Raw genomic sequence first — 54,090 nt, 5'->3', positions numbered from 1 at the left:
GCGAATCGGTCGCGATCACCACCAACATCCACCTCATCAGCGACCACGTCACGGCGGCGCTCTCGGCGGGCTGGCGGCTGGCGGAACTGCACGAGGGCCTGATCGACGACGAATGGCTCGCGCTGAAACCCAAGTGGGAGCGCTTCCGCAACCACCCGATCTCCGCCGCCTACGTCTGGCGCAAGGACGGCTGACCCGGTCCTTGGTCCCGCGCTGAACAGCCGCAACCGGGCAGCCTCGTCCGGCTGACTCCAGTACCCGATCGGATTAGGCCGGGAATGGCGGCCGGATGGCCGCTGTTGCCCATGGGCATGACGGTTTCCCTGGGCAAGATCGGTATCTGGCGGACGGTTGCGGGCCTCCACCCCGACCTGGCGGTCGAGGTGGAGAAGCTCGGCTACGGCACGATCTGGATCGGCGGCTCACCGCCGGCGGATCTGACCCTCGCCGAGCGCCTGCTCGACGCGACCAGCGAAATCACGGTCGCCACCGGAATCGTGAACATCTGGAACTCCGATCCGAAAACCACCGCCGCCTCCTACCACCGGATCGCCGCGAAGCACCCGGAACGGTTCATGCTCGGCATCGGTGCCGGTCACCGCGAGATGACCGACGTCTACCGGAAGCCGTACCAGGCGCTGGTCGAATACCTCGACGAACTCGACTCAGCCGGGGTGCCGAAGTCGGGTCGGATGCTCGCCGCGCTCGGCCCGAAGGTGCTGGAACTCGCCGGAAGCCGAGCAGCCGGGGCGCACCCGTACCTGACCGTCCCAGCGCACACCAGGCAGGCTCGGGAAATCCTCGGCGAAGCGCCGCTGCTCGCCCCCGAGCAGAAGTTCGTGCTCGACACCGACCCCGACCGCGCCCGCACCACCGGCCGCGAGACGGTCAAGTACTACCTGAAGCTGAGCAACTACACCAGGAACCTGCGCCGCTACGGCTTCACCGAAGAGGACGTCACGCCGCCCGGCAGTGACCGCCTGGTCGACGTGCTGGCGCTGCACGGCACCGCGGAGCAGATCGCCGCGGGCGTCACCGCGCACCTCGACGCGGGCGCGAACCACGTGTGCGTCCAAAGCCTCGGCGACGACAACCCGCTACCGTCCTACCGCGCGCTCGCCGGAGCGCTCCGCTGATCGAAGCCGCTGCACCGGCGAACGCCGCTGAGCGCCTCGGGATTGTCGGTGGGTCGCCCTAGGATCGCCGCATGGTCGACTTCGCGACGCTGAGCGCATTCCTCGCCGCGGCAACCGCAATCGTGCTGCTGCCCGGCCCTGGTCAGGCATTGGTGCTGGCCAGGGGCGCCAGCGGCGGCCGCCGCGCCGGTGTCATCACCACGCTGGGGCTCAACACCGGCACGCTGGTGCACGCGGTGGCTGCCGCGGCGGGGCTGTCGGCATTGCTGGTGACCTCCGCGTCCGCGTTCACGGCGGTGAAGATCGTGGGCGCGATTTACCTGGTGTGGCTGGGAATCACGACCTGGCGATCCGGTGACCCGGCGGAATCCGCCGCGGTGCAGCGGGTTCCCGCCGGTCGGATGTACCTGAGCGCTTTGGCCACGGGCGTGCTCAACCCGAAGGTCGCTGTGTTCTTCCTGGCTTTCCTCCCGCAATTCGTCCACCCGGAAAACGGCTGGGTGTTCGGGCAGTTCCTGGTGCTGGGCGGGTTGCTGGCCGCGCTGTCGGTGCTGTGGGACTGCGTTCTGAGCGTCACGGCCGGAGCCCTGTCGAGGAGACTGGCCACCAACGCGAAGTTCGTCAGGTGGCGCCAGCGCGTCACGGCGACCGTTCTCGTCGGCCTGGGAATTCGCTTGGCCCTGACCGAGCGGGGTACTCCCTGACCCACGGCTTCACGACGACCAGCGGTCGTGCTCCGAGCCGGGCAAGGGAAAGGCGCAACGCGGCAAGAGGACGCGAATTTCTTTTTCGTCAACCTCAGCCGCCCGATCGCCCGGAAAAAGCCCGTAAGCGGAGAGCGAGGGGAATCGGCGAGCGAGACCCCTTTGTGTGAGCGCTCGGTAACTCGTTCGTACGAGAATCTTTGCGGCATATACCGATCAACGCGGTTCGTACTACAACATTGAATTCCTGTTCACACAAACCAGCGCGGGTGTGAACAGGAAGAGTGGGTGGCGACACCGTGCCTCCACAGGATCGGCCAGCATGGCCCGGGTGACGTGGCGCGCTCATTCCCGCGGTGTGGCTGCGACTCGCACGTCGGGAATCGCGTCGAGGAGTTGGCCCCATTCCGGGTATTTCGCGACCTTCGCGAGGTAGATCGCCGCGATCTTCTCGTTCAACTCTGGATCCTCGTCGTCCGACAGGCGGACCGCTGCGAGCCTCGCGAGGCGCGGCAGGATGACGAAATCGCCATCGAGGTGGACCGGGTCGTGCATGTACCGCTCCAACGCCGCCAAATCCTCGACTCCCACGCAGTACGCGTGGGAGTAGCCCTCGGCCGGGTCGCCGAGATCCTGGCCGACGGTCGAGAACGACGCCGAGTCAACAGTCGCCGTGCGCCGCATCGCGGCCAGGACTTCGGCCTGCTCCGCATCGGTCGTGTCGTCTTTGAAGCTGAAGCGCAAGAGGTTGACGATCATGGAACTCCTTCCCTGATTGAACTCACTGGTTCATCGTAACGCCCTAATTAGTTCGTTGTCGGGGGTTCAGAACAACGAACCAACGAGTCCAACTCGGACTGCGGAGGCGGTATCGTCGGCAAGGTGACGGGAGTGACGGCCTCACGGGGGCGGATCGACAAGCGGCAGGCGATCCTCGGCGCCGCGTTCACCGTGTTCGCCCGCCGCGGCTACGAACAGGCCTGCGTGCAGGAGATCGCCGAGGAGGCGAGCGCCGCCAAGCCGACCGTGTACAACCACTTCGGCGACAAGGAAGACCTGTTCCGCCAGGCGATGACGGCTGCGGCCGAGGCGGTGATGGCGGAGAACCTCACCATCCTCAACCGCCTGCGCAACCCCGGCGATGACCTGCGCGCGGCGCTGGAGGACGTGGCGCACCGGATGCTCCGGGTGTGCTGCGCCGAGCGCTCCCGCGCGTTGCGCTGGCTGACCTATGCCCAGGTCGCCCGCTTCCCCGACCTGATCGAGATCGTCCAAGAGCGCACCTCGACCAGGGTCGGCGAAGCCCTGGCGGACCGGCTGGCGCGCCTCTCGTTGGCCGGGCACTTGCGCCCCTGCGATCCCGTACCGGCCGCCGAACAGTTCCTCGCGCTGCTCACCGGCCCCATGGAGGGGCGCTCGCGGTTGGGCACCCGCAAGGTGTCCGCCGCCGAGATCCGCTCTCTCGCGCGGACCGCGGTCGACACCTTCCTACGGGCGTACCGAACGGCGGACACCCGATGAGCGCGAGGTGAAGGGCACCTTTTACCAACTTACTTGGCGAAAGGTGCCCTTCACTCCTGACCCGATCCGGATCACCGCCGGGTGCTGGTTGCTGCGTCGTTCTGGTTGCTGCGTCGGGCACGGTGCGCTCGGGGGTGTGGAGCAGCCTGCGGGGTGGCTTGGAGTGCCTGGATCGCGAGCGCGGCGAAGCGCCGGGAGGCCGCGACCCGGGCGTCCGGCGAGGTGGCGTGGATGCCGCTGTTGGCCATGATCATCAGGATCAGGTCGTCCAAGACGAAGTCGGGTCGAAGGTGACCGGCGTCCTTGGCGCGGCGGGCCAGTTCGGCGATCGCTTTCAGCGTGTATTCGCGACCCGCGGCGAAATCCATCGCGTTGGGGTAGGTCGACACGAAGGCCGCGGTGAAGCCTCGGTCGCGTGCGTGCAGCTCAAAGGTCTTCTCGATCACGAGGCAGAAGCCGTGCCACGGATCCGGGTCGGCGAGCCCCTCGTCGACGATGGCCTCGCACGCGCACATCTGGTCCGTGAAGGCCTCGGTGACCAGCATCTCCTTGGTCGGGAAGCGGCGGTACAAGGTGGCAGGACCGACCCCGGCGCGGCGGGCGATCTCTCGCATCGGCACGTTCAGACCTTCGGCGGCGAACACCGCGCGGGCCGCGTCGAGGATGCGTTCACGGTTGTCCCGGGCGTCGGAACGCAGGGTGTGAGGCAAACGATCGGTCACCGCTCTCACTTTAGCTAAACGGACGGCAGCGTCCGTTAGTGTCCGCCAACCAGGCCCGATCGATCCCAGAACACGGAGACGACGTTGAAGGCAGTTGCGATCCAGACGTTCGGAAGTCCCGAGGGGCTCGCGGTCATCGACCTCCCGGACCCGACTCCCGCTGACGGGCAGGTGCTGATCGCCACCGAGGCGATCGGCGTCGGTGGCGGCGACGCCATGATCCGAAGCGGTGCCCTCGCCGCCTACGGCTTCAAGGAAGGTCACATCCTCGGTGGCGAGATAGCGGGCACCGTGGCCGCGGTCGGCGATGGCGTCGACACATCGTGGATCGGTCAGCGCGTGTGGGCGTTCACCGGCGGCGGCTACGCCGAGCAAGCGATCGCCCCAGCCGCGACGCTCCTCCCGCTCCCGGCGACCATGTCGGCCGTCGACGCGGTGACGCTCGGGAGCTCCGGAGCGGTGGCCCACTTCGGCCTTCGCCATGCCCACTTCGCTCCCGGCGAGTCAGTGTTGGTGCGCGGCGCGGCGGGCGGTATCGGGATCATGACGGTCCAGCTCGCGGTTCGTGGTGGTGCCGGTGCGGTGGCGGTCACGACCTCGTCGGCCGAGCGTGCCGATCGCCTGCGCAAGCTCGGCGCGACCCACGTGCTGGACCGCGCTGGCGAGGGAGGAGCGGACGCTCCCGCGGGCTATGACGTCATCATCGACATCGTCTCCGGCGCGGACCTGCCTTCGTTCTTCGCCAAGCTCAACCCGAACGGTCGCATGGTGGCCGTCGGTGCGGTCGCAGGCGACCCGCCGGTGGACTTCGCCATGGAGATGTTCGCGGCGTTCCAGAAGTCGATGTCGTTCGCGACCTTCAGCGCGAACACCGTGACCGCACCCGACCGACGCGCCGTGACCGCCGAACTGTTCGCCGCCGCGAGTCGCGGCGAGCTGAACACAGTTGTGCACGAGGTGCTGCCCCTGGAGCAAGCCGTACTGGCTCACCAGAAAATGGGAGCTGGCGAGGTGTTCGGCAGAATCGTGCTCGCGCCCTCGGGGAACTAGATCATGCTGCGGCCAGGCGGGCGGCTCGGGCCACCTGCTTGAGGTGTCGCATCGAGCGTGGGTGAACTCAATGATCTCGACCGTGCTGGTCGTCCATGCGATGCGAACTTCTCGACACCGGAAGAGCCTCGGAACTCGGCGCGTAGCGCTCGTTCGACGTGCGCAACGGCCCCTTCGCCGACCGGCCGACGGTTTGCAACTGACCAGCATGGCCCCACCGTCCCAGCGCCTGCTGTCCCTTCGGCGCGAACGCCACGTCGTCGACCTGCAGGGCAAGCGCATCCTGGTTTTGCCACTCACGACCCCCGGCTGCTGTCCCATCCCCCGGCCGCGGACTCGGTGAACGTTCGTGGACAGTGCACTAGCCAGCTGGGTAGAAGAGGAACAGCGTGCAGCCGGTGGTGGTCGCGGGCACATGCCACGACCCGGCCGGGGCATGCAGGAATGTCCCGGCCGGGTAGTCGCGCGCGCCGTCGTTGAACGTGCCCGCGACCACGTAGACCTCCTCCGGGCCGGGCTCGTGGACGTCGCGGTGCGGCCACGACGTGCCCGGGTCCATCTCCAGCACGTTGGCGTGCGCGCTATTCATTCCTGTCCATAGTGGACGTAGCCGGATCCCGGGGAAGAGCTCGCGGACGGGGGATTCCTTGACGGAGACGGAGGTGTAGCCCTCCTGGGCGAGGATCTCGGGGTGCATGCCTCCCACCATGCCGCCCGCGGGCCACGGTGGGACAGTGTCGACAAAGACACCATGGGGTATTTTCCTGCCATGCATCGCGTGGTGGCCCTGGTGCGGCCGGTTCAGTCGACGTTCGAGCTCGGCTGCGCCGCCGAGGTCTTCGGCACGCTGCGGGCCGGGGTGCCGCAGCACTACGAGTTCGAGGTGTGCACGGAGACGCCCGGCCCGGTGCCCACGTCGGCCGGGTACGCGATGTCCGTGCCACGGGGCCTTTCGGCGCTCGCGTCCGCGGACACCGTGCTCATCCCGGGCTGGACGCCGGTGGAGGCGCCGCTGTCGGCCCGCGTGCGCCGCGCGCTGCTGCGGGCCCACGCCCGTGGGGCGCGGCTCGTCACGATCTGCTCCGGGGTGTTCGCGCTGGCCCGCACGGGGCTGTTGGACGGCCGCTCGGCCACCACGCACTGGGCGCGCGCCGCGCAGCTGCGGCGGGAGTTCCCCCAGGTGCGCGTGGAGCCGGACGCGCTCTACGTGGACCACGGCGATGTCGCCACGAGTGCCGGGGCGGGCGCGGGTATCGACCTGTGCCTGCACCTCGTCCGGCGGGACCACGGGGCCGCGCACGCCGCCCTCGTCGCGCGGCACATGGTGCTGCCGCCGCACCGCGACGGCGGCCAGGCGCAGTACGCGCCACCCCCACCGTCCCCGGACGGGCTGGACGGCCTCCTCGAATGGGCCGGGGCACGCCTCGGAACCCCGCTGTCGGTGGACGACCTGGCCGCGCACCTCGGCGTTTCGCCCCGCACGCTGGCCCGGCGCTTCGCCGACCAGCTCGGCACGAGCCCGGGCGCCTGGCTGCTGTCCCGCCGGGTGGCCGAAGCACGCACCCTGCTGGAGGAGACAGACCTGCCGGTGGAGTCGATCGCGGCCCGCGTCGGTCTCACCTCGGCGGTCAACCTGCGCCGCCGCTTCCGCGCCCGGACGGGCACAACCCCGGGCGCCTACCGGCGGGCGTTCCGAGTCTCGTGACGCACGGAGATCCGTGGGGCGACGGGCTGCCGCTTCGTTGGCAGCTGCCCTGGCAGTGGCGACTTGGTCAGGTGCTCCGGGCTCGCGAGTTCCATAACGAACATGACACCTATCGGTGGTGCTTGTCCAAGAACCCGAGAGTTCGGGCGATGTCACGTTGTGGGGCAGGTGGGACTTGAACCCACGACCTGACGGATTATGAGTCCGCTGCTCTGACCTGCTGAGCTACTGCCCCCGATGGCGTTCTCAACACCGGCGATCGTAGCGAGGTCATGGGGTGTTGGGACCGTCGGGTGCAACGGCCGACCGGCCTACGGACGGGTTCGTCGGAGCGGCCGAATGCCCTGCACAACGACGTTACGCCGACCGGCGCAGCCAGCTCGTCGCCGCAAAAAACCGGGGCCGGCGCACCCGTGCAGTGCGCCGGCCCCGGTTGGGTTTGGACTCAGCCGATGAAACCGAAGACGTCGAAGGCTCCGGTGAGTTGGCCGATGATCGCGATGGTGGCCAGCAGTGCGCCGATACCGGCCACCGTCAGCGCCGACAGCATGATCAAGTAGACGAGCGCCTTGATCGGCTTCGGCAGCTTGGCCACTGATGTGAGGTCCGGTAGCGAAACGTGTGGTTCCTTGCCGATCCCTGTTGCGGACATCCTGACTTCCCCCGTCCTCTGTGAGTCCCCGACGAACTCCACTGCTCAAGAGACGAAGCACAACGAGTTTCCGTTGCGCGCAACGCATCACGACTTCGTTTCGGTCCGCAATCGAGCGGATCAACCAGCGCGGTCGAGTTCCGGCCCGCGGTCACGCGGCTTGTGCCAAATCATCCGTGTCGACACCGACGGCCGCGAGCTGGGCAAAGATCAGATCGCGCGGTGGACCTGAATCGTTATCCGATCCACTGTCGAACCGCCCGGACAGGTGACTGGTTGGTGCAAAAGGGGACGCCTCAAGCCGGTCGATCCGGACATGGCCAACCGGCGGCCCGAGCCATCGTTGGCCCCGGCTCCAGCCGTGCGGCTGCCCCATGTCGGCGTCAACGAGACCCGGACCGGCGTCTACGAGTCCGGCGACGTGCTGCGCCAGCAGCTGGCAGCGGGACCGGTCCACACTCCACCAATGTCCATTGTGGACCTAAATGTATGCCGTTGAACTGCGGAAATCGCCCATTGATGCGGCAGTCGCGCCCGCCATCGCGGGTGCGGGACGAACATTCCCGGAACCGGTCCCGGGAGCCCTGCTGACGAAGTACGATCATCCACGGTCACAACCGCACGCCTACCTCGGCGATGAACAACCTCCGGGTCAGCCGCCATCACGAGCTGCCATCGGAGCCGATGGCGGGCCAGCAACGAACGGACTTCGGGCGCGGATCGATCCGTGGAAGACGAGACTGAGGACGAAACCCCGGCCCGGCCGGATCGGCCGGACATCGCGAGCCTGCTGCCGCGGTACCGGCTGCGCGAACAGCTCTCGCAGACCTTCATGAGCGAGGTGTTCCACGCCGAGGACACCGAGCACGGGCGGGATGTCGCGCTCAAGGTGATCAGACCGGCGCTCATGCGGCAGACCGGTTTCGCCGTGCGGTTCAGGCGCGAATCCGAAATCGCGGTCATGTTGAAGCACCCGAACATCGTCGAGACCTACGCGGTGGGCCGGGTCGGTGACGGTGACGACGCGCTGGGCTACCTGGCGATGCGGTTCGTGCGGGGGGCGAACCTGGGCAAGGTGCTCGCCGTTCGCGGCACGCTCGGTCTGGGCGAGACCGTCTCCATCGCGCGCCAGGTCGCGAACGCGCTGGACACCGCGCACGCCCAGGGCCTGATCCACCGGGACGTCAAGCCGGCCAACATCCTGGTGGAGGACGGCACGAACCAGGTCTACCTGTGCGATTTCGGCATCGCGAAGCACATCGCGATGACCTCGATCACCGTCACCGACGCGGCGATCGGCAGCGTGCGCTACCTATCGCCGGAACAGCACGCCAACGGCCGCGACGTCGACCACCGATCTGACGTCTACTCGCTCGGCTGCGTGCTGTACGACTGCCTGTCCGGCCGGACGCTGACCACGCGCAACCGCCGGATCTTCCCGATCTTGTTCCTGCGTTCGCCGGTCGATCGAGTGCTGCGCAAGGCCATGGCCGACGATCCGAACCGTCGGCACACCACATGCGGGGAACTGGCCGAAGATCTCGCGGCGGCCGCCGCGAAAACGCCCCATCTGCGCCGCCTGTCCGCCGCCGTGGCGATAACCGCGCTGTGCCTGGTCGCCGTGCTGATCGCGGCGCTGGTCGTCAGCGTGGCCGATCCCGCGCCGGACCAGGCGGAGCTGGCTCGGGCGCCCGTCGCGATGCGCGAGGACTGCCGGGTGGTTGACCCGTCGATGGCGGGCGCCGACGCCGCCCTGTCCTGCCGGGACAGCGCGGGCGGCGGCGCGGTGACCGAACTGTTCGCCGGTGGCGCGGCCGCCGACGGCGCCTATTCCCGAGCCATCGGTGACTCCGGCGTGTCCCAGGCGCAGGGTGACTGCGCGACGGCGACCGGCGCCGAGCACCGCTACCCCGCCACCGGCCCGGCACGTGGCCGGGTGCTCTGCTACCTCAGCGGTGACCGGGCCGTGATCGTGTGGACCGACACCCAGGCTCGCACGGTCAGCCAGGCCGAAGCCCCCGCCGCCGAAGACGCCGCCCTGCGCCGGTCCTGGTCGCAGTGGACCGGTGCCGATGAAGCCTTCCCCAGCGCCGACGAGCGTGCGCTGCTCGACGTGGCGGCCGGGGTCGACTGCGTGCGGACGCCGGTCGGCGAGCTGGATGCGTATCCCGGCGCTGTCGCGGGGGTGACCTGCGTCCCGAGGGGGTCTGGAGCGCGGGCGGTCTCCTACTACCGGTTCGCGTCGCTGTCCGATCTGCGAGCGAGTTTCACCGGCCGGGTCAGCAGCACCGAAGCCCCGAGCGGGGTCCCGTGCACCACCGGCGCCGCCCCGGGTTTCCGCGGCACGCAGCGGCACGACTGGCTTGGCGTCGATCTCGGGCAGGTGCTGTGCCAGCCAGGTCCGGACGGCACGCTGGCGATGGACTGGAGCATGGAGCCCCTGTTGCTGGCCGGGCGGGTGGTCGGCAGCGAACCGGCCGCGCTCACGGCCTGGTGGTCGCAGTGGCACATCGCGCCGCTGGGCCGAATCGTCGGCGAGCTCAACGCCCAGTCGGCACCGCCGTTCCCGACCGAACCCGAGCGGGCGCTGCTGGACCACATTCCACCGGTGTCCCGGGTCAACTGCGTCCGCCCGTCGCCGGAACAGGTGTGGCGGGATGTGGGCGCCACCTCGGCGGTCGGCGTGGCCTGCGGCCGGACCAGCGGCGCGGCGCTGGTGGTCTACTACCAGTTCCCCGACGCCGCGACCATGCGATCGGTCTACAACGACACCGGCGACTTCGGCGAGGACTGCGTCACCGTGCCAGCGGACTTCAACGGCGGCCGGGCGTACGCGCGTGGCGACGGCAGCACCGGCAGACTCCGGTGCAGCGATGACAACGGCGAACGAACCCTGGCGTGGACCGATGATCGGTTCGCCATCGCGGTGTTCGCCCACCAGGGCACCGATCCGTTCCCGATGATCGACTGGTGGACCCACGACGCAGGCCCAGTCTGAGCGCCTGCCTCACCGCTACGACCGTTCGGGTGATGAGTGAAGGGCACCTTTCACCAACTAACTTGGTAAAAGGTGCCCTTCACCCCGTCCTCATCCCCCGGTTAGCCGTTGACGGTGCCGCCGACTGCGGCGCTGCCTTCGATGTTGCCCGAGCCGCCGCCCGCGCTGCCGCCCTGCGCGATGATCTGGCCGTCGAAGATCGCGACGAGGTCCACGCCGCCGTTGCCGGTGTACCCGACTTCGAGGGTCCACGAGTGCGGAAGTCCGTCCGCTGGCACGGAGACGGGCTCGCGCCAGGGCAGGGTTACCGCGCCGTGCTGCACCACGCGACCGTCGAGCGTGTACTTGATCGAGGTGACCTGCGCGCCGCCGGTTGCGTTCAGCACGAGGGTGTGCGGTTCCCGATCGGGCACGGTCGTCGTCGTGGTCGGCGTGCTCACCGGGGGCGGGCTCGGCGGCGGGTTCGGTGGTGGAGGTTCCGGGCTCGATCCGCAACCCGCGAGCGCGATCAGCAGCAATGCGCTGGCCGCTAATTGGCCTCCTCGGCCGATGTTGGGCATCGCCATGCGCGGGACAGTACCGGCGCGAGCGCGGGACCGGTCCCGAAATGGTGTGAAATCCTGCCGCAGCGTCCATTCCGGACGAACTGGAGGAGGTCGCCGTGGCAATCGCTCGCATCGACGGCGGCGACATCCCGCGCCGCGGGAAGCCGTGGACGAGTCCCGGCGCACTCGTCGTCCGAGCCCTCACCGGCGCGGTGGCCGCGAGTCCGGACGAGGGCGCCAAGGTGCGCTTCGGGCGTTTTCCAGTGCCCAAGGTCGACGTTTGCTTGGGAGAGGACGACATCCGGGTGAGCAGAACGCACGGCGTGCTGGAGCACCAGCAGGGGTGGTGGTGGCTGCACAACACCGGATCGCTGCCCATCCAGATCTCCGGCGGGCACCGGATCTGCGCTGCCGACGAACCGGTTCCGCTGAGTCCCGGGTACACCACGCTGGTGATCACCGGCACGGCCGACCGCAAGCACGTGCTGGATTTGCGGATCAACGATTACGACGACGCGCAGCGCGCCCTGCTAGCCGATTTCCGCACGGTCGCGCCGCGGATCTGGCCGCTGAACGACGAACAGCGACTCGTCCTGGTCGTCCTCGGCCAGCGCTACCTCTCGGGGGAGCCGCATCCGCGACCGTTGACCCGCAAAGGCGCCGCCGAGCGGCTGACCGAACTGCGCCCCGGCGAGAGGTGGGACGTCAAGCGGGTTGACCGAGTGGTCGAGCGGGTCCGCAACGAGCTTCGCCGGCACGGCGTCGAGGGCCTGTTCGCGGACGAGGTGGATGCGCCGGTCGGCAACTTGCTCAGCCACAACCTGCTGATGGAGCTGACCGCCACGACCGAAACGCTCAAACGCGCCGACCTGGCCTTGCTGGAAGACAGCGCAGCCTGACTCGGGCGTCCGAAAGGGATCGAGCACGGAAACACGACTCGCGCGCCAGAACATGCACCGCCCAAAAACCGAATTGGACTTCACCTTTGGGCGTGCGGGCAATGGAAGTCATCCACCCGACGATCAAGCGCCGACAAAGCAACCGCCGCCAACCACGAACCCATGATCTGGTTCCTTTTCGAGGGACCTCGATCCATTTCCGGGAATTTAGTCCTCACATCTTCGGACTTCGGACCCGGTGCGGCGGAAAAATCATGGATCAGGCGCCGAAAAACCGCCTCCGAGAGGAATATTCGGGAATAGACCGCTCCCCTGGCGCGTTGATGGCGGATATCGCGCGAGCCCAAATTCCCCGCCTCGAACGAGGCTCGGAGCTCGTTCGCGATAGCTGATCCCACTCGCAAGACGGGGGAATAGTCCAATGCGCACAAGTGTACGAGCGGCCGCCGTGTTCGTACTGGCCGCGCCGATGGCACTGGGAATCGAGGACGTGGTTTCGACTGCCGCGAACGCGGCACCGCCTTCGGCGATGGTGCTGACGGACAGAGGCGAGCCGGGTGACAATGATGAGGGGACCGATTCAGGCTCCGACACCGACAGCTCCGACAGCAGCAGCAGCGCCGACGGCAAACCCGGCACCGACTAGGGGTGAGCGGCCTCGCTGGAACGGGGCCGCGCGAACTCGCCGGTGAACCGCCGGTGCGGCAGGAGTGGGGTGCCGGACCGGAGCCATCCGTGAGCAGCATTTCGATGCCGCCTCGGCCGATTCTCGGCGGCACCTCCGGACTTTTGCCTCTGCGCAAGTCCCGTCACGGGTCACCTTTCCAGCCCGGCACGCGTCGTAGAGGTGACAGATCCGCGCGGCAGAAAGAGTCACCGTGTTCACCGCTTATGTCATCGTCGCCGTCCTGACCGCCGTGGCCAACATCGGCGCGGCTGCCGTGGACTTCCTGCGCTCCGAGTGGGTCCTCGGCAACATGACCAGCTACGGCGTGCCGCATTCCTGGCTGTTCCCATTGGGGGCGCTCAAGGCAGCGGGTGCGCTGGGCCTGCTCGTCGGGCTCGGTGTGCCGCAGATCGGGATCGCTGCCGCAGTCGGACTCGTGCTGTACTTCGTCGGCGCCGTCATCGCCGTCATGCGCGCCCGCTGGTACTCGCACATCCGCTATCCGGCGCCGTTCCTCCTGCTGGCCGTCGGCTCGCTCGCGCTGGGGCTGGCCGCGACCTGAGCGGGCAAATGGCGCCGCGGATCGCGAGCGGCAAAGGGTCTTCTCGACTGTTGAAACCACGCACGGCTCTGTCCCGCCACTGCGACGGCATCGCGGCGGGCTCGTACCCCGGTGAAACGAGAAATCTGTTCTCGTCCTGCTCGAATTTCCGCACCCGCGACGCAGTGGCCGACGCGTACGTCCAGACTCTTTTGTCACCCACCTCATTCGAAGTACCAACGGCCACGCAGAATGCGGCAGACGGGTGACTCCCAGCCGGGAACCGACTGGGAGCCAAGAACATTGCGAACCAGCCACCGGGACGAACTGACTCGTACCGCATGATCAGCTGCGCCTTATAACCATCATTCGAAACGTGAAGCAGGTTTCTCTTTTTCTGGACTTCGATCCATTTCCGGGTATTTAGTCCTCCACTTTGGAGACTTTCGACCCTGTGCGACGAGACCAGTCCGGAGCGTTCGGCAAAAAATGGTAGATCGACAAATTTCGGGAGCCGATTCGGGAATACCATACCTCCCCGGCGCGTTGATCGGGGCGGATATCACGCGAGCCCGAATTTTCCCCGTCGGACGAGGATCTGAGCCCGTACCGATATTCATCTCCACGCTCAGGACAGGGGAACAGTGTCATGCGCAGAAGTGCACGAGCGGTGGTCGGACTGGCATTGGCGGCACCATTGGCGCTGGGAATCGGGGGCGTAGCCACCGCGAACTCGGTACCGGCTCCGACGGTGCTGCTGGCGGACAAAGGCCACCCGGGTCACGACGACGACGGCTCGAACAACGGCTCTCACGGCCACAACCACCACCGCCACCACTCGGGATCCAACACCGACAGCTCGGACAGCTCCGACGGCAACAGCGGCTCCAGCGGCCAAATCGGCGCCTCCGTGCGCTGACGACCCGCCTTCGAATCCACATTCCGCATCCCCATGCCCGGCGGGGACATGGGGATGCTCCGCTTGGCCGTAAGTCGAAAGACCCGGTTCTCACCACTCACGAACGCACGGCGCCGGTGTCGCGCCGGTAGGTTTCGGTGATCCGCAGGAGTTCCCGCCGGGACCGCTCGTCCACGGTGCGCTGCATCTCGCGATTGGCGGCGACGACCGCCGAGGTCGCCTTCCGCCGCGTGCTCTCATACCCGGCCAGTCCCGCCGGGAAGTCGCGGGCCAGTTCGTCGGCGAGCACGCGGGCGTCGACGATCGCCTGCGACGCGCCGTTCGCGCCGACCGGGTACATCGGGTGCGCGGCGTCGCCGAGCAGCGTGACCCGCCCTTCGCCCCACGACGGCAGGGGATCCCGGTCGACCATCGGGTATTCCAGGATCGTCGCGCTGTTGCCGATCAGGCCCGGCAAATCGAACCAGCCGAGGTCCCAGCCGTCGAAGTGCCGCAGCACCTCCTGCGCACTAGCGGGCCGGTTCCAATTCGCATCGCCGGGCAACGGCCCCGGCTCGGCCACCGGCACCATGGCCACCCAGTTGACCAGTGACGGACCGATCGGATAAGCGATCAGCTCGGCCTTTCCGCCGCCGCGCACCAGGATCATCGAGCGGCCGGTGCGAAACGGTTCGGCCTCGGTCGGCTCGCGCCACGAACATCGCCGGTGGTGGTCATGTCGTCTCCTCTCGACGCACATCCACTCTGCGACGCCCCGAACCAGAAGTCCAAGAGCTGCATGTGCTCGCTACTGAATCACCGGTTATGGAGCTTCGGCAGCTCAAGTACTTCGTGACAGTGGCGGAGGAAGCCAACTTCACCAGGGCGGCGGCGAAGTTGCACGTGGCTCAACCCGGCGTCAGCGCGCAGATCCGGCGCTTGGAACGCGAGCTCGGGCAGGAACTGCTGGACCGGTCGGGACGCTCGGTGCAGCTGACCGAGGTGGGCGCGGCGGTGCTCCCCTACGCCCGAGCCGCACTCGCCGCGGTGACCGGCGCGCGCCTCGCCGTCGACGAGCTGACCGGGCTGCTGCGCGGGCACGTCGCCGTCGGCACGGTGACCTCGCACCACATCGACCTGCCCGAGCTGCTGGCCGAGTTCCACGAGGCCCATCCCGACGTGGAGATCACCCTCGCTGAGGACAACTCCGCGCAGCTCGCCGCCAGGGGGCTGGGCGTCGCGATCCTGCCCGCGTCCGCCCTCGATGCGCGCAGCGACCTGCACCGGCTCACGATCACCCAACCCGCGTTGCGCGGACGCCTCGCCCTGGCCTGGCGAGCCGACGGCCCCATCAGTCCCGCGGCCCGAGCTCTGCTCGAACGAGCAAGACGCGTGCTGAGCGCGTGACGACGTATTTCGAACTCGTTCTGCGTGGCGGTGCGGGTGGCGAGCCGGTCGGCCCGACACGTCCACTATGGACGTTCGTCGGCCGCCGGGAGCCGGATCATTGGTTCAGGTAGGCGAGCACCGCCCGGACCCGTCGGTGCGTGTCGTCGGACGGGGGCAGCTCCAGCTTCGCGAGGATGTTGCTGATGTGCTTCTCCACCGAGGCCGGTGCGAGTACCAGCTCGGCGCAGATCGCCGAGTTCGACAGGCCCTGCGCGACCAGCCCGAGGACCTCCCGCTCGCGTGCGGTGAGCGCCGCGATGCCCCGGTCGCCGTTGTTGCGGGCGAACAGCTGCCGCACGACCTCCGGATCCATCGCGGTGCCGCCCGCAGCCACCCGGTCGATGGCGTCCAAGAACTCGTCCAGCGCGGTCACCCGATCCTTCAGCAGGTAGCCGACCGCGCCGTGGCCGTCGGCGATCAGCTCCGCCGCGTAGACCCGCTCGACGTACTGCGACAGGATCAGAATCGGTGTTGTGGGCTCGCGGCGCCGGATGGCCAGCGCTGCTCGCAACCCCTCGTCGCGGAAGCCCGGCGGCAATCGAACATCCACAATGGACAGATCGGGGCGGTGCTCGGCCACCGCCTCCGCCAGGTCCGGCGCGGTGGACACCGCGGCGACGACCACGTGCCCGGTGTCGGTGAGCACCCGCACCAAACCTTCGCGCAGCAGCAGGAGGTCCTCGGCGATCACAATGCGCATGGCAGCTCCGTGTGGACAACGGTCGGGCCCCCGACCGGACTGGTGACCGAGATCCTGCCGTCCAGCGCCTCGACCCGGCGGCGCAGGCCGTCCAGCCCGGCGCCTGCCTCGTCCGCACCGCCCCGGCCGTCATCGCGGATCTCGACGGTCAGCGCCTCGGCCGTGCGGGTGATGGTGATCGTGCAGGTGGTCGCGGCGGCGTGCTTCACGGTGTTCGCCAGCGCCTCGGCGGTCACGAAGTACGCCGCCGACTCGACCGCGGGCGCCAGCTCCCCCAGCTCGGCCGCGCGGATTTCGACGGGCAGCGGCGCGTCGCCCGCGAGCGCGGCGAGGGCAGCGGCCAGTCCCCGGTCGGTGAGGATCGGCGGATGGATGCCGCGCACCAGCCTGCGCAACTCGGCGAGCGCTTCGTCGAGCTGCCGCCGGGCGGTGCGCACATCGTCGCGGGCCGACTGCCCCGGCCCGCGCATCTTTCGGTCGGCCAACGCGAGCGTCATGCCAGCGGCCACGATCCGGGCCTGCGCACCGTCGTGCAGGTCGCGCTCGATGCGCCGCAGCTCGGCGGCCTGCGCGTCCACCACCCGGCGGCGCGTGGCGGCGAGTTCGCGGGTGCGCCGCACGAGGCGCTGCCGCGGACCGGGTTCGAGCAGCGCCGCCGCCATCCGCGCCTGCACGTGGGCCGCCGTGGTGACCAGCCACCACGCCACCGGCGCCAGCAGCAACCCGAGACCGGTCAGCACGAACCGGCCGCCCGCGGTGTTGAACAGCCAGTCGGCGACCGGTGGCAGGTTCGGGTTGGGCGGCGCCCACAACCACAGCGGAGCGACGATCGCGGCGAGGTCCACCACCGCGACCACCACCCCGGCCAGCCCACCCGCGAGCCCCAACGGGAACAGCAGGAGCAGCCAGGCGAGGTCCCGCCAGGTCACGGGCGCGCGGACCAGCGCGCGGCCCCGCACCCACGGATTCCCCGAAGACGTTGCGTCGTAAGGAGATTCCACCGACCTGCCGAGCAGCACCGCCGCCCGCAGGCGCTCCAACCCGGCGATCCGGCGGGTCACCCAGGTCACCACGAGGAACGTCGGCGGTGCGAGATAGGTGAACGACAGCACGCCGCTGACCAGCGTGGTAGCCAGGGCCCACGCGAAGGTGGCCGGCCCCAGCACCAGGCTGGTCAGCAGATGGGCCAGTGCACGGCCGAAACGGCGGAGCATCAGCTCAACCTAGCCCGTCACCGCAGGCAGCGACCGGCGCCTGACCACCAGCCGGGCCGGTACCGCCCCGGCGACCACGCCGAGCGAACCCACACCGACGAGCATGGCCAGGTACCGCAGCGGTGCCGCGAACAACCGCCACTGCCCGTCCTGCGCCACGCTGAACGTGCCGACCACCGCGCCGCTGATCACGCACCCCAGCACGAGCGCGACGGCCACGGCGATCGCCGTCTCCCGGCCGAGCATCCGGTGCAGCTGCCCAGCGGTGGCGCCGGCCAGGCGCAGATCGGCGAACTCGCGGCGGCGGGCGCCGGTGGCGATGGCGAAGGTGTTGACCACGGCGATCGCGGTGAAGCCGAGCGAGATGACCACCATCAGCTCCCACGCGGCCTGCTGGTTCTGCACATCTGCCGTGCCAGCCCGCGGATCCGCCGCGTCGGTCGCCGCGAGCGCGGGCCACCGGTCGGCGACCGCGTCGGCGGTGCCGGGCGCGCCGCGCAAGTAGACGGCGCCGACGAGACCGCGGGGATCGTGCGCCGCCACGAGATCCGCGGGCAGCACGAGATCGCCGAATCCTCGCCAGTTCGCGAAGACCGCGACCACGGTCAGCTCGACGCGGGTGCCGTCGGCCAGCCAGAACACCGGCCGGTCGCCCACCTGCCAGTCCCGGGCCGAGGCGAGCGGGCCGCGCGCCGCGACGGTGCCTTCGCGCAGGCCCGCCAGATCTCCGGTGGTGACGCCGAGATCCACGGCTGGCTCGCCGGTGGTCCGCAGGCCCTGCGCGGGATAGTCCTCCGGTTTGCCGCCCTCATCGACGACAACCCGGGTGCCGAGCGTCGCCGCGGCGCCCGTCACCCCGGGCAGGTCCGCAACCTCGTCGGCCGTCGCGAGCGGCAGTCCCGGCGCATTGGTGGCGGCGACCCGGACGGTCGCCGGAGCCGTGCGCGCGGCCTGCTGGTCGGCGGTCACCGCGGTGAGGATGTCGCCGTTGAGCAGCATCGTGGCGTTGATGGCGAACATCAGCGCCAACGGGATGGCGACCCCGACGACGCGCCGACTCTCGGCACGGGTCATGGCCCCCGCCACCCGGCCGAGAACCCCGGTGACGCCTGCGATCCGGGACAGCACGGCGGTGAGCGGGCCAACGAGGATCGGTCCGAGCGCGGCGGCCGCGCAGAGCAGCAGGGCGCAGGAGACGAAGCCCATGCCCATGCCGAACGGGCCGCCGAGCGGCACCAGGCCCAGCACCGCAACCGCACCGGCGACCAGCACGGCCGCGCCGACTACCCGGGGCAGCCAACCGGCGCGGCCCGCGGTGACGGTCTCCCGCAGCGCCTGCGTCGGCGCGATCCGCACCGCGCGCCGGGCCGCGAGCCCGGTGGCGAACACCGTCACCAGCAGCCCGAGCACGGCGGCGGCGATCAGCACCATCGCGTTGAGCGACACGGTGAACTGCGGCGGCACGGCACCCAGCTCCCGGAACCGGACGGCTACCAGCTGCGCCACCACGATTCCGACTGGCAGCGCGGGCAGTGCCGCGACGAGCGTCACGAGCGTGATCTCCAGGCGGAGCATGCCGCGCAGTTGCCGCGGCGTCGCGCCCGCCGTGCGCAACAAGGCGAGTTCCCGCAGCCGCTGCCGGACCGCGAGCGACACCGTGCCGGTGAGCACGAACACCGCCGCGAACCCGGTGATGCCGAGCACGAATCCGAAGATGGAGATCGCGCCGATGTAGTCGGGCACCGCACCGGGCAGGTCGGCGCTCACCCGGTCCGCCCCGGTGTGCACGGTCGCGGTGCCGTCCAGCCGGTCGCGCAGCGTCGCGAGCACCACTTGTCCATCCACATTGGACGCAAGGTGCACGCCGACGGCGGTCGGTCCGGGCAGTCCGGACAACTCGGCGACCTGATCGTCCGCCACGAATACCGCCGCCTGGCCCGGCACATCCCCCGCCGATATACCAACGACGCGCAAGTCCCGGGTGCCGGTGCGACTGGTCAGCCGCACGGTCTGGCCTACCTGCGCGCCGAAGGACTCCTGGAGCACGACCTCGCCCGGCCGTGGCGCGGTGCCGTCCCGCAATGGGTAAGGGGTCAGCGCCGCGGACGACCAACCGTGCGCCACGGTGGCGGCATCCTTCGCGCGCACCGGCACGCCGTCGACGTCGAGCGCGACCGGGAACGCGTAGTCCGCCACCGCACCGGCCACACCGGACGTCCCCGCGACCGTCCCGACGACCTGCCCCGGCAAGGGCTGCGCACCGGTCAGCCGCTCGCTCTTCGTCTTGACCTTGATCTCGTCGCCCTTGTCGGTCGCCGTGCTGAGAACGACCGACCGCTCACCCGCGACCACCGCGTCCGCCGCGGCGAACCGGTCCGCCCCCGGCCCGGCGGTCAGCACCGACCACAGCAGCAGGCCGCTACCAGCGATCAGCGCGATCGCGAGGAACGCCGTGAGGAACGTGCCCGCGAAGGATCCGATTCGGTGCCGCACGCTCGCCGCGGCCAGTTTCGCCATCATCGGGTCAGCTCCATCATCCGCGCCGCCACCTGCTCGGCCGACGGCGCGAACAGCTCGCCCGCGATCCGCCCGTCGGCGAGGAACACCACGCGGTCGGCCCAAGCCGCCGCGGCCGGATCATGGGTCACCATCACCATCGTCGCCCCGATCTCGTCGACGAACCGGCGCAGCAGCGCCAGCACCTCCCGCCCGGTCGAGAGGTCCAGCGCCCCCGTCGGCTCGTCACCGAAGACGACCTGCGGACGACCCGCCAGCGCACGGGCGAGCGCCACCCGCTGCTGCTGCCCGCCGGAAAGCTGACCCGGCCGCGCCTTCTCCCGCCCGGCCAACCCGACCCGCGCCAAGAGCTCCTTCGCCCACCGGCGATCCGGCCGCACGCCCGACAACCGTTGCGGCAACAGCACGTTGTCCCACACCGACAGCGCATCGACGAGGTTGAACGACTGGAACACGAAGCCGACGTGCGCCCGCCGCACCGCGGTCAGCTTCGGCTCGCGCAACGCGCCGATGTCCTGTCCCGCCAACACAACCCGCCCCGAAGTGGGCCGATCCAACCCCGCCGCGCAGTGCAGCAATGTCGACTTGCCCGACCCGGACGGCCCCATCACCGCGGTGAACGACCCCCGACCGAACCCGACCGTCACACCGTCGAGCGCCCGCACCCGACCCGAGTGGACCTTCGTGACACCAGCCAACTCGACCACATCCCGCGGCGGAGCATCCTTCGAATCCCGTACCAGAACCATGCCGAAAATGCTGCTGCAGCAACCCTCCCCAACCCACCGCGCAACCAATGATCTCCGAGGTAGGGCTACCCCTACCCGACACGAACCCGCGGAAGGAAGAACCTGCTAACGGGCTTCTCCTGCCCTCTCGGCAAAGCCACTAGCGCTGGCCAGGAGGCGGCGGCACCTGAGGAGGTTGCTGGTCGGGGAACCGCTGGCGCATGGCTCCCGATCGCACGTACCGCCGCGCGCCCGTCACGTTTCGAAATCCGCTGATGTCGCTCGCAGGAAACCTGCTCATCTGCCCTGGCGGCGGACGCGGGGCAGGCCTTCGCTGGTGACGAAGTAGAACACCGGCAGCAGCAGAAACACGCCCATCGCGATGGCCGGGTGCGTGAACCAGCCCAGTGCGCCACCGAGTGCGTAGACGATCACGCCAGCGGAAGAGCGCAGTCGGCCGTGGCGGATGTAGCGCTCATCATCCCGACCCGAGAGCAGGTCGGGATGATGAGCGAGGTGGGTGTGGATCCACAGCCAGCTCGCGCACATGGCTGCTGCGATGAGCGCGTACAGGGCGACGGCGGTTCGAGCGTCTGCGCCGATGGCATCGGATTGCACGGCTTCGGAGACAACCGCAGTCGGGAAGGCCAGCGCCGCGGTTGTCAGCAGCAGGGTGAGATTGGCCGCGTGCAGACCGCGGTCGACGGTGCGGATACGCGTGAAGGTCTGGTGGTGGTTCAGCCAAATCACACCGATGTAGGCGAACGAGGTGAGATATCCGAGGTAGACGGGCCACTGGTGCCACAGTGCGGGTAGCAATTGGCCGGTGGAGTGTGGTGGGGTGCGCATATCCAAGGCCAGGATCGTGATGGCGATGGCGAATACCGCGTCGCTGAACGCCTCCACCCGGCTGGTACCGGTGCGGGCAAAGCCTTCCTCTCCGCGTCCCTCCGACGAGGGGCCGGTGCGCGAAGGATCTGGCGTTTCTGCTGTCATGGCTCCTCCGTGTCCGAGAACGTGACTTCCGCGGGGGCGAGCGGGTGTCGTCCATCATCACGAGTGAAGGCTTGACGGGCTTGACGGAGAAAAGCGCCATGCGGACCATCTGCTGGCACCGCTGCCTCGAAGCAGGGACCGCGCCGCTGAGAAGAAAAGCGCAGCGCGAGGGGCGGATGCCGTGGCACGGCGCAGGTGCGCGTCACCGTCCCCGTGTTCACCCGACGGCGCGACGCCCTGCGCTGGCGCAGGGCGTCGGAACCGGGAAAAGCAGGCGGAGCAATTACTTCTTGACGAACCCCGCACGAACGTAGTTGACGCCCTGTCCCCAGGCACCCAGGTGGTCACTGACGATGTCGTTGACGGCGTCGTAGGTGTCCACCCGGGCCCAGTCACGCTGCAGTTCGGACAGCACGCTCGCTGTGCTGACGGGAACGACGCCCTTCTGGGACATCCGCACGATCGCGGCATCGTGCGCCGCGGTGCTGGACCCCGCGGAGGCGTCGATGACGGCGAAGACCTCGTAACCCGCTTCAGTCGCGGACAGTGCTGGGAAGGTCAGGCAGACCTCGGTCCACAGACCGGCCATCAGCAGGCGGCGTCGACCGGTGGCCTCAACCGCGGCCCGAAAGGCCCCGTCCTGCCACGCGTTGATGTAGGAGCGGTCGATGATCTCGACGTCCGGCAGGGCGCGCGTGATCTCCGGGATCACCGGGCCGGAGAAGGTCTCGGCGGCGATGGAGGTGAGCACGGTGGGGACGTTGAACACCTTGGCCAGTTTGGCCAGGGCGGTCACGTTGTTCATCAAGGTCTGAGGGTCGGCGCTGCGGGCCCCGAAGATCATCTGCGGCTGGTGGTCGATGAGGACGACAGCGGTGTCCTCGGGGGTGAACAGGCTGGTGATGGCGCTGTCAGGCAGGTCGGGCAGGGTGCTGCTGGTGACCATGGATACCTCTCTGCACTAGCGGGGGACAACATGTTAGTGACTTTCCATCTAAAAGCGACTTGCGGAAAGTAGCACGTCTCTTTTTCTGTGCGCAAGTCGCTATCCATTGGTAAGCTGCTGATGTGTCCGCGTATGAGCCTGATTTCTGCCCTCGCTACCACCGGACCGTTGAGATGATCGGCCGCCGGTGGGCTGGGGTGATCCTGCGTGAACTGCTCCGGGGAGCTACGCACTTCCGGCAGATCGGCGACGCCATCCCCGACATCACCGACAAGCTGCTCTCGGAACGGCTCAAGGGCTTCGAGAGCGAAGGCATCCTCGAACGCGTCGTACTCCCGACCACCCCTGTGACCATCGAGTACCGGCTCACGGACAAGGGCCGTGCGCTAGAGGCAGTTGTTCGGGAGATCTCCTCCTGGGCCGAGACATGGCTGCCCGCCGAGGGCGCACCGGGCACGGTTCAGGCCGGCGAGAAACGGTCCACTGGCTGACACAACGCGCCGATCCCGCCCCACCCGGACAGTGGGACCGGCTCCTGGCTCGGGGCACCCGCCTGCAGCGGCGCCGCAAGTGGCATCGCGCCGCCGGGCCGCCGGTGAACCAACCGGCAGAAGCGCGAGCGACTCGCGTCCACATTGGACACTTTCGATGAACTCGGCAAGGAAGTAAGGAGAGATTACCAACCGAAGACGTGCAGTTTCGGTGCAGCTGATCGCCACGGAGTCAGAAATGAAAAACCCCAGGCCATCGGCCTGGGGCGATGCTCCTCCGACTGGACTCGAACCAGTAACCCTTCGGTTAACAGCCGAATGCTCTGCCAATTGAGCTACGGAGGAATGTTGTTGTGCTCGCCAGCTCTTCGCGCTGACAGGAACCACTCTAGCCCATGCCCGCCATGCTTTTAACCGCACCCCCCGACCGTTGATCGAACCGGCGAAACAGCTGGTCAGCGCCGGTTTGCCACGACGAAGATGCGGCGGAAGGGGAACCAGGTGGTGCCGTCGGCGCGCTGCGGGTAGGCGGCTGCCAGGCGGGGTGCCAGCTCGGCGCGGAACTCGTTCCACTCCGCGTCGTCCAATGCGGTGCGGACCGGGCGCAGCGCCGTGCCGGTGACCCACTCCAGCACCGGGTCGGGACCGCGCAGCGCATGGATGTAGGTCGTCTCCCAGGCGTCGACGTCCGCGCCGAGATCGGTGAGCGCGTCCGCGTAGCCGATCGGCGAGAGCACCGAGTCCGACCGCAGCACGCCGTGCGCTCGATCTCGCCAGCGCGGCTGTGCCAGCAGCTCCCGGATCGTCGCGTAGGACGGCGATTCGAAGTTGCCCGGCACCTGGAACGCGAACCACGCCCCGACCGGCAGCGACGGGAGCCAGCGCTGCAGCAGTTCGACGTGCTCGGGCACCCACTGCAGGACCGCGTTGCACAGCACGACATCGGTGTCCGGCAACGGTTTCCAGTCCCGGACGTCTTCCTGCCTCGCGGCCACTCCGCGGGCCTGGGCCGCCGCGACCATCTCCGGCGACGCGTCGGTGGCCTCGATGGCCGCTTCGGGCCACCGGTCGGTCAGCAGCGAGGTCAGGTTCCCCGCGCCGCAGCCGAGATCCACGACCCGGCGGGCCTGGACCGCGCCCACCCTGGCCATCAGGTCGTGGGCCGGGCGGTCGCGCTGGTCGCTGAAGGACAGGTACTTCTGCGGATCCCACACACCGAACCTCCTTAACAGTACGCACGTACTGTATATCCGGGGTTCGTCGGTGTCGAGCGCGTCAGTCCCGCTCCGGGCCCTTCGCCTGCCGCAGCCGCTCGGCGACCGTCGCGGCGAACGCGGCCACCGCCGCCTCGTCCGTGCCCTCGTCGGCCCGCACCTGCAGCACGATCCCGTCCTGTCCGGGCACCTTGCGCTGCACGAACCACGCACCGCCGCCGGGCAGGTCGCGGTGGTGCCGGGAGCGGATGGACTGGTTGACCCGCTCGCGCACGACGTCCGGCAGCCGCCCCGGTTCGGTCAGCGGGAGCCGACGGCTCGGCTGGTCGCGCAGCAGCACCGCGCCGCTCGCCGAGCCGATTTCCTCGGCTTCGACCACCGTGAGCACGTCGTCCTGCCAAGTCGCCTTGCTGAGCAGGTGCCAGCCGACGCGGTGGCCTTCCGGCAGCCACAACCCCAGGTGCGTGGCGACCAGCGCGCCGTCCGCCAGCTTCGCCACCGCCAAGACCTGCTCGTCAGCCGCCAGGGCGCCCGGGAAGTCCGCGGGCACGTCCGCCGTGCCGCTCAGCCGCCCGATCAGTCGCCGCAGCAGGGAAATCACAGCGTCCCCATGGCCTGGTCCAGCAGCGCCTTGCGGTAGCCCTCCAGCGCGACCATGTCCCCGAACAGCGCGTTGTACTCCTCGGCGTCCTCCAGCGGCGACATCCGCTGCACCTTGGACTTGATGTCCGCGATCTGCCGACTGACCAGCCGTTCCTGCAGCCTCGCGATCACCGCGGCCACGTACCGGGGATCCTCTTCGGACTGCACCTCCAACTGCTCCACGGCGAGTTCGGTGAGCAGGCTCCGCGTGACCTGGCCCTCGCACTGCTGTGACACGGCGTCCACGAATGCCGCCCCGGCGAGCCCGGATGTCGTACCACCGGCCGACAGCAGCGCGCGGTGCAGCTCGGCGTAGACGGGTTCGGTGAACGATTCCTCCGGCAACGAGTCGTACAACGGCCCCGCCAGTGCGGGCGCCTGCAACGCCGCCTTCAGCGCCTCGCGCTGCAAGAAGCGCGGGTCGTGCCGCGGTGGGCGTTTCGGCAGGTCGACGTCCATGCCGAGGGAGTGCTGGGCCGGATCGCGCCGTGGGCGCCGCTGCGAACGCACCGGTGCACCGGTGCTCTCCCGCACTCGGCGCACCACCTGGTTCTCGTCGTTCCAGCCCGCCCACCAGGCCAGTCTGGCGGCGTAGCCGTCGCGGCTGGCCGGATCCTTGATCTGGGCGACCAGCGGCACGGTGCGCTTCAACGCCGCGACCCGGCCGTCGACCGAGTCCAGGTCGTATTCGGTGAGCAGGCTGCGGATGGCGAACTCGAACAGCGGCCGACGGCGAGCGACCAGATCGCGCACCGCCGCATCGCCCTTGGCCTCCCGCAGCTCGCACGGGTCCATGCCGTCCGGGGTGATCGCCACGTAGGTCTGACCGGCGAACTGCTGCTCGCCGTCGAAGGCCTTCAACGCGGCCTTCTGCCCCGCCTCGTCGCCGTCGAAGGTGAAGATGACTTCGCCGCGGAACGCGTCGTCGTCCATCATCAGTCGGCGCAGCACCGAGATGTGGTCGTCGCCGAACGCGGTGCCGCAGGAGGCCACCGCCGTCGGCACCCCGGCCAGGTGCATGGCCATCACGTCGGTGTAGCCCTCGACCACCACCGCCTGGCGGCGCTTGGCGATCTCCCGCTTGGCCAGGTCGATGCCGAAGAGCACCTGCGACTTGTTGAAGATCGGGGTGGCCGAGGTGTTGACGTACTTGGCTTCGATCGGGTCGTCGTCGAACAGCCGCCGCGCACCGAAGCCGACCACGTCGCCGCTGAGGTCCTTCAGCGGCCACAGCAGGCGCCGGTGGAACCGGTCGATCGGGCCGCGTCGCCCCTCCTTGGACAGCCCGCACTTGATCAGCTCGTCCAGTTCGAAGCCCTTGATCAGCAGGATCTTGGTGAGCTTGTCCCAACCGGACGGGGCGAAGCCGCAGCCGAAACGCTCCGCCGCAGCCTCGTCGAAACCGCGCTGCGACAGGTACTCGCGGGCCCCCCGCGCCTCCGGCGAGCGGAGCTGCTCGGTGTAGAACTCGGCGGCGATGCGGTGCGCCTCGACCATCCGCGCCCGCGTGCCGCGGTCGCGCTTCGGGCCCGGTGCGCCGCCCTCGTACTGCAGCTGGAGGCCGACGCGATCGGCCAGCCGCTCAACGGACTCGACGAAGCCGAGGTGCTCGATCTTCATCAGGAAGGCGATGACGTCGCCGCCTTCGCCGCAGCCGAAGCAGTGGAAGGTGCCGTGGCTCGGCCGCACGTTGAACGACGGCGTCTTCTCGTCGTGGAACGGGCACAGGCCCTTCTGCGCGCCGCCACCGGCATTGCGCAGCGCGACGTACTCCCCCACCACGTCGTCGATCCGGTTGCGATCGCGCACTTCAGCGATGTCGCTTTCCCGGATCCTGCCTGCCACGCAACCCAGTCTAGGGGCATTGTGATCGTGACCTTCGGGGTGGCTTGCCGGTGCGGCAGAATCTTTGGTGTGCCCACCAGCAACGCCGCACTCGCCGCCGAATTCGACCAGCACCGCAGTCGACTGATCGGCATCGGCTACCGGCTCACCGGTCGACTCGCCGACGCCGAGGACGCCGTCCAGGACGCCTGGCTGCGGCTGGCGTCGACCGACCGCGAGACCATCCGCGACCTCGGCGGATGGCTGACCACCGTGGTGAGCCGGTTGTGCCTGGACCGGATGCGCTCGGCCGCCGTCCGACGCGAGCAGTACGTCGGGCCGTGGCTGCCGGAACCGCTGGTGGGCGCGCTCGACCAGGACCCGGGCGACATCGTCGCTGGTCAGGACGACCTGCGGATCGCGGCGCTGCGCGTGCTGCACGAGCTGCCGCCGGACCAGCGGCTAGCGTTCGTGCTGCACGACGGTTTCGACGTGCCGTTCGCCGAGATCGCCGAAGTGCTGGGGTGCAGCGTCGCGGCCGCGCGGCAGCACGCGTCGCGGGCGCGGCGGGTGATGGCCGACGCGCAGCCGCCACCGCGCGTGCCGCTGCCCGAGCAGCAGAAGGTGTTGGAGGAATTCCTCGCCGCGGTGGCGTCCAAGGACCTCGCCGCGATCACCCGCGTGCTGCATCCGGAGGTCGCGGTCTACGGCGACAGCGACGGCAAGGCCCGCACCGCGCGCCGTCCGGTGGTGGGCGTCGACAAGGTCGCCCGGTTCATCCTCGGGCTCATGGCGAAGTACGGCGACGGGTTGGTCGAGAACGTCCAGTTGGTGCTGGTCAACGGCGATCTGGGGCTGGTGTTCCGCGGTTCCGAGAGCTTGCCCGAGCCTCGCGTGTTCACGATGGCGGTGCGGGACGGCCGACCGGCGGCGATCTTCGACATCGTCAACCCGGACAAGCTCACCCGAGTGCCCTGGTAAGCGTCAGCTCGGGTCGGTGACGCGGGCGAGGAAGTAGATCGCCGCGGTGCCGCGGTGGCGCACCAGGAACAGGAACGGTCGATCCACCTCGACGCGGATCGGCTCCGGTTCCCGGACGATCGCGGTCAGCCGCATCGCGACCGCCGTCGCGGCGGCGCCTTCCAGACCGCTTTCGTCCACTTCCAGCACCGACTGGTGCACGATCGTGGAAACGCGCAGCGGCTGGTCGGTCAGCGGCGAGAAATCCGCGGCGGGGGTGAACAACTCGTGCACCCCGAGCGCGTCGAGCGACCGGGTCAGTTCGGCGTCGCCGGTGACGTCGAACTTCGGCAGGAACAGCTCCACCCGCTGCTGTTCCGCCGCGCCCAGCAGCCTGCCCAGCCGCGCGGCGTCGAGTTCCGGTTCGGCTGTTTCCAGATCGGTGTCCGGCAGCAGGACCACCGCCTCGACTCCGCCGGCCGCGGGCAGGCTGACGACCTGCCAGCCTTCCGCCGCGGCATAACCGAAGCGACGGGTGACGTGCATGGTCGGCACGTCTCGGTCACCCGCCGGGGCGCGGAACGGCCGCTGCGCGGTGGCCTTCTCGTCGAACGCTTCGCGCCACGACACCTTCAGGTAGAGCGCGTTGACCAGCGCGGCGACCGTGTCCGGGTCAACTGAACCGGCGGGCAGCAGCTCGGGGATGAGTTCGCGGGTGGTCTCCGCGACATCGGCGTTGATCAACCGCCTGGACCGCTCCGGATCGGCGCGGAAGGGGGCGTTGCGCACCGCGCTTCCGGGCCAGTCCTTCAGCGCGAGCAGGTAGGACTCCTCGATGGGCAGCGCCTCGTGCGCCCAGAGGGTGTTGGCCACCGCCAGCACCGGGGGCTCTGCGGCCGAGCCGGTAGCCAGTTCCGCGGCACCGCCGAGCAGTTCGAGCAGTCCGGCCGGTTCGGTGCGCAGCGCGGCGACCAGCTCTTGCCTGGTCCGGCCGCCGGTCGCGGTCGCGGCCAGCCCGAGCGCGCTGGCCACCGAGTAGGGCGACCAGCAGAACGAGCGGTCCACCGGCGGGGCGAGCTGCCGGTGCAGGGACAGGCTGAAGTCGAGGTGTTCGCTCACGCCACTGGGCTCCGTTCCGCGTCGGCCGACTCGGGCTGATCCCGAGTCTGCCAGTCCGGTGGGGCCGGTGGCTCGTGAGCGCCGTGGCGGGTTCTTGCCCGCTTTGCCATTCACGAGCCCCGCGTCGCGGCAACGGTCAGGCTGGCTCTGTCTTAGAGTTCGCGCGGATTGGGCGTGGCTGGGCTGGCCGTCAGGCAAGCGGCGTGAGCCGCTTCCCACCACCCTCGCAACTCGCACCGCCGCGGGTTCTCAGAGGTCTTCTCGCGAGGACAGCCCTGACGTGGTGTATCGGACATACATGATGTCGGGGATCCCGGAGACGAGAAGACCTCTGAGGTTCCGCCACCCGCACCGCAACGCAAACCACTTCTGAAAAAGTCTCTAGCGCAGGGATTCCTCGATGTCGGACAGGCCCATCAGGCGGAGCTCCTGGGCGATGTAGTGCGCCGCGCGCTGCGCCTCCGGGTCCTGCCAGCGCAGATCGGTGACCCATTCGGCCAGGTTGTCGGTGTTCACGTACGGCTCGCCTCCGACGACGAGCTTCTGGATGTAATGCCGGTTGCGCATCGGGGTCTCCTTGCGGCCCGGAGGCTTCGGGGCCGGGCCGTGGGTTGTCAGTGCGCGGGCGCTCGGACAACCGGACGGGGATCGGGGCCGTGCTGCCGACGTTCGAGGTCCGCCGAGCAACACTCTAAGTAAGCATACTGGGGCCTTTCCCAGATCAAATGGACCCTTTCGGGTGAATGTCACATCGGGGTTGCCACGTTGTGTACATGTTTTCGATGCCATCCGATGGCCTGGGCGTCCGTCAACGACGCGACCTGGTCCAACACCACCCGAAACCGCGCCGCATCGTCGGCCGCCCGCCGCCAGGCCGACGCCATCGCTGGATCCAGCGACTCCGGGGCACCCTCGGCCAACGCGCCCACCAGCTCGGTCAGCAACATCCGCTGCCGCTCCTGCATCCGCAGCCGCTGCGGATCACTCATCACGTACCGCAGCGCTACTGCCTTGAGCACCGCGACCTCGGCCGCCACCGGCTCTGGCACCACTAGGTCCGCGCGATACCGGGTGAGCGGCCCCGGCCCGAACCGGTCCGTCGTCCCGGTCACCGCCGCGGCCACGAACCGACCGACCAATTCACTGGTGAGCCGCTTGAGCGCAACCTGCGCCCGGAACGTCCCGTCGTAGTCCAGCACCGCGGCGACCACCGGCCACCGCACCAATTCGGCCGCGGCCTGTTCGAGCAACCCCGCGGTGTTGTCGGGGCCATCGCCCCAGAAGTGCTTCTCCGCCATCCGGACGATCTCCGCGCGCTCGTCACCGCTGGTCAGCGAGCGCAGCGAGATCCGCCCCGACAGCACACCGTCCTCGACGTCGTGCACCGAATAGGCCACGTCATCGGCCCAATCCATGACCTGGGCCTCCAGGCACCGGCGCTCCGGCGGCGCGGCCTCGCGCAGCCACCCGAACACCGCGAAGTCGTCCGTGTAGACCCCGAACTTGGCCTGGCCCGGGCGCTTCGGCCATGGATACTTCGTCGCCGCGTCCAGGCACGCGCGGGTCAGGTTGAGGCCGCGGCCAACATCATCGGATTCGGCCAACTTCGGTTCCAACCGGGTGAGGATCCGCAGGGTCTGCGCGTTGCCCTCGAAGCCCCCGCACCCGTTCGCCAGGTCGTTGAGCGCCTGCTCGCCGTTGTGCCCGAACGGCGGATGCCCGATGTCGTGCGCGAGGCCCGCGGTGTCGACGAGATCGGGATCGGCACCCAGCGCGGTGGCGATGCCCCGCCCGATCTGCGCCACCTCCAGCGAGTGGGTCAGCCGGGTGCGCGGCACGTCGCCCTCCTCCGGGCCGACGACCTGCGTCTTTCCCGCCAACCGGCGCAGCGCCGCGGAGTGCAGCACCCGCGCGCGGTCCCGCGCGAACGGGCTGCGGTCGTCCGAACGAGCCCCGGTCGGCGCGACGAGCTTCGGCGGCTCGGGAAGCAGCCGCCGGATGTCGTGCTCGTGGTAGCCGGGCGGGGCGGCACCCGTCGGATCTCCGGTGCTCATCGCGCTCAGATTACGGCCAACACCCGACACACCACCGCAGCTCGTCCTGCTTTGCGGTACGGGTCGCGGAACCCAAGACGCCGTCTCGACTCCGCCGATCCCCGACATCTGCCGATGCACCACGTCGATGCCGTCCTCCCGAGACGACGTCCGAGGACCCGCTGCGACAACAGGACTCCTAGCCCAGCCCGTCGCCGGTGAGTTCCGCCGAGGCGTGCGTCAAGCGGTAGTACAGCAGCGCGCCGGTCTCCCGGACGATGTACCTGAACTGGACCTCCCGGGTCTGCACCACCGGCCCGGAGCGCGCGGGCGACGCCCACGACTGCAGGCCCAGGTCGTTGGCCATCGTCCTGGCCCGCAGCGAATGCCAGGGGTCGCTGACGATGAGCGCGCTCCGCCAGCCCCGCTGCTGCGACAGCTGGGCGACGGCCGCCATGCTGCCCAACGTGTCGCTGCCGACGTCGACGTCGACGATCCGGTCGGCGGGCACGCCGTTGTCGGACAACCAGTTCTTGCTGGCCTCCGCCTCGGTGTAGGCGTCGCCGGGCAGCCGTCCACCGACCGTGACGACGTACTCGGTCAGGCCGTCCTGGTAGAGCTCCAGCGCCTGTTCGAGCCGAGCGGCCAACACGTCCGAGGGCTTTCCGTGGTACTGCGCCGCGCCGAGCACGACCACGATGTCCACCGGCCGCCGGTCGTCGGCGCGAGCCACCTGCCACACCCGGAACGCGGTGCCGCCGACCACGAGCACCGCCACCAACAACGCGCCGACCACGACTCGTCCCAGCATCCGGCCGGTTCGGGGCCGGTGGGCGGCTCGATGTGGGCTCACGCTGGCATCCTCGCAGATCTTCCGGCAACCCCCGTCGCGGCGAAACGCTCAGCAGCCGCGCGGATCGCGACTGCTGAGGTGTTCGACGGACCTTCGGCTACGGGCGAGCGGTCAGCCCGAGCCAGTGCCCTCTCAGCAGCTGGTGAGGCGGACCGCGAGGTAGTCCTCCAGCTTGTCGATGGCCACCCGCTCCTGCGACATCGTGTCGCGCTCGCGGACCGTTACGGCGTGATCGGACAGCGAGTCGAAGTCGACGGTCACGCAGAACGGCGTGCCGATCTCGTCCTGCCTGCGGTAGCGGCGGCCGATCGCCCCGGCGTCGTCGAAGTCGACGTTCCAGTTCCGACGCAGCTGGGTGGCGATGTCGCGGGCCTTCGGCGACAGCTCCGCGTTGCGCGACAGCGGCAGCACCGCCACCTTCACCGGCGCCAACCGGCGGTCCAGCTTCAGCACGACGCGCTTGTCCACGCCGCCCTTCGCGTTCGGCGCCTCGTCCTCGTAGTAGGCGTCGATCAGGAACGCCATCATCGGCCGCCCGACACCCGCGGCGGGCTCGATCACGTACGGCCGGTACCGCGAATTGCTGGCCTGGTCGAAGTAGGACAGGTCCACGCCCGAGTGGTTGGAGTGCGTGGTGAGGTCGAAGTCGGTGCGGTTGGCGATGCCCTCCAGCTCACCCCACTCCTGGCCGCCGAACCGGAACCGGTACTCGATGTCGACGGTGCGCTTCGAGTAGTGCGAGAGCTTTTCCTTCGGGTGCTCGTAGCGGCGCAGGTTGTCCGGGTCGATGCCGAGGTCGGTGTACCAGCGGGTGCGCTCGTCGATCCAGTACTGGTGCCACTGCTCGTCCTCGCCGGGCTCGACGAAGAACTCCATCTCCATCTGCTCGAACTCGCGGGTGCGGAAGATGAAGTTGCCGGGCGTGATCTCGTTGCGGAACGACTTGCCGATCTGGCCGATGCCGAACGGCGGCTTCTTGCGCGCCGTGGTCATCACGTTGGCGAAGTTGACGAAGATGCCCTGCGCGGTCTCCGGGCGCAGGTAGTGCATGCCCTCTTCGCTCTCCACCGGGCCGAGGAAGGTCTTGAGCATCATGTTGAACTCACGCGGCTCGGTGTACTGGCCGCGGACGCCGCAGTTCGGGCACGGCACATCGGAGAGGTCGTCCTCGGCGATCTCCTTGCCGCTGCGCTCGGCGTACTCCTCGGCGAGTTGGTCGGAGCGGAACCGGTGGTGGCACGAGGTGCACTCCACCAGCGGGTCGTGGAAGGCGGTGACGTGCCCGGAGGCCTCCCAGACCGGGCGGGGCAGGATCACCGAGGAGTCCAGGCCGACGACGTCGTCGCGGCCCTGCACCATCGACTTCCACCACTGGCGCTTGATGTTCTCCTTGAGCTCGACACCGAGCGGTCCGTAGTCCCAGGCCGACTTGGTACCGCCGTAGATCTCCCCGGACGGGTAGACGAAACCACGGCGCTTGCAGAGATTGACGATCGTGTCGATCTGGTCGGCGGGCACGTTCACTCCGGAATCATCACTGGATACGTCGAACCAACTGGTCGGGCTGGAGTTCCCCAGCGTACCGATCCGGGCGCAGACGGCATTCGCCTGGGCTGGCCACCCGGTGGCCCGGTGGCGTCGACGGGGCTGGCGGTATTGATGTGACAGGTCAGATCAGGCATACCCGTAGGATGGGGATGTGGCACGTCACTGCGTTCAAGCGACGTCACCGCAGCCAGGCGACCCCGCACCGAGGCACGCCGGAGAGGAAATGATGTCCGCCGCCAGCCCGGAATCCCAACCGACCCGGTCGACTGCGGGCGCCGGTCTGGACACCCCCGACGATCAGGTGCACTCGCCGGAGCGCGCTGCGCACCCGGCACCGCTGCGCGACCAGCGGGTGCTGATCGAGGCGGGCGAGCTGCTGCGGGCCCTGGCGGCCCCGGTGCGCATCGCGATCGTCCTGCAGCTGCGGGTCTCGGAACGCTGCGTGCACGAACTGGTCGACGCGCTCGGCGTCGCTCAGCCGCTGATCAGCCAACACCTCCGGGTGCTGAAGTCGGCCGGGGTCGTCTACGGCGAGCGGCACGGCCGGGAGGTCGTCTACCGGCTCGTCGACGAACACCTGGCGCACATCGTGGTGGACGCCGCCGCGCACGCGGAGGAGATCTCCGGCAACCGGACGCGCGGACCGGCGCCACGTTCCATCGCATCCAACGGCCGACAGGAGACGGAGACAGCGTGACCACCGGCGAGGGTCCCACGGTCGGCGTACCGGGACTGCGGGCCACCAAGCAGCGAGCGGCGGTGTCGAACCTGCTGGACCAGGTCGAGGACTTCCGCTCCGCTCAGGAATTGCACGAGGAGTTGCGGCGGCAGGGCGAAGGCATCGGCCTGACCACGGTCTACCGCACGCTGCAAACCTTGGCCGACGCGGGCGAGGTCGACGTGCTGCGCACCCCGTCGGGCGAGGCCGTCTACCGGCGGTGTTCCAGCCACCACCACCATCACCTGGTGTGCCGCCACTGCGGGCGGACCGTGGAGGTCGCCGATCCGCCGGTGGAGAACTGGGCCGAGCGCATCGGCCAGGAGCACGGTTTCTCCAACGTCAGCCACACCGTCGAGATCGTCGGCACCTGCCCGGACTGCACCGCCCGCGGCTTCTGACCCGCACCCGGCTGGGTCCCCTTCGCACCGACCTGGCCGTCACCGCTGGTATCCGGCTCAGTACTCGTACGTGTCCTGCGGAGCCGGGATCGGGCGAATCAGCAGCGCGTCCAAGGTCGGAACGTAGTCGTTGGCCTCGGTCGCGGTGCCCGGTCGCAACTTGCCGGTCACCTCGATCCAGGTGTCCGCCGGGAGTTCGGCAGCCTGCGCCGCAGCAGCGAGGTCGACCTTGACCGGGGCCGCGTCGGCGGCGCAGCAGCTGATGCGCATCCTGGCGAGTTGCGTCGAGCCCGGCGTCGGATGCACCACGAAGCCCTGCAGCCGCACCGCCCTGCCGTTGAGCGCACCGCTGTCGTCCCAGATGACGCGGGTGACGAACTCCGACAAGCTCAGCAACGGCGCCTGCTCCGGCGGCAAGTCCGGGAACAGCGACTCCTTCGGGGGCGGCGCGGCCACCCGATCCCGGGTCACCGAATCCGCACCGAGCGCGGGGGGCGCGATCAGGAAGATCGCGAACACCGGCAGGAGCAGCATCCAGGGGCTTCGCGAGCCGTGCTCGTGGTTGCCGACACCTCCGGAGCGGATGTCGCTGACGATGGCGAACGCCGCCAGTCCGATCATGATCACCCCGGCTGCCACCAGCCACGGGAACAGCGAGGGCTTGACGTAGCGGAGGTAGCTGCCCCCCAACGCGATCTTGAGCAGCGCGCCGCCCAACAGCAGCAGCAACAGGTTCTGGGTCTCCCGACGCATCACGCACTCCCCAGCAGCACGGCCCCGACAGCGACGGCGCAGACGATCGCGACCGCGAAGGTGGCGGGCGCGAACCGGACGGCGAAGCGGCGTCCGAAAGCACCGGACTGCAACGCGATCAGCTTGAGGTCCACGGCCGGGCCGACGACCAGGAACACCAGCTTCGGGATCAACGGCAGCCCCGGCATCGACGCCACCACGAACGCGTCGGCCTCGCTGCACAGCGCGAGCACCACCGCGAGCACCGCCATGACCAGCACGCCGAGCACCAGCTGACCGCCGAGCGATTCCAGCCACTGCGCGGGCACGACGACGTTGAACACCGCGGAGGTCAGGCCACCCAGCACCAGGAAACCGCCCGCCTCGACCAGGTCGTGCCGCGCGGACTCGGCGAACAGCACCCACCGGCCGCCGGATCCGTGCTGCGCCTCGACCCGGCGCAGCGCCCGTTCCGCGAACCATTCCGCCTTGCCCAACCGGACCCACAACCAACCCATCGCGCACGCGGTCAGCAGCGAGCCGAAGAACCTGGCCACCACCATCCACGGCTCACCGGGAAAGGCGACCACAGTGGACACCAGGACGATCGGATTCACCGCCGGTGCCGCCAGCAGGAAGGCCAGCGCCGCGGCCGGTGCGACGCCCTGCTGCATCAGGCGACGCGCCACCGGTACCGAGGCGCACTCGCAGCCGGGTAACGCCACGCCCGCTACGCCCGCGACCGGCACCGCCGCGGCTGGGTTGGCGGGCAGCAGCCGACGCAGCGCATCCGGCGGGACGAACGCCGCGATCAGGCCGCTGACCAGCACACCGAGCACGAGGAACGGCATGGCTTGCACGCAGACGGCGACGAACACGGTGGACCCGGTGCGCAGCGCCGGGACGTTCAGCAGGGAGCTCAACTGCTGCTGGAACACCACGGCGGCGACCAGCAGTGCGCAGAGCACCTCCAACGAGGTGATGACGGGCCGCCGGGTGCGCGGCGGGTCGGCGATCTCAGTCACCCGGTTATCGTGCCAGTTCGAACTGATAATCGTTCGCGCCAGTACGACTTCGCCCCCGCACCAACCGGCACTGGCGCCCGCGGGCATCAAAACCCCTGATCAACATGGTCACAGCAGCCGAATTCCACTGGTGCCCGACACACCAACGCGTCCCCCGTCCGCGTGGACGGTGCTACTTCGCGGTGCCTTCGGGTTCGGTGAGGAGTTCGGTGCGCAGCTGCGACGCCGTCGCCACCACGAGCATCAGCAGCGTGCCCAGCGGCGTCGCGGCCATCCCCTCCGCCGGGAAGGCGTAGCGCAGCGTGACGTCCATGCCGCGCTCGGTGCGGACCACGCCGAGCGTGCCGAACAGGCCCTGCCCGGCGCGCTCGGCCACCGACTGCGCGAGCTCATCGGTGGCCGGCAGATCCCAGGCGACCACGCAGGTCAGGCTCAACACGGTCAGGCCCTCGGCGAGCTGCATCGCCTGCACCGCGCACGGCACGTCGGCGTGCCGGAAGGTCAAGGCGCCGTCATCGTCGACGTGCACGTCGTGGTAGTTCTCCAGCGCTTCCTTCGCCGCAGTCATCAACCGCGCGGTGGTTGCGGCCTCCTGGGTCATCAATTGCCCTCCTGAGCGGAATCGGCGGGCTCGCCGGTGGCCCGATCAATGGCCCCGCCGAACCGCCGGTCGCGGCGCGCGAACTCCTCGCACGCCCGCCACAGGTGCCGACGATCCACATCGGGGAACAGGGTGTCCTGGAAGACGAGTTCGGCGTAGGCGGACTGCCAGAGCAGGAAGTTCGAGGTCCGCCGCTCGCCGGAGGGCCGGATGAACAGATCCACGTCCGGCATCTCCGGCTGGTACATGAACCGGGCCAAGGTGCGTTCGTCCACCCGCTCGGGATTGATCTTCCCGGCCGCCGCCAGCCGGGCGATCTCGCGCGCGGCGTCGCCGACCTCGGCCCGGCCGCCGTAGTTGACGCACATGGTCAGGTTCATGACCTCGTTGTGCTGGGTGCGCACCTCGGCGGCCTGCAACGTGTTCACCACGCTGCGCCACAGGCGCGGTTTGCGGCCAGCCCAGCGCACCCGCACGCCCAGCTCGTCGAGCTCGTCGACGCGGCGCTGGATCACGTCCCGGTTGAAGCCCATCAGGAAGCGCACCTCATCGGGGCTGCGCTTCCAGTTCTCGGTGGAGAAGGCGTACAGCGACAGCCACTTGACGCCGATCTCGATCGCACCGCGGGCCAGCTCCAGCACGACCGCCTCACCGCGCTTGTGCCCCTCGATCCGGGGCAGGCCGCGCTCGTTGGCCCACCGGCCGTTGCCGTCCATCACGATGGCGACGTGGTTGGGCACGAACTCCGGTGGCAACGCTGGCGGCTTGGCCCCGGAGGCGTGCGGCTCCGGCGTCCGCACGGTCGGGTCGTCCTTGCCCCGCCCACGGCGTCGCAACATAACTCGGTTCTCCTTCGGACTGCTGGCTGAGGCATTCATTGTCCTCGCCCGAGTCGATCATCAGTTCAGCGCCTGCCCCGCACCGTCCTCGGTCGTCGCGGCCAGGGCGACATCGGCGGCGCGTTCCCGGATCAGCTCCGGCACGGTCCGCTCGACCAGTGGCAACGAGCGCAACTGCCGTTCCATGTGCCACTGCAGGTGCGCCGCGATCAGACCGCTGGCCTCCCGGCGGATCGAATTGGTGGCCGCCTCCGCGTCCGGCCAGTCGCCGTGCAGCAGCGACTCCATCAGCGGCAGGGTGTGCACCGAAGGCCGCACCGAACCGGCGGGGCGGCATCGAACGCACACCGCGCCACCGGCCTGCACGTTGAACGCGGCGTGCGGGCCCGGTTCGCCGCAGCGGGCGCACTCGGCGAGGGCGGGCGCCCAGCCCGCGAAGGACATCGCACGCAGCAGGAAGGCGTCCAACACCTGCGAAGAGTCGCGTTCCCGACCTGCCAGCGCCCGCAGCGCGCCGATGGCCAGCAGGTAGAGCCGCAACACCGGTTCGCCTTCCTCGGCGGCCAACCGGTCGACGGTCTCCAGCACCGCGCACCCGGCGGTGTAGCGCTGGTAGTCGTCGACGATGTGCGCGCCGAAGGCGTCGACGGTCTGCACCTGGGTGATCACGTCGAGCGTCCGACCGGTGTAGAGCTGCACGTCGACGTGGCAGAACGGCTCGACGCGCGCACCGAACCGCGAAGTCGTCCGGCGCACGCCCTTGGCAACCGCGCGAACCTTGCCGTACCGCCGGGTCAGCAAGGTTATGATCCGGTCCGCCTCGCCCAGTTTCTGCACCCGCAGCACGACGGCGGTATCCCGGTAGAGGCTCACCCACCCATCATCACACCTCCGGGGACCCCTCCCGGACGCCAGGCGGAAAATCAGGAATATTCCGCGCTGAAAGGACATGCATGTCGTACCCGTACGACCAGAACCCGTACCAGCAGGTTCCACCGCCCTACGGGATGGGTTATCCGCAGGGGCCGCGGAACAACGGAATGGCGATCGCCTCGATGTGCGTTTCGCTGGCCGCGATCCTCACCTGCTACGGCGCGATCCTCGTCGGGCCGGTCGGCGCGATCCTGGGCCACGTCGCGTTGCGCGAGATCAACCGGGCCCCGCAGGCCTACAGCAACCGCAGCATGGCGCTGGTCGGCATCATCGTCGGCTGGATCATCGCCGGGCTGTGGGCGCTGTTCTTCACCTTCGTGATCCTGGCGGCCACCGGCGTCCTCGGCCCGGACGTCCAGGAGTCCTTCGACTAGTCGGCGTTTGGCAGCAACACGCGCTCGGACGGCTGCCACCGGTCGTCCGAGCGGGCTAGACGTAAAGCGCGTTGAACGGTGGGAACGGCAGGTTCCTGATCACCGTCCAGACGGCGATCAGGACCAGCGCGACCATCGGGGACCAGCGCCACTGCTCCCAGGTCACAACCCGTCGACCGCGCCAGCGGCCCAGCACCCAGGCGCCCCAGGTCCACAGGAAGAACGGGATGAACACCACCGCTGCCGCGTTGAAGTGCAGCGCCGAGAGCAGATCGCCGTGCAGCAGGCTGTAGAACATCCGCGTCGCACCGCAGCCGGGGCAGTCCAGGCCGGTCAGCAACTTGATCGGGCAGGGCGGTAGCGGAAAACCCGCATCAGAAGTCGGATCGGCGGCCAGCACCACACCGGCCGCCGCACAACCGACGAGCACCGTCGCGGCGGGCAACAGCATCGCGCGAGGGCGCGTAGTTGTCATTGCGCCGCGGTGTAGCCGAACAACGCGATCATGATCACGAAGTAGGCGACGATGGCCAGGATGTAGAGGCCCAGGAGGCTGGCGCCGACGATGACGGCGACCTTGCCCCACTTCTTGGCCTCGTCCGCGGACCGCTGCGCCTGCTCGAACTGGCCCTGGTACCACAGCGTGTTGACCCCCAGCGCCTTGATCAGCGCGGGGATCCCGAACGGCCAGCACACCAGGATCCCGGCGATGGCCCAGCCCAGGTTGTTGTTCACCGGCACGGGTGTGACGCCGAATTGCGCCGCGTAGGAGTACGGCTGCGGCGGCATCGGCTGTTGCGGCGTGGGCTGCGGCGGCGGCATCGGCGCCGGTTGCTGCGGAGGTACCTCGGTGGGCTCGGACGGGTCGGTCATGGCTGCCCCAGGGGAGGTTTCGGCATGCCGTTGCGGTCAGTCCAGATCTGTCCCGCAACGGCACGACTCGATCAGTAGGAGGAGTACGAGCTCGCGCTGGCGGCGATGATCACGAAGACCACGACGTAGAACAGGATGAGCAGCGCCCACGCGCCGACGCCGACGAAAATCCCGATCCTGCCCCACTTCTTCGCGTCGTCCGCGGCGGCCTGGGCCTGCTGGAACTGGCCCTGCGCCCACAGGTTCTGCACCGAAGTGGCCTTGATCAACGATGGGATGGCAAACGGCCAGCACAGGAAGATCGAACCGATGCCCCAGCCGATGTTGTTGTTCGGCGGAGCACTACCGGGCGGCGGCCCGTACGGGCTGGGCTGCTGTCCGTAGGGATTCGGCTGCCCGTACGGCTGTTGGGCCGGCTGCTGGGGCATCGGCCCCGATGGCGGCCCGTAGCCGCCCTGCTGCTGGCCGTACGGATCCTGCGGCTGGGGCCCGGACGGCGGGCCACCATAGGGATTAGTCACGATTTTTCCTTCAACTGTCCAACAAAAAAGCCGATGTGGCCTCGCCCGTGCACGACGACCGGCCAGGAACGTACCTGAGACGCGCTCTCGCTACGGGCGGTTCCCGCCAATCCGCCGCGAAGTTGTGATCAGAACCCCAGTTTGCGCAGTTGCTTCGGGTCGCGCTGCCAGTCCTTGGCGATCTTGACGTGCAGGTCGAGGTAGATCTTGCTGCCCAGCAACGCCTGGATGTGCCGCCTTGCCTGCGAACCCACCTCGCGCAGCCGCTCCCCGCGGCGACCGATGACGATCGCCTTCTGGCTGGAGCGCTCGACGTAGAGCACCGCGTGCACATCGATCAGATCGTCGCGACCTTCGCGGGGAAGCATTTCCTCGATGGTGACGGCGAGCGAGTGCGGCAGTTCGTCGCGCACGCCCTCCAGCGCCGCCTCCCGGATCAGCTCGGCGATCAGCGTGGTCTCGGGCTCGTCGGTCAGCTCGCCGTCCGGGTACAGCTGCGGGCCCTCCGGCAGCTGCTCGACCAACAGGTTGGTCAGCACGTCGACCTGGAAGGAGTCGACCGCGGAGACCGGCACCAGGTCGGCGAAGTCCATCACCTGCTGCAGGTCGAGCAGTTGCTGCGCCACCTGTTCCTTGCTCACCAGGTCGGTCTTGGTGACGATGCCCAGCACCGGGGTGCGGCGGGCCACCTTGGCCAGTTGCGTCGCGATGAACCGGTCCCCCGGCCCGACCTTCTGGTCGGCGGGCACGCAGAGTCCGACGACGTCCACTTCGGACCAGGTCTCGTACACCAGGTCGTTGAGCCGTCGGCCGAGCAGGGTTCGCGGCCGGTGCAGGCCGGGGGTGTCCACGATGATCAGCTGCGCGTCCGGGCGGTGCACGATGCCGCGGATGGCGTGCCGGGTGGTCTGCGGCTTGCTGGAGGTGATCGCCACCTTCGAGCCGACCAAGCGGTTCGTCAGCGTCGACTTCCCGGCGTTCGGGCGGCCGACGAAACAGGCGAATCCGGAGCGGTGCGCATCTGCGGAGCTGGTCACCGCACCATTGTGCCGACCGCCCGGCCACCCCGACCCACCGGGCACCATTCCCACTGCCAGGTGATGGGTGAAGGGCACCTTTGACCGGCTTACCCGGTCAAAGGTGCCCTTCACCTCGAAAAATCCGCCTGATCGGTTAGGTGGTGATGGTGGTGAGGACGTCGCCATTGGCGTTGGCGTGGAGGATTGGTGTTGTTGTGGTGAGGTCGTGGACGGCGGCTACCGATGCTGGGTCGACGGTGTCGGCATCGGTGACCACGGCTGCTGCTTCGAGGCCTTCGGCGCCGCTGGCGACCGCCGCGGCCACCGCTGCTTGCAGGGCGGTCAGCCGCAGCGACGGGAGGGCGACCGTGCACGCCGCGTAGGTGCGGCCGTCGGTGTCGCGCACCGCGGCGCCCTCGGCGGCTCCGGTGCGGGCCCGGGACGACCGGGCCAACGTGACGATCTTGGCGTCCTCCGGGTCGATTTCCTGCGGGGCCGCCGCTTCGACGTGCTCAGCCACGAGTGTTGCTTCCCTCCTGATCAGCACCGCGCAGCGGCGCTTGGTCCGTGTTCACCGGCCGGACGAGCAGCGCGTTGATGCGAATCCGCCCCCGGTGGTCCTTGCCGCCCTCGGCGCGCAGCCGCAGTCCGGCGATCTCGGTCTCCGCGCCGGGCAGCGGAACCCGGCCGAGCCGCTGCGCCAGCAGCCCACCGACGGTCTCCACGTCGGAGTCGTCGAGGTCCACGCCGAACAGCTCGCCGAGGTCCTCGACCGGCAGCCGGGAGCTGACCCGGACGGTGCCGTCGTCGAGCCATTCGATCGGCCGGTGCTCTTCGAGGTCGGACTCGTCGGTGATCTCGCCGACGATCTCCTCGATGATGTCCTCGATGGTCAGCAGCCCGGCCGTGCCGCCGTACTCGTCGACCGCGATGGCCAGGTGGCTGCGGGAGAGCTGCATCTCGCGGAGCAGTTCGTCCAACCGCTTGGTGTCCGGCACGAAACTGGCCGGGCGCATCAGATCCGCCACCACCGGACCCGTCGCCTCGCGGCCGTCCAGCACGGCGCTGGTCAGGTCCTTGAGGGTCAGCACACCGACGATGTCGTCGACGCTCTCGCCGATCACCGGGACGCGGGAGAACCCGGAGCGCAGGCACAGCGCCAACGCCTGCCGGGCGGTTTTGGTCTGCTCGATCCAGATGATCTCGGTGCGCGGCACCATCACCTCGCGGGCGAGGGTGTCGCCGAGTTCGAAGACCGAGTGGATCATCTCGCGCTCGCCCGCGGCCACCACACCGCGCTCCCCGGCGAGGTCGACCAGCTCGCGCAGCTCCACCTCGGTGGAGAACGGGCCTTCCCGGAATCCCTTGCCGGGCGTGATCATGTTCCCGATCAGGATCAACAGCCTGGTCAACGGGTTGAGCACCCTGGCGAGCACCCGCACCGGGGCGGCGATCTTGAGCCCGATGCTGTACGGGTGCTGCCGCCCGAGGGTGCGCGGACCCACGCCGACCAGCACGTAGGACGCCACCAGCATGATCAGCAGGGCGATCACCACCGCCCACGCCTCGGAGTCGGCCATCTGCAGGGCCACCACGGTGACCAGCACCGTCGCACCCAGCTCGCAGGCCAGCCGCAGCAACAGCAGCAGGTTGACGTGCCGGGGTCGGTCCGCGAGCAGGAGCGCGAGCTGCTTGGCACCGCCCCGGCCCTCGCGGACCAGCTCGTCGGCGCGAGCGCGAGACGCCACCGTGATCGCGGCCTCGGACGCGGCGAACACCCCGGCCGCCAGCACCAGCAGCACTGCCACGATCAGCAACGCGGTGGAGTCGGTCATTGCCACCGCCGACTCCCCTAGTTGGCGGGGGCCGGGCCGCCCTGCGGCGACTCCGGCTCGTCCAGTCCGACTGCACCCAGCAGTCGGGCGTCCGCACTGCGCTGCGCCGCCACCCGCTCGGCCTCGTCCCGGGCCGCGCGGTAGTCGGCCAGGATGCGGTTCTGCAGGCCGAACATCTCCCGCTCCTCCTCCGGCTCGGCGTGGTCGTAGCCGAGCAGGTGCAGCACGCCGTGCACGGTGAGCAGGTGCAGCTCGTCCAGCAGGCTGTGCCCGGCCTTGCGGGCCTGGTCCTTGGCGAACGCCGGGCAGAGCACGATGTCCCCGAGCAGCGCCGGTCCGGACCCGGCGGAATCCGGTCGGCGCGCCGAGTCGTACTCGTCCATCGGGAACGACATCACGTCGGTGGGACCGGGCAGGTCCATCCAACGTTCGTGCAGGTCGGCCATCACGTCGAGCTCCACCAGCACGATCGACAGCTCGGCGAGCTGGCTGACGCTCATCTTGTCCAGCGCGAACCTGGCGACCGAGACGATGGAAGCCTCGGGTATCGCGACGCCTGATTCGTTGGCGATCTCGATGCTCATGCCCGTCCTCGTCGCTGCCCGTTGCGCCGACCCGCCCGGTCGTGGCGGTCGGCGTCCTCCAGGGCGTGCCAGCGGTCGTAGGCGTTGACGATGTCGGTGACCAGCCGGTGCCGCACCACGTCGTGGCTGTCCAGCAGGGCGAAGTGCACGTCGTCGACGCCCGAGAGGATCTCCTGCACGACCTTCAGCCCGCTGCGCTGGCCGCCGGGCAGGTCGATCTGCGTGACGTCGCCGGTGACCACGATCTTGGAGCCGAACCCCAGCCGGGTCAGGAACATCTTCATCTGCTCGGGCGTGGTGTTCTGCGCCTCGTCGAGGATGATGAACGCGTCGTTGAGGGTACGACCCCGCATGTAGGCCAGTGGCGCGATCTCGATCGTCCCGGCCTGCGTCAGCCGCGGCACCGATTCCGGATCGACCATGTCGTGCAGCGCGTCGTACAGCGGCCGCAGGTAGGGGTCGATCTTCTCGTAGAGGGTTCCCGGCAGGAATCCGAGCCGCTCACCCGCCTCGACCGCGGGTCGGGTGAGGATGATCCGGTTGACCTGCTTGGCCTGCAGCGCCTGCACCGCCTTGGCCATCGCCAGGTACGTCTTGCCGGTACCGGCGGGGCCGATGCCGAAGACCACGGTGTGGTGGTCGATGGCGTCGACGTAGCGCTTCTGGTTGAGCGTCTTGGGACGGATCGTCCGACCGCGCCGGGACACGATGTCCAGGCTGAGCACGTCGGCCGGCGACTCGTTGTGATCGGCCGAGAGCATCGCGACGCTGCGGCGAACGGTGTCCGGCGTGAGTTGGCTGCCCTTGGCGATCAGCGCGATCAGCTCGGCGAACAGCCGTTCGGCGAACGCGACCTCCGCGGGGTCCCCGGACAGCGTCACCTCATTGCCCCGGACATGGACATCGGCGGTGAGCAAATCCTCGATAACCCGGAGGTTCTCGTCCCTGGTCCCGACCAGCGTCAACACGATGTTGTCGGGGACGGTCACCTTGGACTGGGCTGTTGCCTGCTGGGCTGTAGCGGTCTGGGGATGCTCTCCGGACTGGGCGGCGGCTCCACCCGCTGCAATACCGGCCACGTGGTTTCGGGCCTGCTTTCTGCGCGTTCGCGCGGGTCGTTCGGTCAGTTCTGCATGGGGTCGATGGTAGTCCACTCGGCACTCGGATTGCCGCCATCGCGGCTACCGGATCGCTGCTGGGGATCAGCCCTTGAGCGGGCCACCGGTCATGCCGCCCAGCGGTTCGCCGCCCAGCAGGTGCAGGTGCACGTGGAAGATCGTCTGCCCGGCGTCGGAGTTCGTGTTGAACAGCAGCCGGTAGCCCGATTCGGCGATGCCGTCCCGTTCGGCGATGCCGCGGGCGACCGTGATCAGTTCGGCCAGCAGTTCCGGGTCGGCGGCGGCCAGTTCACCGGCGTTGCGGTAGCGCTTCTTCGGCACGACGAGCACGTGGGTCGGCGCCTGGGGGTTGATGTCGCGAATCGCGATGACCCGGTCGTTCTCGTGCACCACGTCGGCCGGGATCTCGCGGGCGATGATCCGCAGGAACAGGGAGTCCATGTCGCTCATGCCGGAAGGTTATCCGAGCCAGCAGACGCGCCTCGATCATCGCGGGGGCTGGTGCCGATCCCCCGGCACGCTGCGCCGCAATCGGGTCTGGGGGTTGCCCCGTTTGCGGCGCAGCTCTCGCCGGACCGAGGGGGGAGGTGTCCGGCGAGTGCTGGGGTCCGATGCCCCGTGCGGCACCGGTTGCGACTGAACCGTCGCGATCTTTCGCAACTGAGCGTATCGCCCTGTCAACCGTTCGCGCTACGGAATCGCCCGAAGTTTTTGATCTTCCTCGCGCTGCGTCACCTCGGCTGCGGTGGAACGCCAATTCCGCGCGGAACTGGCCGTCATCCGGGTGGGAAATCGCGCTAGCGCCAGCGGTCGGTGCGGACACCGAGCGCGCCCAGGGCGACCGCCGCGGCGGTCGACGCGCGGAGCACCGTCGGGCCGAGCCGCACGACGTGCGCGCCAGCCGCCGTGAGCGCCCCGAGTTCGTCGCCGGTCACGCCGCCCTCCGGGCCGACGACCAGCACGAGTTCGCCGGTCGCGGGCAGGTCGACGGAGGCCAGCGGGATGCTCGCCGACTCGTGCAGCACCAGCGCCGCGTCGGCGCGACCGATGACTTCGGCGAGCTGCCTGGTGCTCACCGGCTCGTCCACCGGCGGCGTCCACGCCCGCCGCGCTTGCTTCGCCGCCTGCGCAGCCGTGCTGCGCCACCGCGCCAGCGCCTTCGCACCGCGCGGGCCGTCGTCCCACTTGGCCACGCACCGGGCGGCGCGCCACGGCACCACCGCGTCAACACCCGCCTCGGTGGCCAGTTCCACCGCGAGCTCCCCGCGGTCGCCCTTGACCAGCGCCTGCGCCAGCCGGACCCGAAGTCCCGGTTGCGGCACGTGCCAGGTCTCCGACACCGCGAGTCCCAGGGAGTCCTTCGCCGCCGACACCACTTCGCAGCGGGCCAAGCCACCTCGCCCGTCCGCGAGCAGCAGCAGTTCACCGGCGCGCAGGCGGCGCACGGTGGCCGCGTGCTTGCCCTCCGGACCGTCCAAGGTGGCCCCGCCAACGGCGGGCAGCCGCTCGACGGAGAACACCGGCAGCGAGGATTCCGTCATCTCCGGCCCCAGTCCTTGTCTTCGAAGCGGTGCAGCCACTCGGCCCGGCCCCAGGTTCTCAAGCGCCGTCGCTGACACCAGCCGCCCGCCGCAGAAGCCGTCTCACGAGATGGCCGGAGACGAGCCCGAACGATCCGGTGGAACGGGCTGTCAGCGGTGGCCGAAGGACCGGAAGCGGGAGAACAGCCCGTGCCGGTTGCCGTTGCCGTTCGCGGTGACCGTCGGCTCCGGTTGCTCCTCGCCGCGCAGCGTGGCGAGCTGGCGCAGCAACTCGGACTGCGTTTCGTCGAGCCGGGTCGGCACCACGACGTCGAGGTGCACGTGCAGGTCGCCGTGTCCGCTGACCTTGCCGTTGGAGCGCAGCTTGGGCAGCCCGCGACCGGTCAGCACGTGCTCCGTGCCGGGTTGGGTGCCGGGCTCGACGGTGACCTCTTCCCGGCCGCCGTCGAGGGCCTCCAGCACGAGCACGGTGCCCAGCGCGGCCGCCGTCATCGGCAGCTCGACGGTGCAGTGCAGGTCCGCGCCGTCGCGGGTGAACCGCTCGTGCGGCAGTTCCTCGACCTCGACGAACAGGTCACCGGCCGGTCCACCACCGGGCCCGACCTCGCCCTCCCCGGCCAGCCGCACCCGCATCCCGTCGCCGACCCCGGCCGGGATCTTGACGGTGATGGTGCGCCGCGCGCGGACGCGGCCGTCGCCGCCGCACTGCTGGCACGGGTCGGTGATGACCTCGCCGAAACCACGGCAGACCGGACACGGCCGGGACGTCATGACCTGCCCCAGGAACGACCGCTGCACGGACTGCACCTCGCCGCGACCGCCACAGGTGTCGCAGGTCGACGGGGCGCTTCCGGCGCGCGAACCGCCGCCGTCGCAGGAGTCGCAGAGCACCGCCGTGTCGACGGTGATGTCCCGGTTGACGCCGCTGGCGCACTCCTCCAGGGTCAGCTCCAGCCGCAGCAGCGCATCCGAACCCGGCTGGACCCGGCTGCGCGGGCCGCGTCCGGCTCCGGCGGCGCCGCCACCGAAGAAGGCGTCCATGATGTCGCCGAGCCCACCGAAACCGGCGAACGGATCGCCCATGCCGCCGCTGGCGCCGCCGCCGTTGGACAGCGGATCACCACCGAGGTCGACGATCTGCCGCTTCTTCGGATCGGAAAGCACCTCGTAGGCGGTCGTCACTTCGCTGAAGCGCTCCTGCGCTCCCGCATCGGGGTTGACGTCCGGGTGCAGTTCCCGCGCGAGCTTGCGGTACGCCCGCTTGATCTGCTCGGATGTCGCGTCCCTGGCCACTCCGAGGGTCGCGTAGTAGTCCCTGGCCACCTTCTCCGTACTTCCTCTGCTCGATCAACGAGTACACGCTGGTCGCGCGCCGGTGAACTGTCACCGCCCGACCAGGATCTCACCTACGTACGCGGCGACGGCCCGGACCGCCGCCATGGTGCCCGGGTAATCCATCCGGGTCGGACCGACCACGCCCATGCCACCCAGCACCATGCCATCCGAACCACCGTAGCCGGTGGAAATCACCGAGGTCGTCTGCATCTCCTTGGCCTCGTTCTCGATCCCGATGCTGACCCGGACGGTGTCCGCGCTGCGGGCGGCGGCGAGCAGCTTGAGCACCACGACCTGCTCCTCCAGCGCTTCGAGGACCTGGCGCAGCGAGTTGGGGAAGTCTGCGACGTTGCGGGTCAGGTTCGGGGTGCCGCCGAGCACCATCCGCTCCTCCGGGTGCTCCACCAGCGATTCGATGAGCACGCTGCACACCCGGATCAGCGCGTCGCGCAGCTCCGGCGGGGCCTGCTCGGGCAGTTCGGCGACCGCGGCGGAGGCGTCGGCCAGCCGCTTCTCGGCCATCGACGCGTTGAGCACGTTGCGCAACCGGGCCACGTCGTCGTCGGTGATCACATCGCCGAGGTCGACCATCCGCTGATCGACGCGCCCGGTGTTGGTGATCAGCACCAGCATCAGCCGGGCCGGGGTGATGGTGACGACTTCGACGTGCCGGACGGTGGATCGGGTCAGCGTGGGGTACTGCACCACGGCGACCTGCTGGGTCAGCTGCGCCAGCAACCGCACGCTGCGCCGCATCACGTCGTCGAGGTCCAGCGCGCCGTCCAGGAACTTGTGGATCGCGCGGCGTTCCGGCGCGGTCAGCGGCTTGATCTCGTGCAGCCGGTCCACGAACAGCCGGTAGCCCTTGTCGGTGGGCACCCGACCGGCGCTGGTGTGCGGCTGGACGATGAAGCCCTCCTCTTCCAGCACCGCCATGTCGTTGCGCACCGTGGCACTGGACACCCCGAGGTTGTGGCGGTCGACGAGCGCCTTCGAACCCACCGGCTCCTTGGTCGACACGTAGTCGGCCACGATCGCCCGCAGCACGTCGAAGCGGCGTTCGTCCGTGTTCACCTTCGCCACCTCCTCACTCGCCCACCACTGGCCGCGCAGACCGCACACCCAGGCCTGCCCGCCCGGACCGAACCTGGGTACCACCATCGAGTTTACGGTGTTCTCCCACCAGAGCCGAGAGCCGCGGGCGAGCGGCGGTAGCCTGCGGCGAGGACGACGGGCGCCGGTTCCGCCCGCTGCATCGAGCGGATCACATCGGTTCCGGCGGCGGTAGCCGCTGCCGGACCAACTGCGGTGGGCACCGGATTCGGCCGTTCGCCAGGAGGTGCCAGGTGCCGTGATCTTCAAGGATGTCCGCGAGGGACAGCCCTATCCCGACCACCGGCTGTCGCTGCGGGACTGGGCCAAGGTCCCGCCGCGTCCGGTGCGGATGGAAGAGCTGGTCACCACGACCAAGGTGCTGCACCTGGACCGGCTGCTGAGCCCGGACTCGACGTTCTTCGGCGACCTGTTCCCGCACGTGGTCCGCTGGCGCGGTGAGCTCTACCTGGAAGACGGCCTGCACCGCGCCCTGCGCTCGGCCCTCCACCAACGAACCGTCCTGCACGCCCGGGTCCTCGACCTGGATGCGACACCCTAGCGGTACCAATCTCGGTGCCAGAATTGGTACCATGAGCTCATGGCTCTCAATCTACGCCTTCGCGCGGACGCGGAAGACGCGTTGCGCGCCGAATCAGAGCGGTCAGGCCGTTCTCAGCAGGAGATTCTCCGCGAGGCGGTGGACCGCTATCTCGGGCTCACCGCTGCCGCCGAACCGAAGCACGAGTGGGACCATCTGATCACCTCGGGCAAAGTGCTCCTGCCGAGGAGCCCCTACCGCAAGGTGGTGCCGACCAAGACGCTCCCAGCGGGCCAGCGCACGATCGATCTGCTGGATCGCGAGGACCGTTTCTGATGCGCGTGTACCTCGACAGCAGCGCGCTGATCAAGCGCGTGATCCGCGAGCCGGAGTCCGATGCGCTCGTTGCGGAACTCGATGACCTTGCTCGCAGCCAGGCACTTCTCGTGTCGACCACATTGGCTTGGACCGAAGTCGCCCGTGTGCTCCGAGCCAACCGGGACACGACGTTCCGGGAAGTGGCTGCCGAACTGCGAGACGCGATGAGCGGAATCGCCGAGCATCCGCTCGACTCCGAGATCATGAATCTTTCCCGCAGGATCGAGCCGAACCGGCTGCGCTCACTCGATGCGATTCACCTTGCGGCGGCAATCGCTCTCGACGCCGATCTGTTGATCACCTATGACACCAGGCTCAGCGAAGCCACGACCCTTAACGGACTACAGGTCAGCTCTCCCACCTGATCACGCGATCAGGCGTTGGACAACGCCGTCGGCGAGCAGGCGGCCTCGGTCCGTCAGGACGCAGCGGCCCGCCGTCAGGGCATCGCGGCGCAACAGGCCGTCGGCCACCGCTTGTTTCGCCGCCAGGCGGCCGGATTCGTCGAGGACTTCCACCGGGAGGCCGGTGGCCAGCCGGAGCTCCAGCATGATCCGCTCGACCCGCTGGTCCTCGGCGTCGAGCAACTCACGACCGGCGGCCGGGGACTTCCCCTCCGCCAGCAGCGCCGCGTAGCGGGCCGGGTGCTTGACGTTCCACCAGCGGACACCGCCGACGTGGCTGTGCGCGCCCGGTCCGGCGCCCCACCAGTCGCCGCCCTGCCAGTAACCGAGGTTGTGGTGGCAGCGCGCCTGGTCGTCGCGGGCCCAGTTGGACACCTCGTACCAACCCAGACCGGCTCCGCCGAGCACGCCATCGATCAGCTCGTAGCGGTCGGCCAGCACGTCGTCGTCGGGCATCGGCAGTTCACCGCGGCGGACCTTGCGGGCCATCGCGGTGCCGTCCTCGACGATCAGCGAATACGCCGAGACGTGATCGACCCCGGTGGCCAGCACCGCGTCCAGCGAGGCCCGCAGGTCGTCGTCGGACTCCCCCGGTGTGCCGTAGATCAGGTCCAGGTTGACGTGCTCGAAACCGGCCTCGCGCGCCTCGCGGACCGCGGCGGCGGCGCGGCCCGGGGTGTGCCGCCGGTCCAGCACCCGCAGCACGTGCTCGGCCGCCGACTGCATGCCCAGCGAGACCCGGGTGAACCCGGCTTCGCGGATCCCGGCGAAGAACTCCGGCGAAGTCGACTCCGGATTGGATTCGGTGGTGATCTCCGCCGCACCGCTCAACCCGAACGAACCGCGGATGGCCGCCAGGACCGCCCCCAACCGCCGCGCGCCGAGCAGCGACGGCGTGCCGCCGCCGACGAACACCGTCTGCGCCGCCGGGACCGGCCGATCACCCGCAGCCAGCGCCCGCGCGCCCAGCTCCAACTCTGCCCGCAAACCCGCCAGCCAACTACCGAAACTCGCTGATGAGCCCAGCTCATCGGCGGTGTAGGTGTTGAAGTCGCAGTACCCGCAGCGGGTGGCGCAGAACGGCACGTGGACGTACACCCCGAACGGCCGCGAACCCAGCCCGGTCAGGGCTTCCGGCGGCAGCGATCCGTCGACCGGCGCGGGTTCACCGACGGGCAGTTGAGCAGGCACTCCACCACTGTCTCACCATCCGGATGGGGTTGGACCGCCCGGTGAGCGCGTGGCAGGCTGCACGACATGGGTGTGCCCTTGCCAAGGCTCCTGCTGGTCACCCGCCGCTACGTGGACCTGCGGCGAGTGTCCAGCGCACTGTGCCGCGCCATGGGTTGATCCCCCGCCGCGTTCTGCATTGTCCAGTCGGCGCTGGGGGCGCCGAGCAGTGATAACCGTCACCGACGGGATTCCCTGGCGGCGCTACCGCGCCTGAATCCCGGAGGTCGGACATGGTCCCCCCTGCGGACGCCCCTACTCGTCCCGCCCGCAAGCGCAAGGCGCGTGGCGAGGGCCAGTGGGCGCTCGGTTACCGCGAGCCGCTCAACGCCAACGAGCGCTCCAAGAAGGACGACAACCCGCTGAACGTTCGGCAGCGCATCGAGACGATCTACGCCCTGGGCGGTTTCGATTCGATCGACCCGGCCGATCTGCGGGGTCGGTTCCGCTGGTGGGGCCTGTACACGCAGCGCGCACCGGGCATCCCCGGCGCGCGCACCGGCACGATCGAGCCCGAGGAGCTCGACGACCGCTACTTCATGCTGCGGGTCCGCATCGATGGCGGTGCGTTGACCACCGAGCAGCTGCGCACCATCGGTGAGATCTCCCAGACCTACGCGCGCGACACCGCCGACCTGACCGACCGGCAGAACGTCCAGCTGCACTGGGTGCGGGTCGAGGACATGCCGACCATCTGGCAGAAGCTGGAATCCGTGGGGCTGTCGACCACCGAGGCGTGCGGTGACTGCCCGCGCGTGGTGCTGGGTTCGCCGGTGGCCGGGATCGCCGCGGACGAGATCATCGACGCCACCCCGGCGATCGCGGAGATCACCGAGCGCTTCATCGGCGACCGCTCGCTGTCCAACCTGCCGCGCAAGTTCAAGAGCGCGATCTCCGGTTCGCCGCGCTGGGACACCGTGCCGGAGATCAACGACATCTCGCTGGTCGGTGTCGTGCACCCGGAGCACGGGCCCGGTTTCGACCTGTGGGTCGGCGGCGGGCTGTCGACGAACCCGAAGCTGGCGGTGCGGCTGGGCGCCTGGGTGCCGCGCGACGAGGTCGCCGAGGTGTGGCACGGCGTGGTGCAGGTCTTCCGCGACTACGGCTACCGGCGGCTGCGGCACCGGGCCCGGATCAAGTTCCTGGTGGCCGACTGGGGTGCGGAGAAGTTCCGCCAGGTGCTGGAGGACGAGTACCTGGGCCGCAAGCTGATCGACGGCCCGGCCCCGGAGACCCCGGTGGGTCACCGCGACCACATCGGGGTGCACCCGCAGGTCGACGGCAACCGCTACGTCGGCGCGAAGTCGGCGGCGGGCCGGGTCAGCGGTTCGACGCTGGTGGAGGTCGCCAAGGCCGCCGAGCGGGTCGGGTCCAAGCGCATCCGCACCACCGTCGAGCAGAACCTGCTGGTCCTCGACGTGCCGAAGTCCGAAGTGGACGCTCTGGTCGCGGACCTGGCCAAGGTGGGCATGCAGACCGATCCGTCGCCGTGGCGGCGCAGCGTGATGGCCTGCACCGGCATCGAGTTCTGCAAGCTGGCCATCGTGGAGACCAAGCAGCGGGCGATCGAGCTGGTCGGCGACCTGGAGCAGCGGCTGGCCGACATCCAGGGCGAGATCGAGAACCCGGTGACGATCAACCTCAACGGCTGCCCGAACGCGTGCGCCCGCACCCAGGTCGCCGACATCGGCCTGAAGGGCCAGATGGTGCCGGACAGCAACGGAAACCAGGTCGAGGGCTTCCAGGTGCACCTCGGCGGCGGTCTCGGCGTGGACGCCGGGTTCGGCCGCAAGATCCGCGGCCACAAGGTGACCTCGACCGAGCTCGGTGACTACGTGGAGCGCCTAGTGCGCCGCTACCTGGACCAGCGCGGTGACGGCGAGCGGTTCGCGCAGTGGGTGGCGCGGGCCGAGGAGGACGACCTCAAGTGAGCCAGCCGGAAGGCCGGGCGGTGCCGTTCTACTGCCCGTACTGCGGGGACGAGGAGCTCGTCCCCGAGGCCGAACCGGCTGGTGCGTGGCAGTGCCAGGCGTGCCTGCGGGTCTTCACCGTGCGACTCGTCGGGCTCGCCCGCAGCGGAACCTTCGGAGCACCCCAAGGCGGAGACGGAGAGCCATGACTGCCGACACCACCACGAACATCGGCACCCGGCGCAGCGACAGCGAGCTGCGCGCACTGGTCGAGGCGGCCGCCCCAGCACTGGCCGAGGCCAGCGCCGAGGAAGCGCTGCGCTGGGCCGTGGACACCTTCGGCGACGGGCTGATCGTCGCGTCGAACATGCAGGACGCGGTGCTGGTCGACCTGGCGGCCAAGGTCAAGCCGGGCGTGGAGATCCTGTTCCTGGAGACCGGCTACCACTTCGCCGAGACCATCGGCACCCGAGACGCCGTGGCGCAGGTCTACGACGTCAACGTGGTCAACGCGATCCCGGCGCAGAGCGTCGCGGAGCAGGACGCCAGCGAGGGTCCCCGGCTGTTCGAGCGGGACTCGAACCGGTGCTGCTTCCTGCGCAAGGTGGTGCCGCTGCGCAACACGCTGGCCCGCTACGAGGCGTGGGTGACCGGGGTGCGCCGGGTGGAGGCACCGACGCGCGCCAACACACCGATCGTGACCTGGGACGAGCGCAACAACCTCGTCAAGATCAACCCGTTGGCGGCGTGGTCCGACGACGACGTGCAGCGCTACATCGACGAGCACGACGTGCTGGTCAACCCGCTGGTGTCA

General features: G+C 69.3%; 62 protein-coding genes and 2 tRNA genes (2 of these 64 only partly in view). 24 read left to right on the top strand and 40 right to left on the bottom strand.

Going from position 1 to position 54,090, the window contains the following annotated elements:
* From ACTWQN_RS11280 to ACTWQN_RS11270, 3 genes are all read left to right on the top strand, one after another.
* Positions 1 to 194 carry the final stretch of a class I SAM-dependent DNA methyltransferase gene (locus tag ACTWQN_RS11280; RefSeq protein WP_443203342.1) on the top strand. The gene continues 505 nt to the left of window position 1, outside the view, so 194 of the gene's 699 nt are visible here — the last part of the coding sequence; its start codon lies beyond the left edge, outside the window; it ends in the stop codon at positions 192 to 194.
* Between the two features lie 117 nt (positions 195 to 311).
* Complete coding sequence (locus ACTWQN_RS11275; protein ID WP_443203341.1) at positions 312 to 1,136, top strand: LLM class F420-dependent oxidoreductase; 825 nt, start codon at positions 312 to 314, stop codon at positions 1,134 to 1,136.
* A 71-nt stretch (positions 1,137 to 1,207) separates the two neighbouring features.
* The gene (locus tag ACTWQN_RS11270; RefSeq protein ID WP_443203340.1) at positions 1,208 to 1,840 is read left to right on the top strand and encodes a LysE family translocator; all 633 of its coding nucleotides are present in this window, start codon (positions 1,208 to 1,210) and stop codon (positions 1,838 to 1,840) included.
* A 345-nt stretch (positions 1,841 to 2,185) separates the two neighbouring features.
* Here ACTWQN_RS11270 and ACTWQN_RS11265 read toward each other — a convergent pair whose 3' ends face one another.
* The gene (locus ACTWQN_RS11265) at positions 2,186 to 2,599 is read right to left on the bottom strand and encodes a Dabb family protein (protein ID WP_443203339.1); all 414 of its coding nucleotides are present in this window, start codon (positions 2,597 to 2,599) and stop codon (positions 2,186 to 2,188) included.
* A 132-nt stretch (positions 2,600 to 2,731) separates the two neighbouring features.
* Here ACTWQN_RS11265 and ACTWQN_RS11260 point away from each other — a divergent pair, with 132 nt between their 5' ends.
* A complete protein-coding gene (locus tag ACTWQN_RS11260) occupies positions 2,732 to 3,361 on the top strand; it encodes a TetR/AcrR family transcriptional regulator (RefSeq protein ID WP_443203338.1) in 630 nt (209 codons plus the stop codon).
* A 71-nt stretch (positions 3,362 to 3,432) separates the two neighbouring features.
* On the opposite strand, the gene ACTWQN_RS11255 is transcribed toward ACTWQN_RS11260, so the two are convergent.
* Complete coding sequence (locus tag ACTWQN_RS11255; RefSeq protein WP_443203337.1) at positions 3,433 to 4,083, bottom strand: TetR/AcrR family transcriptional regulator; 651 nt, start codon at positions 4,081 to 4,083, stop codon at positions 3,433 to 3,435.
* 84 nt (positions 4,084 to 4,167) lie between these two features.
* Between ACTWQN_RS11255 and ACTWQN_RS11250 the strand changes: the two genes are divergently transcribed.
* On the top strand, positions 4,168 to 5,133 hold the full coding sequence (locus tag ACTWQN_RS11250; protein ID WP_443203336.1) for a zinc-binding dehydrogenase: 966 nt from the start codon (positions 4,168 to 4,170) through the stop codon (positions 5,131 to 5,133).
* A gap of 361 nt (positions 5,134 to 5,494) precedes the next feature.
* Here the strand turns inward: ACTWQN_RS11250 and ACTWQN_RS11245 are convergent, their stop codons facing one another.
* A complete protein-coding gene (locus tag ACTWQN_RS11245) occupies positions 5,495 to 5,830 on the bottom strand; it encodes a cupin domain-containing protein (RefSeq protein WP_443203335.1) in 336 nt (111 codons plus the stop codon).
* A gap of 72 nt (positions 5,831 to 5,902) precedes the next feature.
* On the opposite strand from ACTWQN_RS11245, the gene ACTWQN_RS11240 reads away from it, so the two are divergent.
* Positions 5,903 to 6,838 (top strand): GlxA family transcriptional regulator, encoded by a 936-nt coding sequence (locus ACTWQN_RS11240; protein WP_443203334.1) that lies wholly within the window; start codon positions 5,903 to 5,905, stop codon positions 6,836 to 6,838.
* 160 nt (positions 6,839 to 6,998) lie between these two features.
* Here the strand turns inward: ACTWQN_RS11240 and ACTWQN_RS11235 are convergent.
* Positions 6,999 to 7,073 (bottom strand) — tRNA-Ile (locus tag ACTWQN_RS11235).
* Between the two features lie 210 nt (positions 7,074 to 7,283).
* Positions 7,284 to 7,490: a hypothetical protein gene (locus ACTWQN_RS11230; RefSeq protein ID WP_443203333.1), complete on the bottom strand. Its 207-nt coding sequence runs from the start codon at positions 7,488 to 7,490 to the stop codon at positions 7,284 to 7,286.
* Positions 7,491 to 8,217: 727 nt separating this feature from the next.
* Here ACTWQN_RS11230 and ACTWQN_RS11225 point away from each other — a divergent pair.
* Positions 8,218 to 10,488, top strand: coding sequence for a serine/threonine-protein kinase (locus ACTWQN_RS11225; RefSeq protein WP_443203332.1), 2,271 nt, complete (start codon positions 8,218 to 8,220; stop codon positions 10,486 to 10,488).
* 101 nt (positions 10,489 to 10,589) lie between these two features.
* Here the strand turns inward: ACTWQN_RS11225 and ACTWQN_RS11220 are convergent, their stop codons facing one another.
* A complete protein-coding gene (locus tag ACTWQN_RS11220; protein ID WP_443203331.1) occupies positions 10,590 to 11,054 on the bottom strand; it encodes a hypothetical protein in 465 nt (154 codons plus the stop codon).
* A gap of 95 nt (positions 11,055 to 11,149) precedes the next feature.
* Between ACTWQN_RS11220 and ACTWQN_RS11215 the strand changes: the two genes are divergently transcribed.
* The 4 genes from ACTWQN_RS11215 to ACTWQN_RS11200 all read left to right on the top strand — a co-directional run bounded on the left by ACTWQN_RS11215 (position 11,150) and on the right by ACTWQN_RS11200 (position 14,059).
* Positions 11,150 to 11,932, top strand: a complete 783-nt coding sequence (locus ACTWQN_RS11215) for an FHA domain-containing protein (RefSeq protein ID WP_443203330.1) — start codon at positions 11,150 to 11,152, stop codon at positions 11,930 to 11,932.
* A 448-nt stretch (positions 11,933 to 12,380) separates the two neighbouring features.
* Entirely contained in the window at positions 12,381 to 12,578 is a 198-nt protein-coding gene (locus ACTWQN_RS11210) for a hypothetical protein (protein WP_443203329.1), read from the top strand.
* A 232-nt stretch (positions 12,579 to 12,810) separates the two neighbouring features.
* Positions 12,811 to 13,161 carry a DoxX family protein gene (locus ACTWQN_RS11205; protein WP_443203328.1) on the top strand — a complete coding sequence of 117 codons (351 nt, stop codon included), beginning with the start codon at positions 12,811 to 12,813 and terminating at the stop codon, positions 13,159 to 13,161.
* A gap of 628 nt (positions 13,162 to 13,789) precedes the next feature.
* Positions 13,790 to 14,059, top strand: coding sequence for a hypothetical protein (locus tag ACTWQN_RS11200; RefSeq protein WP_443203327.1), 270 nt, complete (start codon positions 13,790 to 13,792; stop codon positions 14,057 to 14,059).
* Positions 14,060 to 14,156: 97 nt separating this feature from the next.
* On the opposite strand, the gene ACTWQN_RS11195 is transcribed toward ACTWQN_RS11200, so the two are convergent.
* Positions 14,157 to 14,708, bottom strand: a complete 552-nt coding sequence (locus tag ACTWQN_RS11195) for an FAD-dependent monooxygenase (RefSeq protein ID WP_443203326.1) — start codon at positions 14,706 to 14,708, stop codon at positions 14,157 to 14,159.
* A 155-nt stretch (positions 14,709 to 14,863) separates the two neighbouring features.
* On the opposite strand from ACTWQN_RS11195, the gene ACTWQN_RS11190 reads away from it, so the two are divergent.
* Positions 14,864 to 15,445 (top strand): LysR family transcriptional regulator, encoded by a 582-nt coding sequence (locus tag ACTWQN_RS11190; protein WP_443203325.1) that lies wholly within the window; start codon positions 14,864 to 14,866, stop codon positions 15,443 to 15,445.
* A gap of 97 nt (positions 15,446 to 15,542) precedes the next feature.
* Here the strand turns inward: ACTWQN_RS11190 and ACTWQN_RS11185 are convergent, their stop codons facing one another.
* The 6 genes from ACTWQN_RS11185 to ACTWQN_RS11160 all read right to left on the bottom strand — a co-directional run bounded on the left by ACTWQN_RS11185 (position 15,543) and on the right by ACTWQN_RS11160 (position 22,588).
* Entirely contained in the window at positions 15,543 to 16,187 is a 645-nt protein-coding gene (locus ACTWQN_RS11185) for a response regulator transcription factor (RefSeq protein ID WP_443203324.1), read from the bottom strand.
* On the bottom strand, positions 16,175 to 17,401 hold the full coding sequence (locus ACTWQN_RS11180; RefSeq protein ID WP_443203323.1) for a sensor histidine kinase: 1,227 nt from the start codon (positions 17,399 to 17,401) through the stop codon (positions 16,175 to 16,177). The genes ACTWQN_RS11185 and ACTWQN_RS11180 overlap by 13 nt, the downstream gene beginning before the upstream one ends.
* Before the next feature lie 9 nt (positions 17,402 to 17,410).
* Complete coding sequence (locus tag ACTWQN_RS11175) at positions 17,411 to 19,921, bottom strand: ABC transporter permease (protein ID WP_443203322.1); 2,511 nt, start codon at positions 19,919 to 19,921, stop codon at positions 17,411 to 17,413.
* Positions 19,918 to 20,667 carry an ABC transporter ATP-binding protein gene (locus tag ACTWQN_RS11170; RefSeq protein ID WP_443203321.1) on the bottom strand — a complete coding sequence of 250 codons (750 nt, stop codon included), beginning with the start codon at positions 20,665 to 20,667 and terminating at the stop codon, positions 19,918 to 19,920. The genes ACTWQN_RS11175 and ACTWQN_RS11170 overlap by 4 nt, the downstream gene beginning before the upstream one ends.
* 276 nt (positions 20,668 to 20,943) lie before the next feature.
* Positions 20,944 to 21,642, bottom strand: coding sequence for a TMEM175 family protein (locus ACTWQN_RS11165; RefSeq protein WP_443203320.1), 699 nt, complete (start codon positions 21,640 to 21,642; stop codon positions 20,944 to 20,946).
* A gap of 283 nt (positions 21,643 to 21,925) precedes the next feature.
* A complete protein-coding gene (locus ACTWQN_RS11160) occupies positions 21,926 to 22,588 on the bottom strand; it encodes a hydrolase (protein ID WP_443203319.1) in 663 nt (220 codons plus the stop codon).
* Positions 22,589 to 22,761: 173 nt separating this feature from the next.
* Between ACTWQN_RS11160 and ACTWQN_RS11155 the strand changes: the two genes are divergently transcribed.
* A complete protein-coding gene (locus ACTWQN_RS11155; RefSeq protein ID WP_443203502.1) occupies positions 22,762 to 23,079 on the top strand; it encodes a winged helix-turn-helix transcriptional regulator in 318 nt (105 codons plus the stop codon).
* Positions 23,080 to 23,351: 272 nt separating this feature from the next.
* Here ACTWQN_RS11155 and ACTWQN_RS11150 read toward each other — a convergent pair.
* From ACTWQN_RS11150 to dnaG, 4 genes are all read right to left on the bottom strand, one after another.
* Positions 23,352 to 23,424: transfer RNA gene (locus ACTWQN_RS11150), tRNA-Asn, on the bottom strand.
* Positions 23,425 to 23,534: 110 nt separating this feature from the next.
* Positions 23,535 to 24,293, bottom strand: coding sequence for a trans-aconitate 2-methyltransferase (locus tag ACTWQN_RS11145; RefSeq protein WP_443203318.1), 759 nt, complete (start codon positions 24,291 to 24,293; stop codon positions 23,535 to 23,537).
* Positions 24,294 to 24,354: 61 nt separating this feature from the next.
* Entirely contained in the window at positions 24,355 to 24,894 is a 540-nt protein-coding gene (locus ACTWQN_RS11140; protein ID WP_443203317.1) for a hypothetical protein, read from the bottom strand.
* Complete coding sequence (gene dnaG / locus ACTWQN_RS11135) at positions 24,891 to 26,780, bottom strand: DNA primase (RefSeq protein ID WP_443203316.1); 1,890 nt, start codon at positions 26,778 to 26,780, stop codon at positions 24,891 to 24,893. The genes ACTWQN_RS11140 and dnaG overlap by 4 nt, the downstream gene beginning before the upstream one ends.
* Positions 26,781 to 26,849: 69 nt before the next feature.
* On the opposite strand from dnaG, the gene ACTWQN_RS11130 reads away from it, so the two are divergent.
* Positions 26,850 to 27,740 (top strand): sigma-70 family RNA polymerase sigma factor, encoded by an 891-nt coding sequence (locus tag ACTWQN_RS11130; protein ID WP_443203315.1) that lies wholly within the window; start codon positions 26,850 to 26,852, stop codon positions 27,738 to 27,740.
* Between the two features lie 3 nt (positions 27,741 to 27,743).
* Here the strand turns inward: ACTWQN_RS11130 and ACTWQN_RS11125 are convergent, their stop codons facing one another.
* The 5 genes from ACTWQN_RS11125 to ACTWQN_RS11105 all read right to left on the bottom strand — a co-directional run bounded on the left by ACTWQN_RS11125 (position 27,744) and on the right by ACTWQN_RS11105 (position 33,242).
* A complete protein-coding gene (locus ACTWQN_RS11125; RefSeq protein WP_443203314.1) occupies positions 27,744 to 28,838 on the bottom strand; it encodes a serpin family protein in 1,095 nt (364 codons plus the stop codon).
* A gap of 381 nt (positions 28,839 to 29,219) precedes the next feature.
* Positions 29,220 to 29,405 (bottom strand): hypothetical protein, encoded by a 186-nt coding sequence (locus tag ACTWQN_RS11120; RefSeq protein ID WP_443203313.1) that lies wholly within the window; start codon positions 29,403 to 29,405, stop codon positions 29,220 to 29,222.
* Between the two features lie 179 nt (positions 29,406 to 29,584).
* Positions 29,585 to 30,892 carry a deoxyguanosinetriphosphate triphosphohydrolase gene (locus ACTWQN_RS11115; RefSeq protein ID WP_443203312.1) on the bottom strand — a complete coding sequence of 436 codons (1,308 nt, stop codon included), beginning with the start codon at positions 30,890 to 30,892 and terminating at the stop codon, positions 29,585 to 29,587.
* A 178-nt stretch (positions 30,893 to 31,070) separates the two neighbouring features.
* Positions 31,071 to 31,682, bottom strand: a complete 612-nt coding sequence (locus ACTWQN_RS11110) for a YdcF family protein (RefSeq protein WP_443203501.1) — start codon at positions 31,680 to 31,682, stop codon at positions 31,071 to 31,073.
* Between the two features lie 174 nt (positions 31,683 to 31,856).
* Positions 31,857 to 33,242, bottom strand: a complete 1,386-nt coding sequence (locus tag ACTWQN_RS11105) for a glycine--tRNA ligase (protein WP_443203500.1) — start codon at positions 33,240 to 33,242, stop codon at positions 31,857 to 31,859.
* Between the two features lie 256 nt (positions 33,243 to 33,498).
* Here ACTWQN_RS11105 and ACTWQN_RS11100 point away from each other — a divergent pair, with 256 nt between their 5' ends.
* Positions 33,499 to 33,969, top strand: a complete 471-nt coding sequence (locus ACTWQN_RS11100; RefSeq protein WP_443203499.1) for an ArsR/SmtB family transcription factor — start codon at positions 33,499 to 33,501, stop codon at positions 33,967 to 33,969.
* A complete protein-coding gene (locus ACTWQN_RS11095) occupies positions 33,966 to 34,391 on the top strand; it encodes a Fur family transcriptional regulator (protein ID WP_443203311.1) in 426 nt (141 codons plus the stop codon). The genes ACTWQN_RS11100 and ACTWQN_RS11095 overlap by 4 nt, the downstream gene beginning before the upstream one ends.
* Before the next feature lie 57 nt (positions 34,392 to 34,448).
* Here the strand turns inward: ACTWQN_RS11095 and ACTWQN_RS11090 are convergent, their stop codons facing one another.
* From ACTWQN_RS11090 to recO, 5 genes are all read right to left on the bottom strand, one after another.
* Complete coding sequence (locus tag ACTWQN_RS11090; protein WP_443203310.1) at positions 34,449 to 35,144, bottom strand: TIGR03943 family putative permease subunit; 696 nt, start codon at positions 35,142 to 35,144, stop codon at positions 34,449 to 34,451.
* Positions 35,144 to 36,148 carry a permease gene (locus ACTWQN_RS11085; RefSeq protein ID WP_443203309.1) on the bottom strand — a complete coding sequence of 335 codons (1,005 nt, stop codon included), beginning with the start codon at positions 36,146 to 36,148 and terminating at the stop codon, positions 35,144 to 35,146. The genes ACTWQN_RS11090 and ACTWQN_RS11085 overlap by 1 nt, the downstream gene beginning before the upstream one ends.
* A 172-nt stretch (positions 36,149 to 36,320) precedes the next feature.
* Positions 36,321 to 36,749, bottom strand: a complete 429-nt coding sequence (locus tag ACTWQN_RS11080) for a hypothetical protein (protein WP_443203308.1) — start codon at positions 36,747 to 36,749, stop codon at positions 36,321 to 36,323.
* Positions 36,749 to 37,588: an isoprenyl transferase gene (locus tag ACTWQN_RS11075; RefSeq protein ID WP_443203307.1), complete on the bottom strand. Its 840-nt coding sequence runs from the start codon at positions 37,586 to 37,588 to the stop codon at positions 36,749 to 36,751. Before ACTWQN_RS11075 ends, ACTWQN_RS11080 begins: the two co-directional genes overlap by 1 nt.
* Before the next feature lie 60 nt (positions 37,589 to 37,648).
* Positions 37,649 to 38,461, bottom strand: a complete 813-nt coding sequence (recO, locus tag ACTWQN_RS11070; RefSeq protein WP_443203306.1) for a DNA repair protein RecO — start codon at positions 38,459 to 38,461, stop codon at positions 37,649 to 37,651.
* An 80-nt stretch (positions 38,462 to 38,541) separates the two neighbouring features.
* On the opposite strand from recO, the gene ACTWQN_RS11065 reads away from it, so the two are divergent.
* Positions 38,542 to 38,895, top strand: coding sequence for a DUF4190 domain-containing protein (locus ACTWQN_RS11065; RefSeq protein WP_443203305.1), 354 nt, complete (start codon positions 38,542 to 38,544; stop codon positions 38,893 to 38,895).
* A gap of 55 nt (positions 38,896 to 38,950) precedes the next feature.
* Here the strand turns inward: ACTWQN_RS11065 and ACTWQN_RS11060 are convergent, their stop codons facing one another.
* The 12 genes from ACTWQN_RS11060 to hrcA all read right to left on the bottom strand — a co-directional run bounded on the left by ACTWQN_RS11060 (position 38,951) and on the right by hrcA (position 48,795).
* The gene (locus tag ACTWQN_RS11060; RefSeq protein ID WP_443203304.1) at positions 38,951 to 39,370 is read right to left on the bottom strand and encodes a DUF2752 domain-containing protein; all 420 of its coding nucleotides are present in this window, start codon (positions 39,368 to 39,370) and stop codon (positions 38,951 to 38,953) included.
* Positions 39,367 to 39,768 carry a CD225/dispanin family protein gene (locus tag ACTWQN_RS11055; RefSeq protein ID WP_443203303.1) on the bottom strand — a complete coding sequence of 134 codons (402 nt, stop codon included), beginning with the start codon at positions 39,766 to 39,768 and terminating at the stop codon, positions 39,367 to 39,369. The genes ACTWQN_RS11060 and ACTWQN_RS11055 overlap by 4 nt, the downstream gene beginning before the upstream one ends.
* 71 nt (positions 39,769 to 39,839) lie before the next feature.
* The gene (locus ACTWQN_RS11050; protein ID WP_443203302.1) at positions 39,840 to 40,289 is read right to left on the bottom strand and encodes a CD225/dispanin family protein; all 450 of its coding nucleotides are present in this window, start codon (positions 40,287 to 40,289) and stop codon (positions 39,840 to 39,842) included.
* A gap of 128 nt (positions 40,290 to 40,417) precedes the next feature.
* Positions 40,418 to 41,326 carry a GTPase Era gene (gene era / locus ACTWQN_RS11045; protein WP_443203301.1) on the bottom strand — a complete coding sequence of 303 codons (909 nt, stop codon included), beginning with the start codon at positions 41,324 to 41,326 and terminating at the stop codon, positions 40,418 to 40,420.
* 136 nt (positions 41,327 to 41,462) lie between these two features.
* Positions 41,463 to 41,828 (bottom strand): cytidine deaminase-like protein, encoded by a 366-nt coding sequence (locus ACTWQN_RS11040; RefSeq protein ID WP_443203300.1) that lies wholly within the window; start codon positions 41,826 to 41,828, stop codon positions 41,463 to 41,465.
* Complete coding sequence (locus ACTWQN_RS11035) at positions 41,821 to 43,143, bottom strand: hemolysin family protein (protein ID WP_443203498.1); 1,323 nt, start codon at positions 43,141 to 43,143, stop codon at positions 41,821 to 41,823. The genes ACTWQN_RS11040 and ACTWQN_RS11035 overlap by 8 nt, the downstream gene beginning before the upstream one ends.
* A gap of 17 nt (positions 43,144 to 43,160) precedes the next feature.
* A complete protein-coding gene (ybeY, locus tag ACTWQN_RS11030) occupies positions 43,161 to 43,727 on the bottom strand; it encodes an rRNA maturation RNase YbeY (protein WP_443203299.1) in 567 nt (188 codons plus the stop codon).
* Complete coding sequence (locus ACTWQN_RS11025) at positions 43,724 to 44,806, bottom strand: PhoH family protein (protein WP_443203298.1); 1,083 nt, start codon at positions 44,804 to 44,806, stop codon at positions 43,724 to 43,726. The genes ybeY and ACTWQN_RS11025 overlap by 4 nt, the downstream gene beginning before the upstream one ends.
* 123 nt (positions 44,807 to 44,929) lie before the next feature.
* Complete coding sequence (locus ACTWQN_RS11020; protein ID WP_443203297.1) at positions 44,930 to 45,295, bottom strand: histidine triad nucleotide-binding protein; 366 nt, start codon at positions 45,293 to 45,295, stop codon at positions 44,930 to 44,932.
* A gap of 347 nt (positions 45,296 to 45,642) precedes the next feature.
* A complete protein-coding gene (locus ACTWQN_RS11015) occupies positions 45,643 to 46,386 on the bottom strand; it encodes a 16S rRNA (uracil(1498)-N(3))-methyltransferase (RefSeq protein ID WP_443203296.1) in 744 nt (247 codons plus the stop codon).
* Positions 46,387 to 46,536: 150 nt separating this feature from the next.
* Positions 46,537 to 47,709, bottom strand: coding sequence for a molecular chaperone DnaJ (gene dnaJ, locus ACTWQN_RS11010; protein ID WP_443203295.1), 1,173 nt, complete (start codon positions 47,707 to 47,709; stop codon positions 46,537 to 46,539).
* A gap of 60 nt (positions 47,710 to 47,769) precedes the next feature.
* Positions 47,770 to 48,795, bottom strand: a complete 1,026-nt coding sequence (hrcA, locus tag ACTWQN_RS11005; RefSeq protein WP_443203497.1) for a heat-inducible transcriptional repressor HrcA — start codon at positions 48,793 to 48,795, stop codon at positions 47,770 to 47,772.
* Positions 48,796 to 49,072: 277 nt separating this feature from the next.
* Here hrcA and ACTWQN_RS11000 point away from each other — a divergent pair, with 277 nt between their 5' ends.
* Genes ACTWQN_RS11000 through ACTWQN_RS10990 form a run of 3 tightly spaced genes read left to right on the top strand, consistent with a single transcriptional unit; the run spans position 49,073 to position 50,097 of the window.
* Positions 49,073 to 49,375, top strand: a complete 303-nt coding sequence (locus ACTWQN_RS11000; protein WP_443203294.1) for a type II toxin-antitoxin system VapB family antitoxin — start codon at positions 49,073 to 49,075, stop codon at positions 49,373 to 49,375.
* Positions 49,376 to 49,414: 39 nt separating this feature from the next.
* Positions 49,415 to 49,690: a YlcI/YnfO family protein gene (locus ACTWQN_RS10995; RefSeq protein WP_443203293.1), complete on the top strand. Its 276-nt coding sequence runs from the start codon at positions 49,415 to 49,417 to the stop codon at positions 49,688 to 49,690.
* Positions 49,690 to 50,097, top strand: coding sequence for a PIN domain-containing protein (locus ACTWQN_RS10990; protein WP_443203292.1), 408 nt, complete (start codon positions 49,690 to 49,692; stop codon positions 50,095 to 50,097). The genes ACTWQN_RS10995 and ACTWQN_RS10990 overlap by 1 nt, the downstream gene beginning before the upstream one ends.
* On the opposite strand, the gene hemW is transcribed toward ACTWQN_RS10990, so the two are convergent.
* Positions 50,098 to 51,327 carry a radical SAM family heme chaperone HemW gene (gene hemW, locus ACTWQN_RS10985; RefSeq protein ID WP_443203291.1) on the bottom strand — a complete coding sequence of 410 codons (1,230 nt, stop codon included), beginning with the start codon at positions 51,325 to 51,327 and terminating at the stop codon, positions 50,098 to 50,100. It lies immediately after the preceding gene.
* 66 nt (positions 51,328 to 51,393) lie between these two features.
* On the opposite strand from hemW, the gene ACTWQN_RS10980 reads away from it, so the two are divergent.
* The 4 genes from ACTWQN_RS10980 to ACTWQN_RS10965 form a co-directional block, all read left to right on the top strand.
* Complete coding sequence (locus tag ACTWQN_RS10980; protein ID WP_443203290.1) at positions 51,394 to 51,486, top strand: putative leader peptide; 93 nt, start codon at positions 51,394 to 51,396, stop codon at positions 51,484 to 51,486.
* 113 nt (positions 51,487 to 51,599) lie between these two features.
* The gene (locus ACTWQN_RS10975; RefSeq protein WP_443203289.1) at positions 51,600 to 53,297 is read left to right on the top strand and encodes a nitrite/sulfite reductase; all 1,698 of its coding nucleotides are present in this window, start codon (positions 51,600 to 51,602) and stop codon (positions 53,295 to 53,297) included.
* Complete coding sequence (locus ACTWQN_RS10970; protein ID WP_443203288.1) at positions 53,294 to 53,485, top strand: hypothetical protein; 192 nt, start codon at positions 53,294 to 53,296, stop codon at positions 53,483 to 53,485. Before ACTWQN_RS10975 ends, ACTWQN_RS10970 begins: the two co-directional genes overlap by 4 nt.
* A protein-coding gene (locus ACTWQN_RS10965; RefSeq protein ID WP_443203287.1) for a phosphoadenylyl-sulfate reductase crosses the window boundary here: on the top strand, positions 53,482 to 54,090 show its 5' portion. Its footprint extends 117 nt past the window's final position; only the first 609 of its 726 coding nucleotides appear in the window; its start codon is at positions 53,482 to 53,484; its stop codon lies off the right edge, out of view. The genes ACTWQN_RS10970 and ACTWQN_RS10965 overlap by 4 nt, the downstream gene beginning before the upstream one ends.

The organism is Saccharopolyspora antiqui, from assembly GCF_052246905.1.
Taxonomy (GTDB): Bacteria; Actinomycetota; Actinomycetes; order Mycobacteriales; family Pseudonocardiaceae; genus Saccharopolyspora.
Note: the sequence above shows the minus strand (reverse complement) of the source record. Positions and strands in the feature narration are given on the sequence as shown.

Excerpts from the sequence above, each read along its gene's own strand:
- ACTWQN_RS11275 (WP_443203341.1), top strand. The coding sequence starts at position 312 with ATGACGGTTTCCCTGGGCAAGATCGGTATCTGGCGGACGGTTGCGGGC.
- ACTWQN_RS11270 (WP_443203340.1), top strand. The coding sequence starts at position 1,208 with ATGGTCGACTTCGCGACGCTGAGCGCATTCCTCGCCGCGGCAACCGCA.
- ACTWQN_RS11265 (WP_443203339.1), bottom strand. The coding sequence starts at position 2,599 with ATGATCGTCAACCTCTTGCGCTTCAGCTTCAAAGACGACACGACCGAT.
- ACTWQN_RS11245 (WP_443203335.1), bottom strand. The coding sequence starts at position 5,830 with ATGCACCCCGAGATCCTCGCCCAGGAGGGCTACACCTCCGTCTCCGTC.
- ACTWQN_RS11240 (WP_443203334.1), top strand. The coding sequence starts at position 5,903 with ATGCATCGCGTGGTGGCCCTGGTGCGGCCGGTTCAGTCGACGTTCGAG.
- ACTWQN_RS11230 (WP_443203333.1), bottom strand. The coding sequence starts at position 7,490 with ATGTCCGCAACAGGGATCGGCAAGGAACCACACGTTTCGCTACCGGAC.
- ACTWQN_RS11220 (WP_443203331.1), bottom strand. The coding sequence starts at position 11,054 with ATGGCGATGCCCAACATCGGCCGAGGAGGCCAATTAGCGGCCAGCGCA.
- ACTWQN_RS11200 (WP_443203327.1), top strand. The coding sequence starts at position 13,790 with ATGCGCAGAAGTGCACGAGCGGTGGTCGGACTGGCATTGGCGGCACCA.
- ACTWQN_RS11195 (WP_443203326.1), bottom strand. The coding sequence starts at position 14,708 with ATGATCCTGGTGCGCGGCGGCGGAAAGGCCGAGCTGATCGCTTATCCG.
- ACTWQN_RS11190 (WP_443203325.1), top strand. The coding sequence starts at position 14,864 with ATGGAGCTTCGGCAGCTCAAGTACTTCGTGACAGTGGCGGAGGAAGCC.
- ACTWQN_RS11185 (WP_443203324.1), bottom strand. The coding sequence starts at position 16,187 with ATGCGCATTGTGATCGCCGAGGACCTCCTGCTGCTGCGCGAAGGTTTG.
- ACTWQN_RS11180 (WP_443203323.1), bottom strand. The coding sequence starts at position 17,401 with ATGCTCCGCCGTTTCGGCCGTGCACTGGCCCATCTGCTGACCAGCCTG.
- ACTWQN_RS11175 (WP_443203322.1), bottom strand. The coding sequence starts at position 19,921 with ATGATGGCGAAACTGGCCGCGGCGAGCGTGCGGCACCGAATCGGATCC.
- ACTWQN_RS11170 (WP_443203321.1), bottom strand. The coding sequence starts at position 20,667 with ATGGTTCTGGTACGGGATTCGAAGGATGCTCCGCCGCGGGATGTGGTC.
- ACTWQN_RS11165 (WP_443203320.1), bottom strand. The coding sequence starts at position 21,642 with ATGACAGCAGAAACGCCAGATCCTTCGCGCACCGGCCCCTCGTCGGAG.
- ACTWQN_RS11160 (WP_443203319.1), bottom strand. The coding sequence starts at position 22,588 with ATGGTCACCAGCAGCACCCTGCCCGACCTGCCTGACAGCGCCATCACC.
- ACTWQN_RS11155 (WP_443203502.1), top strand. The coding sequence starts at position 22,762 with ATGATCGGCCGCCGGTGGGCTGGGGTGATCCTGCGTGAACTGCTCCGG.
- ACTWQN_RS11120 (WP_443203313.1), bottom strand. The coding sequence starts at position 29,405 with ATGCGCAACCGGCATTACATCCAGAAGCTCGTCGTCGGAGGCGAGCCG.
- ACTWQN_RS11115 (WP_443203312.1), bottom strand. The coding sequence starts at position 30,892 with ATGAGCACCGGAGATCCGACGGGTGCCGCCCCGCCCGGCTACCACGAG.
- ACTWQN_RS11110 (WP_443203501.1), bottom strand. The coding sequence starts at position 31,682 with ATGCTGGGACGAGTCGTGGTCGGCGCGTTGTTGGTGGCGGTGCTCGTG.
- ACTWQN_RS11100 (WP_443203499.1), top strand. The coding sequence starts at position 33,499 with ATGTCCGCCGCCAGCCCGGAATCCCAACCGACCCGGTCGACTGCGGGC.
- ACTWQN_RS11090 (WP_443203310.1), bottom strand. The coding sequence starts at position 35,144 with ATGCGTCGGGAGACCCAGAACCTGTTGCTGCTGCTGTTGGGCGGCGCG.
- ACTWQN_RS11080 (WP_443203308.1), bottom strand. The coding sequence starts at position 36,749 with ATGACCCAGGAGGCCGCAACCACCGCGCGGTTGATGACTGCGGCGAAG.
- ACTWQN_RS11075 (WP_443203307.1), bottom strand. The coding sequence starts at position 37,588 with ATGTTGCGACGCCGTGGGCGGGGCAAGGACGACCCGACCGTGCGGACG.
- ACTWQN_RS11065 (WP_443203305.1), top strand. The coding sequence starts at position 38,542 with ATGTCGTACCCGTACGACCAGAACCCGTACCAGCAGGTTCCACCGCCC.
- ACTWQN_RS11060 (WP_443203304.1), bottom strand. The coding sequence starts at position 39,370 with ATGACAACTACGCGCCCTCGCGCGATGCTGTTGCCCGCCGCGACGGTG.
- ACTWQN_RS11055 (WP_443203303.1), bottom strand. The coding sequence starts at position 39,768 with ATGACCGACCCGTCCGAGCCCACCGAGGTACCTCCGCAGCAACCGGCG.
- ACTWQN_RS11035 (WP_443203498.1), bottom strand. The coding sequence starts at position 43,143 with ATGACCGACTCCACCGCGTTGCTGATCGTGGCAGTGCTGCTGGTGCTG.
- ybeY (WP_443203299.1), bottom strand. The coding sequence starts at position 43,727 with ATGAGCATCGAGATCGCCAACGAATCAGGCGTCGCGATACCCGAGGCT.
- ACTWQN_RS11020 (WP_443203297.1), bottom strand. The coding sequence starts at position 45,295 with ATGAGCGACATGGACTCCCTGTTCCTGCGGATCATCGCCCGCGAGATC.
- ACTWQN_RS11015 (WP_443203296.1), bottom strand. The coding sequence starts at position 46,386 with ATGACGGAATCCTCGCTGCCGGTGTTCTCCGTCGAGCGGCTGCCCGCC.
- ACTWQN_RS10995 (WP_443203293.1), top strand. The coding sequence starts at position 49,415 with ATGGCTCTCAATCTACGCCTTCGCGCGGACGCGGAAGACGCGTTGCGC.
- ACTWQN_RS10990 (WP_443203292.1), top strand. The coding sequence starts at position 49,690 with ATGCGCGTGTACCTCGACAGCAGCGCGCTGATCAAGCGCGTGATCCGC.
- ACTWQN_RS10980 (WP_443203290.1), top strand. The coding sequence starts at position 51,394 with ATGGGTGTGCCCTTGCCAAGGCTCCTGCTGGTCACCCGCCGCTACGTG.
- ACTWQN_RS10975 (WP_443203289.1), top strand. The coding sequence starts at position 51,600 with ATGGTCCCCCCTGCGGACGCCCCTACTCGTCCCGCCCGCAAGCGCAAG.